Annotated in this window: 54 protein-coding genes, 2 tRNA genes and 2 pseudogenes (1 of these 58 running past the window's edge); 25 read left to right on the top strand and 33 right to left on the bottom strand. The window is 44.5% G+C overall.

Annotation, left to right across the window (positions count from 1 at the left end; genetic code table 11):
- The 8 genes from J7529_RS10140 to modB all read left to right on the top strand — a co-directional run.
- Window positions 1-1,315: the 3' portion of a nitrogenase component 1 gene (locus J7529_RS10140; RefSeq protein ID WP_318728871.1), read on the top strand. It extends 80 nt beyond the left edge of the window; the window shows 1,315 of its 1,395 coding nt (coding positions 81-1,395); its start codon lies off the left edge, out of view; its stop codon occupies window positions 1,313-1,315.
- A 129-nt stretch (window positions 1,316-1,444) separates the two neighbouring features.
- Window positions 1,445-2,740, top strand: coding sequence for a nitrogenase cofactor biosynthesis protein NifB (gene nifB, locus J7529_RS10135; protein WP_318728870.1), 1,296 nt, complete (start codon window positions 1,445-1,447; stop codon window positions 2,738-2,740).
- A 139-nt stretch (window positions 2,741-2,879) separates the two neighbouring features.
- The gene (cysE, locus tag J7529_RS10130; protein ID WP_413038862.1) at window positions 2,880-3,509 is read left to right on the top strand and encodes a serine O-acetyltransferase; all 630 of its coding nucleotides are present in this window, start codon (window positions 2,880-2,882) and stop codon (window positions 3,507-3,509) included.
- Window positions 3,499-4,662 (top strand): homocitrate synthase, encoded by a 1,164-nt coding sequence (gene nifV / locus J7529_RS10125; RefSeq protein WP_318728868.1) that lies wholly within the window; start codon window positions 3,499-3,501, stop codon window positions 4,660-4,662. Before cysE ends, nifV begins: the two co-directional genes overlap by 11 nt.
- A gap of 285 nt (window positions 4,663-4,947) precedes the next feature.
- Window positions 4,948-5,250: a hypothetical protein gene (locus J7529_RS10120; RefSeq protein ID WP_271937343.1), complete on the top strand. Its 303-nt coding sequence runs from the start codon at window positions 4,948-4,950 to the stop codon at window positions 5,248-5,250.
- A 130-nt stretch (window positions 5,251-5,380) separates the two neighbouring features.
- On the top strand, window positions 5,381-6,121 hold the full coding sequence (modA, locus tag J7529_RS10115; protein WP_318728867.1) for a molybdate ABC transporter substrate-binding protein: 741 nt from the start codon (window positions 5,381-5,383) through the stop codon (window positions 6,119-6,121).
- 94 nt (window positions 6,122-6,215) lie between these two features.
- On the top strand, window positions 6,216-6,425 hold the full coding sequence (locus J7529_RS10110) for a TOBE domain-containing protein (RefSeq protein WP_271937347.1): 210 nt from the start codon (window positions 6,216-6,218) through the stop codon (window positions 6,423-6,425).
- Between the two features lie 10 nt (window positions 6,426-6,435).
- Window positions 6,436-8,298 carry a molybdate ABC transporter permease subunit gene (modB, locus tag J7529_RS10105; protein WP_318728866.1) on the top strand — a complete coding sequence of 621 codons (1,863 nt, stop codon included), beginning with the start codon at window positions 6,436-6,438 and terminating at the stop codon, window positions 8,296-8,298.
- A gap of 5 nt (window positions 8,299-8,303) precedes the next feature.
- Here the strand turns inward: modB and J7529_RS10100 are convergent, their stop codons facing one another.
- Both J7529_RS10100 and J7529_RS10095 read right to left on the bottom strand, forming a co-directional pair.
- Window positions 8,304-10,964: a DUF4157 domain-containing protein gene (locus J7529_RS10100; protein ID WP_318728865.1), complete on the bottom strand. Its 2,661-nt coding sequence runs from the start codon at window positions 10,962-10,964 to the stop codon at window positions 8,304-8,306.
- 479 nt (window positions 10,965-11,443) lie between these two features.
- The gene (locus tag J7529_RS10095) at window positions 11,444-11,848 is read right to left on the bottom strand and encodes an NIL domain-containing protein (protein WP_271937351.1); all 405 of its coding nucleotides are present in this window, start codon (window positions 11,846-11,848) and stop codon (window positions 11,444-11,446) included.
- Between the two features lie 82 nt (window positions 11,849-11,930).
- On the opposite strand from J7529_RS10095, the gene J7529_RS10090 reads away from it, so the two are divergent.
- Window positions 11,931-13,529: an Hsp70 family protein gene (locus J7529_RS10090; protein ID WP_318728864.1), complete on the top strand. Its 1,599-nt coding sequence runs from the start codon at window positions 11,931-11,933 to the stop codon at window positions 13,527-13,529.
- Between the two features lie 42 nt (window positions 13,530-13,571).
- Window positions 13,572-14,429 carry a Cof-type HAD-IIB family hydrolase gene (locus J7529_RS10085; RefSeq protein ID WP_318728863.1) on the top strand — a complete coding sequence of 286 codons (858 nt, stop codon included), beginning with the start codon at window positions 13,572-13,574 and terminating at the stop codon, window positions 14,427-14,429.
- A gap of 110 nt (window positions 14,430-14,539) precedes the next feature.
- Here the strand turns inward: J7529_RS10085 and J7529_RS10080 are convergent, their stop codons facing one another.
- Window positions 14,540-15,376, bottom strand: a complete 837-nt coding sequence (locus tag J7529_RS10080; RefSeq protein WP_318728862.1) for a DUF928 domain-containing protein — start codon at window positions 15,374-15,376, stop codon at window positions 14,540-14,542.
- A gap of 78 nt (window positions 15,377-15,454) precedes the next feature.
- A pseudogene (locus tag J7529_RS10070) lies at window positions 15,455-16,155 on the bottom strand (metallophosphoesterase).
- A 135-nt stretch (window positions 16,156-16,290) separates the two neighbouring features.
- Between J7529_RS10070 and J7529_RS10065 the strand changes: the two are divergent.
- Window positions 16,291-18,498 carry an argonaute PAZ domain-containing protein gene (locus J7529_RS10065; protein WP_318728859.1) on the top strand — a complete coding sequence of 736 codons (2,208 nt, stop codon included), beginning with the start codon at window positions 16,291-16,293 and terminating at the stop codon, window positions 18,496-18,498.
- 39 nt (window positions 18,499-18,537) lie between these two features.
- Here the strand turns inward: J7529_RS10065 and J7529_RS10060 are convergent, their stop codons facing one another.
- The 5 genes from J7529_RS10060 to psbH form a co-directional block, all read right to left on the bottom strand.
- The gene (locus J7529_RS10060) at window positions 18,538-19,407 is read right to left on the bottom strand and encodes an SDH family Clp fold serine proteinase (protein ID WP_318728858.1); all 870 of its coding nucleotides are present in this window, start codon (window positions 19,405-19,407) and stop codon (window positions 18,538-18,540) included.
- 41 nt (window positions 19,408-19,448) lie between these two features.
- Window positions 19,449-19,712 (bottom strand): DUF3146 family protein, encoded by a 264-nt coding sequence (locus tag J7529_RS10055; protein ID WP_318728857.1) that lies wholly within the window; start codon window positions 19,710-19,712, stop codon window positions 19,449-19,451.
- 42 nt (window positions 19,713-19,754) lie between these two features.
- Window positions 19,755-20,399, bottom strand: a complete 645-nt coding sequence (gene pth, locus J7529_RS10050) for an aminoacyl-tRNA hydrolase (protein ID WP_271937360.1) — start codon at window positions 20,397-20,399, stop codon at window positions 19,755-19,757.
- Between the two features lie 9 nt (window positions 20,400-20,408).
- Complete coding sequence (locus J7529_RS10045; RefSeq protein ID WP_318728856.1) at window positions 20,409-20,702, bottom strand: TatA/E family twin arginine-targeting protein translocase; 294 nt, start codon at window positions 20,700-20,702, stop codon at window positions 20,409-20,411.
- A gap of 165 nt (window positions 20,703-20,867) precedes the next feature.
- A complete protein-coding gene (psbH, locus tag J7529_RS10040; protein WP_271937362.1) occupies window positions 20,868-21,071 on the bottom strand; it encodes a photosystem II reaction center phosphoprotein PsbH in 204 nt (67 codons plus the stop codon).
- Window positions 21,072-21,227: 156 nt separating this feature from the next.
- Here psbH and psbN point away from each other — a divergent pair, with 156 nt between their 5' ends.
- Window positions 21,228-21,359, top strand: coding sequence for a photosystem II reaction center protein PsbN (gene psbN, locus J7529_RS10035; RefSeq protein WP_271937363.1), 132 nt, complete (start codon window positions 21,228-21,230; stop codon window positions 21,357-21,359).
- 380 nt (window positions 21,360-21,739) lie between these two features.
- Here the strand turns inward: psbN and J7529_RS10030 are convergent.
- Window positions 21,740-21,812: transfer RNA gene (locus tag J7529_RS10030), tRNA-Val, on the bottom strand.
- A gap of 71 nt (window positions 21,813-21,883) precedes the next feature.
- On the opposite strand from J7529_RS10030, the gene J7529_RS10025 reads away from it, so the two are divergent.
- The 5 genes from J7529_RS10025 (at window position 21,884) to J7529_RS10005 (ending at window position 25,813) form a co-directional block, all read left to right on the top strand.
- Window positions 21,884-22,489 carry a metal-binding protein gene (locus J7529_RS10025; protein WP_271937365.1) on the top strand — a complete coding sequence of 202 codons (606 nt, stop codon included), beginning with the start codon at window positions 21,884-21,886 and terminating at the stop codon, window positions 22,487-22,489.
- Window positions 22,490-22,620: 131 nt separating this feature from the next.
- Window positions 22,621-23,442, top strand: a complete 822-nt coding sequence (gene mazG, locus J7529_RS10020; protein ID WP_318728855.1) for a nucleoside triphosphate pyrophosphohydrolase — start codon at window positions 22,621-22,623, stop codon at window positions 23,440-23,442.
- An 84-nt stretch (window positions 23,443-23,526) separates the two neighbouring features.
- Window positions 23,527-23,730: a DUF751 family protein gene (locus J7529_RS10015; protein ID WP_271937367.1), complete on the top strand. Its 204-nt coding sequence runs from the start codon at window positions 23,527-23,529 to the stop codon at window positions 23,728-23,730.
- 77 nt (window positions 23,731-23,807) lie between these two features.
- Window positions 23,808-24,218, top strand: a complete 411-nt coding sequence (rbfA, locus tag J7529_RS10010; RefSeq protein ID WP_271937369.1) for a 30S ribosome-binding factor RbfA — start codon at window positions 23,808-23,810, stop codon at window positions 24,216-24,218.
- A 23-nt stretch (window positions 24,219-24,241) separates the two neighbouring features.
- Entirely contained in the window at window positions 24,242-25,813 is a 1,572-nt protein-coding gene (locus J7529_RS10005; protein ID WP_318728854.1) for a glycoside hydrolase family 3 N-terminal domain-containing protein, read from the top strand.
- Window positions 25,814-25,847: 34 nt separating this feature from the next.
- Here J7529_RS10005 and J7529_RS10000 read toward each other — a convergent pair whose 3' ends face one another.
- From J7529_RS10000 to J7529_RS09990, 3 genes are all read right to left on the bottom strand, one after another.
- Window positions 25,848-25,973 carry a hypothetical protein gene (locus tag J7529_RS10000; RefSeq protein ID WP_271937371.1) on the bottom strand — a complete coding sequence of 42 codons (126 nt, stop codon included), beginning with the start codon at window positions 25,971-25,973 and terminating at the stop codon, window positions 25,848-25,850.
- A complete protein-coding gene (locus J7529_RS09995) occupies window positions 25,960-26,277 on the bottom strand; it encodes a nucleotidyltransferase family protein (protein ID WP_318701988.1) in 318 nt (105 codons plus the stop codon). Before J7529_RS09995 ends, J7529_RS10000 begins: the two co-directional genes overlap by 14 nt.
- A 117-nt stretch (window positions 26,278-26,394) precedes the next feature.
- The gene (locus J7529_RS09990) at window positions 26,395-27,339 is read right to left on the bottom strand and encodes an XDD3 family exosortase-dependent surface protein (protein WP_318728853.1); all 945 of its coding nucleotides are present in this window, start codon (window positions 27,337-27,339) and stop codon (window positions 26,395-26,397) included.
- 627 nt (window positions 27,340-27,966) lie between these two features.
- On the opposite strand from J7529_RS09990, the pseudogene J7529_RS09985 reads away from it, so the two are divergent.
- From J7529_RS09985 to J7529_RS09975, 3 genes and pseudogenes are all read left to right on the top strand, one after another.
- Window positions 27,967-28,146: pseudogene (locus J7529_RS09985) on the top strand (IS701 family transposase); the annotation flags it as partial.
- A 13-nt stretch (window positions 28,147-28,159) separates the two neighbouring features.
- Window positions 28,160-29,263 (top strand): glycosyltransferase, encoded by a 1,104-nt coding sequence (locus tag J7529_RS09980; protein ID WP_318728852.1) that lies wholly within the window; start codon window positions 28,160-28,162, stop codon window positions 29,261-29,263.
- A gap of 52 nt (window positions 29,264-29,315) precedes the next feature.
- Window positions 29,316-30,485: a glycosyltransferase gene (locus J7529_RS09975; RefSeq protein ID WP_318728851.1), complete on the top strand. Its 1,170-nt coding sequence runs from the start codon at window positions 29,316-29,318 to the stop codon at window positions 30,483-30,485.
- A gap of 90 nt (window positions 30,486-30,575) precedes the next feature.
- On the opposite strand, the gene J7529_RS09970 is transcribed toward J7529_RS09975, so the two are convergent.
- Window positions 30,576-31,529 carry a GUN4 domain-containing protein gene (locus J7529_RS09970; protein ID WP_318728850.1) on the bottom strand — a complete coding sequence of 318 codons (954 nt, stop codon included), beginning with the start codon at window positions 31,527-31,529 and terminating at the stop codon, window positions 30,576-30,578.
- 211 nt (window positions 31,530-31,740) lie between these two features.
- Window positions 31,741-33,999, bottom strand: coding sequence for a heavy metal translocating P-type ATPase (locus tag J7529_RS09965; protein WP_318728849.1), 2,259 nt, complete (start codon window positions 33,997-33,999; stop codon window positions 31,741-31,743).
- Window positions 34,000-34,150: 151 nt separating this feature from the next.
- Between J7529_RS09965 and J7529_RS09960 the strand changes: the two genes are divergently transcribed.
- The 3 genes from J7529_RS09960 (at window position 34,151) to J7529_RS09950 (ending at window position 37,614) form a co-directional block, all read left to right on the top strand.
- Window positions 34,151-36,652: a vWA domain-containing protein gene (locus J7529_RS09960; protein ID WP_318728848.1), complete on the top strand. Its 2,502-nt coding sequence runs from the start codon at window positions 34,151-34,153 to the stop codon at window positions 36,650-36,652.
- A 121-nt stretch (window positions 36,653-36,773) separates the two neighbouring features.
- Entirely contained in the window at window positions 36,774-37,256 is a 483-nt protein-coding gene (locus J7529_RS09955) for a TM2 domain-containing protein (RefSeq protein WP_271937415.1), read from the top strand.
- Window positions 37,257-37,428: 172 nt separating this feature from the next.
- Window positions 37,429-37,614, top strand: coding sequence for a hypothetical protein (locus tag J7529_RS09950; RefSeq protein WP_318728847.1), 186 nt, complete (start codon window positions 37,429-37,431; stop codon window positions 37,612-37,614).
- 262 nt (window positions 37,615-37,876) lie between these two features.
- On the opposite strand, the gene J7529_RS09945 is transcribed toward J7529_RS09950, so the two are convergent.
- From J7529_RS09945 to J7529_RS09890, 12 genes are all read right to left on the bottom strand, one after another.
- Window positions 37,877-38,839, bottom strand: a complete 963-nt coding sequence (locus J7529_RS09945) for a Fic family protein (protein WP_318700695.1) — start codon at window positions 38,837-38,839, stop codon at window positions 37,877-37,879.
- Window positions 38,840-38,856: 17 nt separating this feature from the next.
- The gene (locus J7529_RS09940; protein ID WP_318728846.1) at window positions 38,857-40,020 is read right to left on the bottom strand and encodes a DNA double-strand break repair nuclease NurA; all 1,164 of its coding nucleotides are present in this window, start codon (window positions 40,018-40,020) and stop codon (window positions 38,857-38,859) included.
- A gap of 60 nt (window positions 40,021-40,080) precedes the next feature.
- Window positions 40,081-40,617, bottom strand: a complete 537-nt coding sequence (locus J7529_RS09935) for an RHO alpha subunit C-terminal catalytic domain-containing protein (RefSeq protein WP_318728845.1) — start codon at window positions 40,615-40,617, stop codon at window positions 40,081-40,083.
- Between the two features lie 76 nt (window positions 40,618-40,693).
- On the bottom strand, window positions 40,694-41,332 hold the full coding sequence (locus tag J7529_RS09930) for an aromatic ring-hydroxylating dioxygenase subunit alpha (protein ID WP_318728844.1): 639 nt from the start codon (window positions 41,330-41,332) through the stop codon (window positions 40,694-40,696).
- A 27-nt stretch (window positions 41,333-41,359) separates the two neighbouring features.
- Window positions 41,360-42,355, bottom strand: coding sequence for a GyrI-like domain-containing protein (locus J7529_RS09925; protein WP_318728843.1), 996 nt, complete (start codon window positions 42,353-42,355; stop codon window positions 41,360-41,362).
- Window positions 42,355-42,930, bottom strand: a complete 576-nt coding sequence (locus J7529_RS09920; RefSeq protein WP_318728842.1) for a TetR/AcrR family transcriptional regulator — start codon at window positions 42,928-42,930, stop codon at window positions 42,355-42,357. The genes J7529_RS09925 and J7529_RS09920 overlap by 1 nt, the downstream gene beginning before the upstream one ends.
- A 175-nt stretch (window positions 42,931-43,105) precedes the next feature.
- Window positions 43,106-44,338 carry an S-layer homology domain-containing protein gene (locus tag J7529_RS09915; protein ID WP_318728841.1) on the bottom strand — a complete coding sequence of 411 codons (1,233 nt, stop codon included), beginning with the start codon at window positions 44,336-44,338 and terminating at the stop codon, window positions 43,106-43,108.
- A 102-nt stretch (window positions 44,339-44,440) separates the two neighbouring features.
- Complete coding sequence (locus J7529_RS09910; RefSeq protein WP_318728840.1) at window positions 44,441-44,905, bottom strand: DUF29 domain-containing protein; 465 nt, start codon at window positions 44,903-44,905, stop codon at window positions 44,441-44,443.
- Window positions 44,906-44,971: 66 nt separating this feature from the next.
- Complete coding sequence (locus J7529_RS09905) at window positions 44,972-45,682, bottom strand: DevA family ABC transporter ATP-binding protein (RefSeq protein ID WP_318728839.1); 711 nt, start codon at window positions 45,680-45,682, stop codon at window positions 44,972-44,974.
- Between the two features lie 138 nt (window positions 45,683-45,820).
- Window positions 45,821-46,999, bottom strand: a complete 1,179-nt coding sequence (gene devC, locus J7529_RS09900; protein WP_318728838.1) for an ABC transporter permease DevC — start codon at window positions 46,997-46,999, stop codon at window positions 45,821-45,823.
- 52 nt (window positions 47,000-47,051) lie between these two features.
- Window positions 47,052-47,447, bottom strand: a complete 396-nt coding sequence (locus tag J7529_RS09895; RefSeq protein ID WP_318728837.1) for a four helix bundle protein — start codon at window positions 47,445-47,447, stop codon at window positions 47,052-47,054.
- A 43-nt stretch (window positions 47,448-47,490) separates the two neighbouring features.
- Window positions 47,491-48,783 (bottom strand): HlyD family efflux transporter periplasmic adaptor subunit, encoded by a 1,293-nt coding sequence (locus J7529_RS09890; RefSeq protein ID WP_318728836.1) that lies wholly within the window; start codon window positions 48,781-48,783, stop codon window positions 47,491-47,493.
- 107 nt (window positions 48,784-48,890) lie between these two features.
- Here J7529_RS09890 and J7529_RS09885 point away from each other — a divergent pair, with 107 nt between their 5' ends.
- On the top strand, window positions 48,891-49,511 hold the full coding sequence (locus J7529_RS09885) for a TetR/AcrR family transcriptional regulator (protein ID WP_318728835.1): 621 nt from the start codon (window positions 48,891-48,893) through the stop codon (window positions 49,509-49,511).
- Between the two features lie 12 nt (window positions 49,512-49,523).
- On the opposite strand, the gene J7529_RS09880 is transcribed toward J7529_RS09885, so the two are convergent.
- From J7529_RS09880 to J7529_RS09860, 5 genes are all read right to left on the bottom strand, one after another.
- A complete protein-coding gene (locus J7529_RS09880; protein WP_318728834.1) occupies window positions 49,524-51,548 on the bottom strand; it encodes a tetratricopeptide repeat protein in 2,025 nt (674 codons plus the stop codon).
- Complete coding sequence (locus tag J7529_RS09875; RefSeq protein ID WP_318728833.1) at window positions 51,545-52,843, bottom strand: AAA family ATPase; 1,299 nt, start codon at window positions 52,841-52,843, stop codon at window positions 51,545-51,547. The genes J7529_RS09880 and J7529_RS09875 overlap by 4 nt, the downstream gene beginning before the upstream one ends.
- 211 nt (window positions 52,844-53,054) lie before the next feature.
- A complete protein-coding gene (gene ctpC, locus J7529_RS09870; protein WP_318728832.1) occupies window positions 53,055-54,305 on the bottom strand; it encodes a carboxyl-terminal processing protease CtpC in 1,251 nt (416 codons plus the stop codon).
- Window positions 54,306-54,472: 167 nt separating this feature from the next.
- Window positions 54,473-55,696 (bottom strand): (E)-4-hydroxy-3-methylbut-2-enyl-diphosphate synthase, encoded by a 1,224-nt coding sequence (gene ispG / locus J7529_RS09865; protein ID WP_318728831.1) that lies wholly within the window; start codon window positions 55,694-55,696, stop codon window positions 54,473-54,475.
- A 72-nt stretch (window positions 55,697-55,768) separates the two neighbouring features.
- Window positions 55,769-55,984: a hypothetical protein gene (locus tag J7529_RS09860; protein WP_318728830.1), complete on the bottom strand. Its 216-nt coding sequence runs from the start codon at window positions 55,982-55,984 to the stop codon at window positions 55,769-55,771.
- Window positions 55,985-56,140: 156 nt separating this feature from the next.
- Between J7529_RS09860 and J7529_RS09855 the strand changes: the two genes are divergently transcribed.
- Window positions 56,141-56,214 (top strand) — tRNA-Val (locus J7529_RS09855).
- A gap of 870 nt (window positions 56,215-57,084) precedes the next feature.
- On the opposite strand, the gene J7529_RS09850 is transcribed toward J7529_RS09855, so the two are convergent.
- Complete coding sequence (locus J7529_RS09850; RefSeq protein ID WP_318728829.1) at window positions 57,085-57,498, bottom strand: helix-turn-helix domain-containing protein; 414 nt, start codon at window positions 57,496-57,498, stop codon at window positions 57,085-57,087.
- Between the last annotated feature and the right edge of the window lie 173 nt (window positions 57,499-57,671).

Raw genomic sequence — 57,671 nt, 5'->3', positions numbered from 1 at the left:
AGCTTGTATTGCTTTTCGAGGCATAGAAGGATGCGTTCCCTTCTTGCATGGATCTCAAGGCTGTGCGACGTATATGCGCCGTTATATTATTAGTCATTTCCGAGAACCGATTGATATTGCCTCGTCTTCTCTGAGTGAAAAACATGCCGTCTATGGGGGCGGGCCAAACTTGAAAAAAGGTATTCTCAATGTAATGGAGAAATACCATCCCGATGTCGTGGGAATTGCCACCACTTGTTTAACGGAAACTATCGGCGATGATGTGAGACGATTCTTATTGGAATTTCAAGAAGAATTTGGCCAAGAAGAGGAGCCATTACCGACTTTAGTACGGGTGGCAACTCCGAGCTATAGTGGCACTCACGCGGAAGGATTTCATGCCACGGTTAAAGCAGTCATTGAACAATTGGTGGGGGTAGAAAGTTCAGCTCCTTCCGTTTCCTGTTCCCTGAATGTATTGCCGGGTTTAGTTTCTCCGGCAGATCTGCGCTATCTGCGAGAAGTTGTGCAAGATTTTGGCATTAAAGCTACAATTTTACCTGATTTTTCCGATACATTGGATGGGCCAGCGCAACTGGATTATCTGACGATTCCAGAAGGTGGAACCCCGGTTGCTGAGATTCGCGCGATGGATCGGGCGATCGCCACTTTGGAATTCGGACGAGTCTTAGAAGGCACGGGCAGCACTGGAGGAGAAGTGTTGCGCGAGCGTTTTAACCTACCATTGCACCCCTTGGGACTCCCCATCGGTTTGCGAGAGAGCGATCGCTTCTTTAACCTCCTGCAAGAACTCACCGGACAACCCATCCCCCAAATTCATGCATCCGAGCGGGGACGGTTAGTCGATGCCTATGTCGATGCTCACAAATATCTCTTTGGCAAACGCGCCGTAGTCTACGGAGAGGAAGATTTAGTCGTGGGATTAACCGCGTTCCTCACAGAAATTGGCGTTAAACCCATTTTATGCGCCTCTGGAGGCAATAGCGGCCAACTCGCCGCTGCCATAGAAGCCGTCACCGCAGAGATCGTCAGAGAACCCGTCCCCGTCCGTGACAATGTGGATTTCTACGAAATAGGCGAACAAATCGATCGCATTCAACCTGATTTAATTATCGGTACGAGCAAAGGATATCCCATTGCTCGCAAACATCAAATTCCCATGATTCGCGTCGGTTTCCCCATTCACGATCGCTTTGGAGGACAGCGCCTGTTGCACCTCGGTTATCGCGGAACTCAGCGCCTGCTCGATCAAATTGTTAACGCCATTATCGATAAGAAACAAGCCGATTCCCCCGTCGGGTATGGCTATTTGTAGACAGCGATCGGGGATAGGGAGACGCGGTGACACGGTGACGCAGAGACGCGGAGAAATAGAGAACTTCCTATTCCCTATTCCCTATTCCCCATTCCCCATTCCCTAAAAAAACATCACGGAGAACCTAAAATGACTACCACCATTGATTACGCCAAACATCCTTGCTTCAATGTCGATGTAAAAGGACAATATGGACGAGTTCATTTACCCGTCGCACCCAAATGTAATATTCAGTGTAATTATTGCAATCGCAAATATGATTGCGTCAATGAAAGTAGACCTGGAGTAACCAGTACTGTTTTATCTCCAGAACAGGCACTCTATTACATGGGTCAAGTTTTGGAGAAAGAACCCCGAATTACGGTTGCTGGAATTGCCGGACCGGGCGATCCTTTTGCCAATCCAGAGCAAACCTTACGGACGATGGAATTGTTGCGGGAAGAATACCCAGAGTTAATTCTTTGTCTATCGAGCAATGGACTGAATTTAAAGCCAGAATATATTGCCAAAATTGCGGAAATTGGGGTCAGTCACGTCACCGTTACTATGAATGCGGTAGACCCAGAAATTACCCGCAAAGTTTATCGTTGGGTTCGGGATGGTAAAACGGTTTATCAAGGATTAAAAGGAGCAACCTTACTTCTAGAGCGACAATTGGAAGCCATTCAGAATTTAAAAGCGGCTGGAGTAACGGTGAAAATCAACTGTATTATCATGCCGGGAATTAACGACCATCATGCGGTAGAAGTGGCTAAAAAAGCGGCAGAATTAGGGGCAGATTTGTTCAATGCAATGGCTATGTTCCCAACTCCAGATACTCCCTTTGAGGAATTGATGGAACCGAATGGGAAGATGATGAATAAAATTCGCAAAGAGTGCGAACAATACTTACCCCAAATGCGCCATTGTACGCGCTGCAGAGCTGATGCTGTCGGACTGTTGGGCGAAGATCGATCGCAGGAATTTCATGGCTGTTTGGCGGCTTCTTCTAAACGCAAGCTTCCCCAACAATCCAACAATCGCCCCTATGTTGCCGTCGCTACTGTTGAAGGAGTGTTAGTCAATCAGCATCTAGGGCAAGCGCCGCAATTACAAATTTGGGAACAAACGGGAAGCGGATTTAGTTTGGTTGAAGAACGGTTGACTCCAGAAGTGGGAACTGGATTTGAACGGTGGCAAAAACTAGCCAATAATTTGCAAGATTGTCGGGCTATTTTAGCCAGTGGCATGGGAGAGAATCCCAAGCAAATCTTAAGTCAATGTGGAATTACTCCCATCGAAATTAGTGGGTTTATTAACCTGGGATTGCAAGCCGTTTATGATGGGGCAGACCTGTCAAAATTCAAACGGCGAAAACAAACGGAATGCACTCGCCTATCCGCCGCCGCGTCTGAATGTCAAGGAGATGGTTTAGGTTGTGGATAAATTGGGGAGTAATGAACCTTGAAGAATCATGAAGAAAACGGTGATGTCTATGATTTCTAACTCCTGCACTCCTGACTTCCCAGACTTAAGAGATGTGCGATCGCATAAGCGATGCGGAGCATTATCGCTCTGGCAAGAGATGGGTACGGATTTTCGCATCATATTTGAGCGAGATCCAGCCGCGAGAAATCCCTTGGAGGTGTTTCTGTTCTCCCCTGGATGGCACGCCTTAATTTTTTACCGTATTGCCCATTATTTGCACGCTCATCATATTGGGTTAATCCCTCGCCTGCTGTCAGCCATAGCGCGGTTTTTAACGGGCGTGGAAATTCATCCAGGGGCTTGTTTAGGACGGGGAATTTGTATCGATCATGGTATGGGGGTGGTGATTGGAGAAACTGCGATTGTGGGGGACTATGCTCTGATTTACCAAGGGGTGACTTTGGGAGGAACGGGAAAAGAGCAAGGGAAACGCCATCCCACGGTAGGCGATCGCGTTATTATTGGTGCCGGAGCCAAAGTCTTAGGCAATATTAAAATCGGGGATAATGTTCGTATTGGTGCGGGTTCGGTAGTATTAAACCCCGTACCCGATCATTGCACGGTGGTGGGAATACCAGGGCGCGTGGTGCGAAACTGCGGACAATCGCTAGATCCCTTGGAACATGGTAGTTTGCCGGATATTCAAGGAAGAGCGATCGCCGCTTTAAGGGATCGCCTGGAGTCCCTGGAAGCCCAATTACAGGAGAGGATTACCCATGAGTATTAATATTAATGACACCACTTTGAGGGATGGAGAACAAGCGGCTGGAGTGGCGTTTACCCTGGCGGAAAAAGTGGCGATCGCCCAATTCCTCGATCGCATGGGGGTTCCAGAACTGGAGATCGGAATTCCAGTAATGGGAGGTGAAGAGGCAGATGCCATCCGGGCGATCGTTGATTTAGGACTGAAAGCGGAGTTAATCGGTTGGAATCGGGCTAAAATTGAAGATATTCAAGCCTCCCTTGCCTGTGGACTGCACAGAGTCCATATCTCGATTCCCGTTTCCGAGATTCAGATCCAAGTCAAATTTGGCGGCAAGGTGTCTCAACTGTGGCGACAGTTAGAGGAAAGTATTCATTTTGCGATCGATCATGGACTCTATGTTTCTGTCGGAGGAGAAGACTCTTCCCGCGCGAACCCCAAATTTTTGGGTGAAGTGATTCAAAAGGCTCAAGATTGGGGAGCTAGTCGATTTCGATTTTGCGATACGATCGGCATTCTCGATCCCTTTGCCACCTATGACACCGTTAGCCAATTGGTGCAACAGTTTACCCTCCCGATCGAAATGCATACCCACGATGACTTAGGGATGGCAGTCGCCAATAGTTTAGCTGGAGTCAAAGCGGGAGCCACCTCCGTCAATACCACTGTTAACGGGTTGGGAGAACGAGCCGGAAATGCCGCCTTAGAAGAAGTGGCGATCGCCCTCAAACATTTTTACGGGATAAAATCAGGAATTGATACCCATCAGTTACGGGATATTTCTCAGTTTGTACAGCAAGCTTCGGGGGATACTCTCCCTCGCTGGAAATCAGTCGTTGGTGACAATGCCTTTACCCATGAAGCGGGGATTCATGTCAATGGCGTGCTGAAAAATCCTCACACCTATCAAGCTTACGATCCGGCGGAACTTGGATTAGAACACCAATTAGTTTTAGGCAAACATTCGGGGCGCTCTCTCTTGTACCGTTTACTCCAAGAGCAGCAGATTACCCTCCAACAACAAGAAGTGCAACACTTGCTCGAGCAGGTTCGCGCTCTCGCCATTCAACTGAAACGCGGATTAACTCAACAGGAAGTATTAGATCTGTTAAAGCACACGAATCTCCCCCATACAAAGGAACTCCACTCCTCTGAGCATCATATCAAGTCCGATTAAACCTATAGCAGAGAAAGAGTGGGTTAGGACTCCGGTTCAATACTAAAATCTATTCCCTATTCCCCATTCCCTACCGCCAGCGCGCAGCGCTATATCGCTTCCTCCATGCTTTTTTATCAGGATATCCTTACTTTGAACAACTCATCTCTTCCCCAGGATTGATAAAGAAGTTGTTAAAATGGTAGTGTCCAATACTAGAATTCTAGTTGAGCGACATCCAGTCAACCCACAAGTCCATCAAAGTTAGATCAAAACACGATAAGAAAGCGGCTGAGGAAACTATTGATGAAAATCCAGTTAGAAAGTAACTATTTTGATGAAAAATGTCAATGCCATCTCTGTGGTACCCTTTTCTTTGCTGAAGAAATCATTGCCCGAGCCTATCGCAGTTCTGATGAGTACATCACCGATGTCTGTCCGCAATGTCTAGCATCAGGAGATACAGGAATCAGTCAGAGAATCCGAAAACAAGCTGACTATTTACGTCGTTTAGCCAGCGAACTAGAAAAATTAGCTGATGGAGACATTGAAACTCCCAGTTTTGAGCATTTTCAAACCGTCAAGCAGTTAACCAAATCCATGCTTTAAGCTATTGATGCTCAACTCTTCTAAGCTTTAAAAAATTCTCGTTTATCCTGGTTATCTAAACATTCTCACAACCTTGGGGGTGACGATCGTGAAAAAACGAGGATTTTTTTATTTCATTATAGCTCTAACCGTGACGATCTGTATAAGCTGTAGTTCTGGAACTCCTGAAACTTCAACCCAAACCCAGCTAACTGTATCTGTCGCTGCCAGTCTTCAGAATGTGATGCGTCCCATTGCCCAAGCCTATCAACAACAGGCATCAGATACTCTCATTGCTTATAACTTTGCTTCATCCGGAACCCTGCAACAACAAATTGAACAAGGCGCTCCAGTGGATGTCTTTATTTCTGCTTCCCCTCAACAAATGGATGCCCTAGAGCGCAAGAATTTATTACAACCCAAAACCCGGAAAAATTTACTCAAAAATCAAGTTGTTTTAGTGACTCCCAAAAGAGAAAAAACGATTAAAGCATTTGCCGACTTAACTCAAGAGCATATCGCTAAAATTGCTCTAGGAAATCCAGAAACAGTCCCCGCAGGACAATATGGAAAAGAAGTCCTCACTCAACTTAAGCTATATGAGTTACTTCGGCCCAAATTTGTCTTAGCTAAAGATGCACGGCAAGTCCTCTTTTATGTCGAATCGGGAAATGTGGATGCGGGAATCGTTTATCAAACGGATGCGATGCTCTCTGATAAAATAACTATCGTTGCCACAGCTCCCGAAACCGATCATTCTCCCATTCTTTATCCCGTTGCTATTTTGCAGCAAACAGAATCTCCCGAACTAGCCCAACATTTTATTGATTTTCTCTGGACAGAACCTGCACGATCTATTTTCCAAGACTATGGATTTCAACTGGCTCAATAGACTGCAATAAATATATAAATTTGTTCCCCATGATACTCTTTTTTTCTAGTGATATCGATAGAATATTGATTATATTATAAAATCAATAAATTCAATGAAAATTAGCGCTCGTAATGCCTTAAAAGGAACCGTGAAAAAAGTAGTCACTGGAGCCGTGAATAGTGAAATAACTTTAGAAATTGCACCCGGTGTAGAAGTCACTGGAGTGATTACTAAAGCGTCCGCCGAAAACTTAGGATTAGCAGAAGGAAAAGAAGCGTTCGCTGTGATAAAAGCTTCTGATGTAATATTTGCTGTGGATTAGCTCCCGAATCATGATCGATAACTTTTCCCCCTTGTTTATCTCCCTTAAAACGGCAACGCTTGCCACGATGATCGCTTTTTTCCTAGGGATTACTGCTGCTCACTGGATATTCCGGTATCGGGGAAAAGCCAAATCGATTTTGGATGGATTATTTTTATCCCCCCTGGTTTTGCCCCCTACTGTTTTAGGCTTTTTCCTCTTGGTGATATTCGGGAAAAATACGCCAATCGGGTCTTTTCTTGCCCAGTTTAACATTCATATTGTCTTTACCTGGTATGCCACTGTGATTACAGCAACGGTGGTGGCATTTCCACTGATGTACAAAACTGCGTTAGCTGCCTTTGAACAAATCGATCGCACGATTCCCCAAGCGGCTCAAACCCTGGGCGCAAGAGAACAGACGATCTTTTGGCGCATTAGTTTACCTCTGGCGTTCCCTGGTTTGATGGCGGGAGCGACTTTAGCATTTACCCGTGCTTTAGGGGAATTTGGGGCGACGTTAATGTTAGCGGGAAATATTCCCAACCAAACCCAAACGATTCCGATGGCGATTTATTTAGCCGTGGAATCGGGTTCGATGGAAACGGCTTGGTTTTGGTGCATGGTAATGCTTGGTTTGTCTCTGTTGATGGTAACTTTAGTCAATTTATGGCGTAAGTTTCAGAGTAAAAGTTGGAAGACGGTTTCTCCAGCGTCACTCTCCTCTTGGCACGTCAATCGTCCAGTTTATCGAGCGTCGGAACCGTATTTGAGCGTGCAGATTCGCAAAACACTCTGCGAGTTTACTTTGGATGTATCATTGACCAGCAGCGATCGCCAAGTTTTGGGGATTTTAGGCAGCTCTGGCGCAGGCAAAAGCCTGATTTTGCGCTGTATTGCAGGCATCGATACCCCAGATTCCGGTCGTATTGTCCTCAATGGTCGAGTGTTATACGATTCAGAACAAGACATTAATCTGCCCGCCTCCGAGCGCCGCGTGGGGCTTGTCTTCCAAAATTATGCCCTATTTCCCCATCTCACCGTCGCGGAAAATATCGCCTTTGGGATTCCCAAATCAGTGAACATGACTCGCGCGGATATCGAAGCGCAGTTAGCTGCGGTATACTTATCGGGATTTGGCGATCGCTACCCCGATCAACTCTCTGGAGGACAACAGCAACGAGTCGCCTTAGCCAGAGCCTTAGCCAGTCAACCGGATATTCTCCTCTTAGATGAACCCTGCTCCGCTTTAGATACCTATCTACATTTACAGATGGTGAAATTATTAGTCGATCGCCTAGAGAGTTATCCTGGAGTGAGCTTATTTGTCACCCATAATTTAGAAGAAGCCTATCGAATTTGCCAAGATCTCTTGGTTTTAGATCGAGGAGAAGCGATCGCTTTTGGCAGCAAAGAAGACATCTTTACCGAACCTCGCTATGAACCCGTTGCTCGCATCACCGCTTGCAAGAACTTTTCCCGCGCGACTGTTGTCGAAAATGGGCAAATTTTAGCCATTGACTGGAATTGTGCCTTAACCACCCATAAACCCATCCCCGATACATTGACCCAAATTGCCATTCGAGCGCATCATATTACCTTTGTTGCCGATCTTAACCAAGAGAATACCTTTGAGTGCTGGTTAGCCGATACTAGCGAAAGTCCCCACCGGATGACCCTCTATCTCACCTTAAATCGTCCCCCGAATCATCACCGGGACTACCATCTCCAGGCAGAAATCTTTAAGGAGAAATGGGAAACCCTGCAAACCCAGCCAACTCCCTGGTCTGTTTGTCTGCGATCGGAGAAACTGATTTTACTGCAAGAGCCAAGGGTTGGTGAAGTGAAGGGGCGATCGCTCAATCCCAACTCTCCCCCTTCAATGAAAAATTAAAAATCTTATATTACAATCTGCTCTTTAGTAATCCAACGACTTGCCCCGATATGGTCGGGAGTTATAGCGTTTAAGTCAAATTCAAACTTACTAACCCACTCTTGAGCATCATACCCATGACCCAGAGCATTTAAAGTTTTCGAGTTAACAAATGCAATTCCAGTCACCTGTAATACTGGCTGATTGCTCTGATTATTATAGTCATGGCCAGTCACCTTAGCCAAACAATCAATATCCACTGGACCGCCGCGATGGCTAACTCGATTAACATTGTTGGCAATTCGGTATCGAACCAAGGAATTAACCGGGTGATTTTTTTGCAACTGTTTTAACTGATAGTCTCTTATCACCTGCGGTGTCTGCCGCTGTTTGTATCGACGACCACGAAATCCTTGCTCGGGGGGTTGGAGTTGATTATTTACACGGTCTGTTTCTGAGTTGACATTATTTACACGGTCTGGTTCTGAGTTGACAGGGACTTGTTCCGAGCGTATATCCTTTAATGTCTCTAAGAAACTATTGACATTGCGGCGTGACTCTAAGACATGGGCGCGATTTCCACTGCCCGGTAATTTAACTGTTCCACCTTTCAAGAAAGTATCTTGCCTTGGGCTAATATACTTGTCTTTATGGGATAAGAAGCTACGCTGTTCATCCACTCCAAAATCAAGGTCTTCGTTTGGGGCAGTTGTATCCAGTTTATTACTTTGAATTTGGGAGATAATTTTGTTAGCCCCAGCAACCATTTTTGGCCCAATTCCACGATTTTTACTAAAGGCCCAAGGATATTGTGTACGCAGCGCACTCATCGCCTCATTTTGTTCTATACCACTTAACATCCCTTGTATATCTTTATCTAGAAGGATAGTTTTGACTGTATCCCAATCTTCAGGTTTTAAGGATAGCCCCAAGCCAAAATTCATCAGAGTATCTTTTACCCACAGGTCTTGAACGTCTTTAACATGGCTGGTGAGTAGTTCCATTTCCTTATATTTTTTCAACCATGTATATTTTATTTTGTACTTATTTTCCTCTTCCGACCAGGTCTTCTCGCGTATACCCTCCGGATTTTTGTCCGATTTTTTGTCATTGTTATACCCTTTCCAATACTGTTTCCAATGGCCAAACATTTTTGTCGCTTTACCTTGTGCTGCAAGTTCTCTGCTTTGGAAAGGGACAGAGACAATCCCACTTAAGGTTCGTGCCAGTTGATTAAGAAACGTTTTCAACTCAGAAGAGACTTGATTATTAGTTAATTCATTTCCTTTCTCTACCAATTTAGCTTTAATCCCCATTTGTAGTGTGCCAAATGCAGATATCTTTTCACTAATAGCCACATTAGGAGCGCTGCTTTTATCGATTACTTTTGCCAGATCCTTACCGCTTAGAGCAACATTAGCTTGGGGCAAAATACCACCATTTTTATGGGATGGTTTTAAGTGTATTCCAGGGATTTTATGGACTCTAGTGATTGGTTTATTCCCTTTGAAGGGATTGCCGAATTTTAAACTCGACCAAGAATGGAAAAATCGCTTAAATACATTACTCCTCCTCGTATTGTCTGGAGTTCGCTGTTCACTTCCAAGGTCGGGTCTTCTTTTCAGCTTGAATGTAAGATTGGAGGAGCCTTTCATTGTGCTGACAAACTCACCAATCGTTCTGTCTTCTGGATTGACCGCCCCTTGCAAATCCATGGAAATTAAACGATTGATTTTGGCTAGATCTTCAGGAACAGGGATGGAACTTCCCTGGCCAATGGTTTCTACAAGAAAAGGAGGACTGACAAGTTCAAGAGCATTATTGGCATCGGTCTCTAACTTAAAATTGATCCCAGTAAAGGGCATATGCTCGCTCGATTCACCAATTTCCACATGATCTAATCCCCGCAGCGGCCCATCCTTCATTTGGGCAAATTCATGTTCAAACCCTACTGTTGTGTAGGTCTTGCCATCTTGAATTCCATTCGCTTTAACATTGGCTTGTAACCCAATTTGCTGCTCGACTAATTGTCCGAGATTATTGGCTTCTATCTTACGTTGGATCATGGGGGAACCCGAACTCTGGGTATTCTGGCCTTTGAGTTGTACTGAAACGGGTTGATTTTGACTAATTCGTTTTTCGTTATCTTGGGCATCTTGTTCCAAGGTATCGTTGATGGGAGTGTTGGGAATGGTAGGTTGCACATCCATATTATGTTGTTGCACCACATGGGTTGCTTCGTGGGTCAACACTTTAGGATCGTTAGCTACGCTTGATTGGACGACAATATTTTTTTTCTGGGTGGTATAAGCTTGAGCGCCGATGCTTTGGGTGGCAACATCATCAACATGAACTTCAGCGTTTGCCACTTCTGGATGGCCTTGCTGGCTAAAGTTGTCTACGATTTCATCCGGTAGAGGCGATCCTTTTCCTGTAGGATAGAGATTGACCGATTGTTGTTCTTCACCTTCATTATCTCGCTGCACAACAGGTTGCCGGGCATCTCGCTCCATAATCCGTTGTAGGATATTGCCATGACGCACTAGAGGGCAATCTTTACCCATGGCATATTGATTGCCTTCTCGTTGAATCGGGTTAGACTGGGCTTGCACGGTGTGGCCTGTTTTGCCTTTACCTTGAGATGGAACAATTGAACGCTTGCTGATCCGCCTCTGTCCACGTGCCATAGTTTTTCTCCGATCGCCCAATAACTGAGTCAATTCTTCCATTTTACAATGTAGGTTGGTCAATGACACACGCCCTGATTATTCCCGAACAGCTATAGCAGAGAAGGAGTCAGTTAGGACAGTTAGGTTATGGTTTGAGGCAATAGGCAATAGGCACGAATCGCAATAGAAAATGTCCTAAATCTCCTTTTTTCTGCCATAGAAAAATGCCTTTAACCCATACTTTATACAGTGAAACGATATTACCAGGGTTTACCTTAGGGGTGGGCAATATGTGGGCTAAGTCTGATTAAACTCCATGGGTAATGATTCACTATTGATCTGCATTTCCTCTCCCGTCAACCCCTGATATTGACGAGAGAGAAATCATCACTTTAAGTTTAGATCTCTTGCATAATTGTGCAGAAAATAAATTGCAATGGAGTAATCCTGCATTCTTACCCCTATTCCCTATTCCCTCACCTTCTGCAAGAAGTCTTTTAAAGAGTGGTAGAAATGGCTTGGACGGGACAAGCGACGATACATTGTTCACAAACGACACAGCGCGATCGCATAAAGGATAGCTTAAATGTCTCTGGATTGAGAGTGAGTGCTTGAGTCGGACAAACTCCAGTACACAGTCCACAATCAACACAGATTTCTTCATTAACGATAATCTCGCTGGTCGCTTGAGAGACTTGAATATTTTGCGATCGCATCCATTCAATCGCATCCTCGAGTTGATCGATGTCTCCAGAGAGTTCTACCACCAGCTTTCCCACTTGATTGGGAGCCACGTGAGCGCGAATAATATTGGCAGCGACATTAAAATCCTTGGCCAAACGGTAGGTAACTGGCATTCGTACCCAACGCTGGGCAAACGTAAGGGTGACTCGTTTTTTCACTGCTTTACCCCCTGATTTGGTAGAATTTGAGTGTTTATATCCGATAACAAATTTTTTTTAACTGTATCATTTCTAATCCCTTATGGCGATCGCAATTGATTTTGGCACTTCTAACACAGTCATTAGCCGCTGGAATCCAGTGACTCAAACCCCGGAAATACTTAAAGTTCCTGGATATTCCCTACAACAGGCTCCCAATCCTCCCCTAATTCCCAGTCTCGTCTATGTGGAAAATGCCGAGTCGGAACAAGTGATTATTGGCCAGCCGGTGCGCGATCGCGGTTTAGATCTGGCTCAAGATACCCGATTCTTTAGTCACTTTAAGCGCGGGATTGGAACCCCCATTCAGGGATTTTTACCCCAACTTGATGGAGTGACGATTCAGTTTGAACAAGTGGGCACTTGGTTCCTCACTCATTTGTTCAATCAAATCAATCTGGAAGAGTCTTTGATTGTGACGGCACCAGTCGATAGTTTTGAAACCTATCGTCACTGGTTAGGGCAAGTTTGTCAAACTTGGTCGGTGGATAAAGTGAGAATGATTGATGAACCGACAGCAGCAGCCTTAGGCTATGGCGTGGGCGATCGCAATTTAATTTTAGTTGTAGACTTTGGCGGCGGTACATTAGATTTATCGTTGGTGCAACTAAATAGCAATGGAATTAAAAGTGAAGGAAAAGCGGCGAATCCTCTAGGATTTGTTCTCAAATGGGGGGCAAAATCGTTTGAGGAAAAATCAGGTCAACAGGTGAAAACTGCGCGAGTGATTGCTAAAGCAGGTTTGAATTTAGGGGGTTCAGATTTAGACCATTGGATTACCGATGAATTGATAGCCCAGTATGATTTAGTTCAATCTTTGTCTTTAACTCGATTGGCAGAAAAACTAAAAATTCAATTGTCTTCCCGTACCACAGCAACAGAAGTTTATTTTGACCGAAATTCTCTAGAGAGCTATGAGTTAAAACTCACTCGTAAACAGTTGCAATCGATTTTAGAAGACCGTAAATTCTTTGATCAACTTGATACGATTATGGCTCAAGTGCTGCAACAAGCAACCCGTGAGGGGGTGAATAAATCTCAAATTGATTCGGTGTTATTGGTGGGTGGAACTTGTCAAATTCCGGCTGTACAAGGTTGGATTAAGGGCTATTTTGAGGAAAAACAGGTACGCTGTGATAAACCGTTTGAAGCGATCGCTGAAGGTGCGCTGCAATTGGTTCAGGGGGTTGAATTACAGGATTTTCTCTATCATAGTTATGGCATTCGCTATTGGAATCGACGCACGAAAGGTCATAGCTGGCATCCGATTATACCAGAAGGACAGCCCTATCCCATGTCTAAACCGATTGAGTTAATGTTAGGGGCTTCCGCAGAAAATCAACCTAAACTGGAGTTGGTTTTGGGAGAATTAGGGGCACAAACGGGAGGAACAGAGATCTATTTTGATGGCGATCGCCTGATTACCCGTATTTTGAGCGGCGATAAGCGCTCAGTAACGCCCTTAAATGATACAGGAAATGCCCGTACTATTGCCAATCTGAATCCTCCCGGTATTCCTGGAAGTGACCGAATCAGAGTATTGTTTCAAGTCGATCGAGAGCGCTTTTTAAGAATTACGGTGGAAGATTTGCTCACCAATCAAACTTTGCTCAATAATCAAGTTGTGGTTCAATTAAGCTAGATTGGGTAATCGGTCATAGGTAATAGAGGGAACTTCGATCTCATGTCTTTGAATGCTTTTCCGGTTGGCGATCGCCAAAACATCAAACTGTTAGTCTTAGATATTGATGGAACGATCGCCGGGATCTCGAACCAAGTCCGTCAACCGGTGATTGAAGCTATCGCAAACGTAAAAAAACAGGGAATTCCAGTAGCGGTGGCGACAGGACGCATGTTTTGCTCGGCTTTACGCTTTTACGAGGCGATCGGTGCGGGGTTTCCTCTGATTTGCTACAATGGTGCCTTAATTCAAGACCCAGAAACGAATAAAGTTCACCGACATTTTCCTGTTTCTATTCCCTTAGCTGGGCAAATTCTCGACTTTTTAGAACAACCCCAATATCGGCATAAAATTACGATCCATTTCTATATTGATGATTGTTTATATGTCGAATATATGGGAGAAGATACCCACAAATATCTAGAGCGCACCTCAGTACCAGTTCAAGTGGTAGAAGACTTCAGAGAACTGCTGACGGTGGAACCGACCAAAATTTTAGCCCTGAGTGAGAATGTGGAGTTAATTGAGAAACTCTCGGCAGATTTATATGCCACATTTACTCAAGACCAACTACATTTTAGCAAATCTACACCCACATTTTTCGAGATCACCCATCCCTTAGCTAATAAGGGTTTTGCGGTACAATATTTAGCAGAAACTCTACTGGGATTGAAGGCTGAGAATGTGATGACGATCGGTGATAATTTCAATGACTTAGAAATGATAAAATATGCTGGAATTGGTGTTGCCATGGGCAATGCTCCTGCTCCAATTCAGAGGATTGCAGATTGGATTGCTCCCTCAATAGAAGAAGATGGTGTGGTTACAGCTTTAGCTCAAATCATGAATGGAGGATCCTGATTGGATAAATTCCGTTTTCTGAATCAAGAGGGGCTAAAGCTCAACAGGTCATACTGTCATGGTTATGGGTGATGATGGCGATAGTGAGCTTTAGGATGATTGATGGTAGACTAGGGCGCTAAAACGGTTGAAGTTCGACTCTTCGATAAAAGGGGGGCATCAACAATCTGGTCGAGTCCCACTTGAGGATGAGTCAGGAGACTTTTCCAATCGGTTGTTGCTTGAGCTTGTTCTTCGCTAGATGTGGTTTGGCGCAACTGAGCTAAAGCTACGAGCAAATCGTACCATACACCTGCTTGGGCATAGATTTTAGCGCGATCGCGATCGGATTTTGCTTCCTCCAATTTGGCTCTCAAGGTGGCTTGTTCTTCGGTATTTGTGGCTACCTGAATCCAGCCCTGGGCATAGTCGCTAAAGGTATTATTACAAACGAGCTGAACGGCCCACAAATAAATTTTTCCCGCCTCCAGTTTAGGGATCTCAGGATGTTCGCTCAGGGCAACCCCTAAGATTCCTGATTCTTGATTGAGGGATATAGGACTCTTGAATTCAGCTTTCAAAAATTGATCTTGATTGTGATCAGTGAGATTGGCTAAAGTTAAGCCAGATTGAGCTAATTTTTCCTGATCTAATTCTTGCAAAATTAGTATCCCTTGATCTGTGGTATGTTGAGGCAAATACACAAATAGAGTAGGGGAATCTTTGAGGGTACGGCCGATATTAAATTTAGGAATAATGGGTAAGAGTTGACCGCTTTTATCGGTAATACAGGGGCCACGGGTTCCACCGGCTTGACGGCGACTCGGTAATCCAATATCTTCTGGCAGTTGCAAATCTTCTAGGGCTAGACTGGGTAAAGGGAATACCGTCACGCCTAAAGCTAAAAGGGTAGCTAAAGTCCCTTGAAGACGAGGCCAGGAAATGGAAGGCAACCAGGAAAATAGCATAAACAATTGATCCTCATCAGAAAAAAACAATACGAAAAACCACTATCCCATCTCCTTTTAGTTTAACGTCAGTTTTGGTTAAGCGATCGCCATTGCTCGCTGTTGGAAGTCGTGAATATGGCTCCTTTGCCTGGCCCCTTGTTGGTTGGCCTGCCAAAGCTCTCCCGTATTCACCTCTAGAGCCGTTAACCATCCTTGACCGCAGGCCCAAGTATCAATACAAATAGCGTGACCTAAATTAACCGGTTGACCATTTTTTTGGCTCGTATGACCGCAGATCATCACCTTACCGGACTGATGGGGACGAGGTGATTTAAATGCCAAAATAGATTTTCATAAGGTTGTTGATCGAGGGGAAGATCCGGATCGGCAGTTGCGTGGAGGAAAAAATGATCTTTGGTTTCCCAATAGTTTAAGCAAGTTTGGGCTAAAAAGCGGTAGTGGCGATCGGGAATATTTGTGATGTTGATGGGTTTCCCATTCTCTTGAGTGCCATAGGAGGCAAGGGTTTCTGGAGTAATGCGATCTTGAGCAACCTTCTCTTCAGGAAGTGATCGCGCCAATAGGAACATTAAATCATGATTTCCTCGAATCGGTATTAACTGACCCCGTTCGTGAAGCGCAATCAATCGATCTAACACCCCCTTCGTATCCGGGCCTTTATTCACGTAATCGCCAAGAGTAACAATTACATCACTTTTCCGGAGATTCACCCCATTCAATAAGCTATCCAAAGCAGTAGAGCAGCCATGAATATCACCTATAGCTAAAATTCTCATATCACAATTCCATGAGACAACAGGTTCAACTCAAGCACAACTTACATTCTAGAATACATTGTTTGTGGGCTTACACTCCAGACTAAGCTATGATATTAATCGTTACCTATATAGTCACCTAAGAAAGATTCTCCTATGACTTCTATTCCAGAATTTGCAAAAACATCGGTTGTTTTGAATCGTTTTCCTGTGAAGGAATTAGTCAGAGATGACCTCACGGTTTATGAATATCGATGTGACTTCCAGCAAATGCCAGAGCAAGGAGATGAGCAAAGAGCAATTTCAAGTATTGGTTATAAAGTTGGGGTGATCGCAGCTAAATTGGGAAGTTGTATCCTTACTAAGGAACGTATCAGACCTGATAAAATGCAGAGTAATGATTGGAAGTTGACAGAAATAGGGACAAAAATATTGAATTTTGAAAATCCTGTAGAAAGAAAAGTATTAGAAACCCTTGAGCGAAAAGTTCTAGATAAAAAGCTAAAAATCCTCAAAACGACCAAAGTTGAAAGAGCCTCTGAAGGTGGACTAATTTGGTGGATTACTGATGAAGCGGGTAGAGAAAAATGTGGGAATGGATGGGAAGTTCATAGAGGCAGAAGAATAGACATTACAATAGATGCAGATGGACATCTTTACTTAGATATAGATATACATCATCGTTTTTATACTCCATGGACACTTCATCAGTGGTTAGAAAATTATTCTAATATTCCAATCACTTATGTCCGCAATACTTACAAAGATAAAAATAACAACTATCTGAGGTGGCGATACGAAGATATGTCCGATGCGTTACCCCAAAATGTGCTGATCGAAGATTTAGATATGAGTTTGGCAGACTACCATCGCAAATCTGGTGCTACTGAAGAGGAAATTAATAACTCTCGTGTTGTATACGTTAGAATAGCAAACCAGTGGAATGCTACGTCGGTACCCCATTTATCCCAAAGACTATCCCCCAGCTTAACTATGGAAATGCTCGCAAATCTTGCTGATACTCAAGATTTGGAGGAACAGGAAAAAAAGGATATTCAAAATGTTTTAAACTCCATCAGAAAAAACCTGAATGATCGTATTTATCAATCTCAAGAAACAGCACAGCGTATCGTGAATAAAGTTTATCAGATTCCTGGGACTGTTGAAGCGTTAACAGTAGATGGATATATTTTGCCACCAGCAGAACTACTGGCGAACAATAATCAAACAGTAAAGAAAGCGGCTGAAGTTCGCTATAAAGGATGTGCTAAGGTTGGCGAAACTCAATTAGGATGTCTGAATCTTTTCAATGACGAACATAAGTATCCTTTTGAAGTCCAGGAATGCCTCAAAGAGATAGCAGCTAAGAGTAATACAAAGATAAATGGTAAGTCCTATCGTACCGAGAAGGATTTACCTAAAGGAGACTTAGAGCAGCAAATATTTTGGCAAAAGTGGGCTGATGAGGGGATAAAAACGGTTTTGGTGGTGATGCCTTGGTCTCCGAATAAACGCAAATATAATATCCGAGTTCAGGCACTACAAGCCGGCATTGCCACTCAATTTATAGTGCCCAAACCAAAAGCCGATAAGTACAAAGCCCTCAATGTTTCGCTGGGACTCTTGTGTAAAGCGGGCTGGCAACCTATACGACTGAACCCATTCAACGATCCTGAAATTGCAGATTTAATTATTGGCTTCGATACAGGAACGAATCGAGAGCTTTACTACGGAACCTCTGCATTTGCAGTCCTTGCCGATGGGCAAAGTCTGGGTTGGGAATTACCTGATGTGCAGAGAGGAGAGACTTTTTCTGGACAAGCGATTTGGCAAACGGTTTCTAAGCTCACCCTTAAGTTTAATAAAATTTGTAACCGCTTGCCAACGAAACTACTCCTGATGAGAGATGGATTGGTTCAAGAAGGTGAATTTGAGAAAACAATAAAAGCACTTAAAGAACAAAATATTGCCGTTGATGTTGTTGGCGTGCGCAAGAGCGGTGCAGGAAGAATGGGGCGTGACGTTGAAGAAAATGGAAGCCCAGTCTACTATGATGCTCGGATGGGTAGTGTTGTATTTACTCCGAAAGAAAAATCCTTTACTTTAGTCAGTAGCGAGGCAATCAATCAAACAATCGGAAGCGTAAGACCTCTTCGAGTGGTTCATGAGTACGGAAATACATCTCTTGAGCTTCTCGCTTTACAGACCTATCACCTTACCCAGTTACATCCTGCCAGCGGTTTCCGTTCCTGTCGATTGCCTTGGGTACTACACTTAGCCGATAGAAGTAGTAAAGAGTTTCAGCGTATTAGACAAATCAGTATTCTTCAAAACCTCAGTCGAGAGAAACTCATTGCTGTTTAGAACTTTAGATGCACTACTAAGAACTATTAAATTCTAATCCTACTTGTCTATATTTTTAGGGATAGGTAAGGTGGGCGAGCGATCGTAGGGCATCGGAATATACTGAACACTGGGTCGCCGATTGGTTGGTTGAGGATACAAATCCATTAACCCATAAATCTCTTTCGGTAACCCGGTCACCACAGGTAACCCCAAGGCTTTCGCTTCCTCTGGGGGAATGGGATAATCATGGGTGACTTTACCTGTGGTTAATTCTTCAATAATCCGATCTATGTTTTCAGGAGCGATCTTTTGCTGGGGAATATCATCTTCTAATAATTCGCGCACAAACCGTTTGACTTGTTGAATTGCTTTACGGGATAAATCTGCCATAATCAACGTTTGATCGTCAATTTCTCCTAAAGGTTTATCTTCTACAACTTTGAGAATACTAGCAGCCGGGAAATTCCCCAGTTGCGGATCGACGGGGCCTAAAACTGCATTTTCATCCATAACAATTTCATCAGAAGCTAAGGCTAACATCGTTCCTCCACTCATGGCATAGTGGGGAATAAAAACCGTAACTTTGGCTTGATGGCGAATCAGGGCGCGGGCAATTTGTTCAGTGGCTAAAACTAAACCTCCTGGGGTGTGTAAAATCAAGTCAATGGGAACATCAGGAGGTGTTAACCGAATGGCTCGCAGAATTTGTTCTGAGTCTTCAATACTGATATAACGAGACAGGGGAACGCCGAGTAAATTAATCGATTCTTGACGGTGAATCAGCAAAATAACTCGACTTCCCCGTTGTTGTTCAAAGGCGGTTAGGGTTTGGATTCGCCTCCGGATAATTCGTCGTTGTTGCCAAGCCGGTTGTATGGAAATCAGTAGAAGGACAATGAGGATGATATCGAAGAAGGTGAAGGACATAAATTAGTTAAAAATTAAAAATTAATGATGGTAAGATTCAGTTAAAATTGGGCACGGACGGTGAAAGTGTAATCACCACCCGGTTCTAATTGATAATCTCGTTGTTCTAAAAATCGCCCCAGGGGTTCTTGAATGAGAGCGCGTCCTAGGGAGGGTTTAACGAGGAGTTGTCCATGGCGAAAGAGCCATTGAAATTCCCATTGATATTGATCGGCTAAGACTTCTCCTTCGAGGAAGCCTTGTTGCCAAGAGTGGCGCAATACGCGGACGTAAACGGTGGTTTCGGGTAGGCGCTGAGAACTCATATCAATTCAACATTAAAAATTTGATATTGCGATCGCTCTTCACTATGCAGCAAACAGTCGGTTGTTGTACAAGTTCATTGCTTTTTCTATCCCTTGTTTGAGGCTGATTTCCACGGCATCGGTTGCTCCTGGAAGTACATCATTGATGATTTTGGCTTCTGATGGGGAAAATTTGCCTAAAACATGGGATACGGTGTCTTTGCTCCCGGTGTCTGGAGATTTGGAGGAGCCGATCCCCACTCGCAGACGCGGGAAGTCTTGGGTTCCTAAGTGGGCGATCGCACTTTTCATGCCATTATGACCTCCAGCGGAACCGGATAGGCGCAGCCGTATCCGTCCCACGGGTAGATCCATATCATCATAGACAATGAGGACTGAATTGGGCGGCAGTTTATACCAATCTATAACTGCGCGAATCGATTGCCCAGAGCGGTTCATATAGGTGGAAGGTTTGAGCAGGCGCAATTTCTGCCCGTTGGCAAAGGGCGCTTCAGCAAACCATCCGTGAAATTTTTTGTTGGCACTCCCGGAGGCATTCCAGCGCCGGGCTAATTCATCGATGATGTCAAAGCCGATGTTATGGCGAGTACCATCGTATTGAGTGCCTGGGTTGCCTAAACCGACAATCAGTTGGGGGATCGCGAGAGCGGGTTGCGGTTTGGGATTTGGCGATCGCTCGCTATTCATGGTTCTTCGTTAGCTAGTTGAGGTAGAATTATTACTTGCTGTTGACGTTTCTTGAGGTTCGCTTTCAGGGGTTTTGCTCACTTCAACACTGGGTTGAATGCTCGGTTGCTCTTTTACCGAGGCTTCAATTTGGGCAGCTTCGCGCTTAAATTCCTGTTCAAATTCTTTCGAGGCTTGCTGGAAACTACGGATGGTTTTGGCGATCGCCTTGCCCATTTCCGGTAATTTCTTTGGCCCAAAGATCAACAGAGCCACAATCATGATCACAGCCATTTCCGGTAAACCAATGCCAAAAATATTCATGCTCTTCTGTTCTCCTAAATTAACTCGCGTGAAAAACGGTTTTCCCGTTACCCTTCTGCTGCGCAAAGCGCTGTAAAAAAACCCGGTTTATCGACTAAACCGAGTTTTCAGGAATCACTAAACGTTCTGAGTAAACGTTGGTTACTGTATTATGATTGCCGTATTCTACCGACCGAGAGTTGTCCAGTCTACGTCTAATCCTTCCAGAAGAAGAGATGAGTTGTAGATTTGGAGAATAATCAGCAGAAAGACTAAAAAGAGTAGCATAAACACTCCCATGAGGGGGGTGGTTCCCCAGCCGGGGGCTACCTTACCATATTCCGAGTTCAAGGGTCTGAGGATCTCTCCTAAACGGGTACGTTGTGCCATAGGTCTCCTATCTTCCGTTTCAATTTTCTGATTTTACACTGGTCTGGGTCTGGCAGAACTGCGAATCCTGAAGGAATCTTGGTCGCCGCGATCGCCCCCAAATGTAAATTTTTGTAATACTATATTTAAGGATAGTATATCTTAGTTCAAAAACCTATGGAAACTGCAACGGTTCTTAATATCGGCATTGTAGCAATTGTCTTGGCGTTAACCGGTGTTTCGTTATATACCTCGTTTGGGCCGCCCTCGGAAGCCCTAGACGATCCCTTTGAAGATCATGAAGATTAGGAATATATAGTTATGTAGCAGAAAAGGAGTTGGTTAGGACACTTAGGTGATGGTTTAAGGCACTCTAGCAACAGGCACGAATCGCAATAGAAAATGTCCTAACTATCCCTTTCTCTGCTATAGAACCCATCTGAGATCTTGTTAACCAGATGCTTTGGTACAGTGGGAAGTGTTATCCCTGAGAGAAATCTTGGGGGTGTTCAGCGCCAACCAGGAGGTCATGTGACCACAACAGAATCATCTGTCTTATGGTGACCTCTTTCTGTCCCATTTCGTTTTCTGGTGCTAAACTATGCTTGTGTGAAATATGTATAAGCCCCTTGACTTAAAAGCACGATGGAGCTAGCTAGGGTTCAGGATTAGTAGAAGCTGAAGACGAATGGGCGGTACCGGGCTCGAACCAGTGACATCCTGCTTGTAAGGCAGGCGCTCTACCAACTGAGCTAACCGCCCCCATTTGACTCACAAGAACCTATTGTAGCAAACTGGATTAGATAACGCAAGCTTTTTTTGAATTAATTTTTATGCCTTCTGGTGCTACCCACGATCGCATTACCCTGTGGAGTCTCCCCCTTGTGACTGGAGCGACTTTAGCGATCACCCGCAGTAGTGAGTTAACTCTATGGGTAGCGGGGGGATTTCTGTTTGGGGGATTGATGCTCAGTCCGGATCTGGATTTGCGATCGCGCCCCTTTCGGCGTTGGGGATGGTTTCGCTGGCTGTGGATACCGTATCAAAAGAGCTTACATCATCGCTCGTTTATCTCCCATGGTGTGCTGATTGGAACGGTGGTGCGGGTAATTTATTTGCTCTTTTGGATAGCTGTATTCGGATTCGCGATCGGGGCGATCGCCGTTCAATTCTCTGCTATAGCTTGGGGTTGGACGGATTTAGGTGAATGGATCGGGAGGACTTTAAAAGAACATCGCTGGTCTGGATTAGCCCTATTTGTGGGATTAGAGCTAGGATCGATTAGCCATATTTTAGGCGATCATATCGGTTCTACTTACAAACGCTATCAAAAATATGGCTGGTCTGGCCTATGGAAAAAACGCCCCAGCCGTAAAAGTGCCCCCCGTCGTCGCTCCACCGCTCGTAAACCGACTAAGAGAAAACGGAGTAATAAATAATGAGTCACCTCTGCGTCCAGAGTGTCCACATCTGTTCCATTACAATACCTACCAAGTTTATCGTTTATGGTAGTTAGGAGTGGGTTTGCCCTATTCCCTATTCCCTATTCCCTATTCCCTATTCCCTAAACATGAGTCATTCCGAATCATCGATCGCCTCCAGCTTAGAAGCCATGCAACGGCTGATTGAAGTCATTGCCCAGTTGCGATCGCCCTCTGGAGGGTGTCCTTGGGACTTAGCGCAAACGCCCCAATCCCTGATTCCCCATGTGATTGAAGAAGCTTATGAAACGGTGGATGCCATTCGGGGAGGGGATCAAAGGGCGATCGCCGAAGAATTGGGGGATTTACTCATGCAAGTGGTTTTGCAAGCCCAAATTGCCCAAGAAAATGGAGACTTTACCCTGAAAGAAGTCGCTGATGGCATTAGTGACAAACTGATCCGTCGCCATCCCCATGTCTTTGCTGATGTTGAAGTGGAAAGTGTCGAAGACGTTAGACAAAATTGGGAAGACATTAAAGCAGCGGAAAAAGGAGCAGCGCCTAACTTTATCAGCAAATTAGAGCGATATGCATCGACTTTGCCGCCCCTAACCGCAGGCATGAAAATCTCTAAAAAAGCAGCTTCGGCCGGCTTTGAATGGGATGATATTGAGGGAGTTTGGGGTAAATTTGAGGAAGAACTAGCTGAATTGAAACAGGCTGTCGCCCATGAGGATAAAGCCGCTCAACAAGGAGAACTTGGAGATGTGCTATTTACCCTGATTACTCTCGCTCGTTGGCTAGAGTTAGATCCCTCGGAAGCCTTACACGGAACCTATGGCAAGTTTTTGAAACGCTTAAGCATCGTTGATGCGATCAGCGATCGCCCTCTATCCGAATATACCCTAGACGAACTAGAGGAACTCTGGCAGCAAGCGAAAAAGAGTGAGGCACTAGGGAATGGGCAATAGGCAATCGGCAATCGGGTTGTATCTACTCAAAGGCGGTAGAATAATTAGAGACCTGTTCACTTTTGGCACTCTAAACTCGATCCCATGGGAGACTTCTTTCAGAACGTATCGCGCTATCCTCGGTACTTAATTACCTTCACGCTAGGCATTTTCTTCTTTTTATTCAAATCTGTCCAGCCGCTCTTTCGCACTCCCGTAACGGCGATCGCCACTTTGGGACTTCTAGTTTCCAGCTTAGTCTTCCTAACCCTGACATTACGGGCTATGCTAGGATTAGCTCCGGTGTGAAGATCGCATCAAACCAGATTCGGACTTTAGACCCGAGAAAATAACCGCTAATCACCCCAAAATGTGGAGGAAGTCTTATGGCTAACAGTCGTCGTGTCTCTCGCGTGTCCTCCCAAATTAAACGCGAAGTCGGCCAAATGTTGCTTCATGGCATTAAAGATGACCGAGTAGGGGCGGGTATGGTCAGCGTTACTGATGTGGATGTCTCTGGAGATCTGCAACATGCTAAAATTTTCGTCAGTATTTACGGTACGGAAGAAGCAAAAGCCGAAACCATGGAAGGATTGGAGTCTGCAACTCCCTATGTTCGCTATGAACTCGGCCATCGGATGCAGTTACGGCGCACTCCAGAGGTGGTATTTTTAGAAGATACCTCTTTGGAAAGGGGCGATCGCCTTTTGCATCTGATTAACCAGATTTCCCACGAGCATCATCCCCTCGAAGATGAGGACTCAGAAAAGATTGTCTCCGCTGAAGACAATGAGTAAAGCTGTCAGGCAGGTGTAGAGCAATGGTACATTCAACTTATTCTTTTCATCTGCCCGATCCAGCTTCTCTTTCTTTAGAGCAACAGGTTGCCCAAATGGTCGTCATTCGGGCAAGTGGCTATTTATTCGATCATCAAATCCGCTACCCTGATTGGGAACCACCGAAGGATACCCTAAAAGCCTGGATTGCCCAGTGGGGCGTGGGTGGCGTGATTTTAGTGGGTGGAAGTGCGGCGGAACTGCACGATCGCATTAACCGTTTGCAGAGTTGGGCAATGTTTCCCCTTTTGGTGGGTGCAGATGTGGAGGAAGGAGTGGGACAACGCTTTAGTGGCGCTACCCATTTTCCGCCTCCCATGGCACTAGGGGCGATCGCCAAAAAATCACTCCAAGCAGCTCGCCACTATGCCCAACAGATGGGGGAAATGACGGCAAAAGAGGCGATCGCGATCGGCTTAAATTGGCTCTATGCGCCTGTGGTAGATGTGAATAATAATCCCCAAAATCCGGTGATTAATGTGCGAGCATTTGCCCAAACACCGCAACGGGTGAGTCAATTAGCTGCCGCCTATATTGAAGGAGTTCAACCCTATCCGATTTTAACTACAGCTAAACATTTTCCTGGCCATGGAGATACGGCGGTAGACTCCCATTTAGAACTACCGGTGCTTCCCCATTCGGAAGGGCGGTTAGCCGAGATTGAGCTACCCCCGTTTCAGGGAGCGATCGCCGCTGGAGTCGATAGCATTATGAGCGCCCATTTGCAGATTCCGGCTTGGGATGAGCAATATCCAGCCACGTTATCTCCCAAAATTCTTACCCAGAAACTACGTCAAGAGTTGGGCTTTAGCGGTTTAATTGTCACCGATGCTCTGGTGATGGGAGCCATTACCCAGCATTATGGCAATAACGAGGCAGCCGTTTTAGCCGTGCAAGCAGGCGCTGATATTCTGCTCATGCCCCAAGATCCTCCAGGGGCGATCGCCGCCGTCTGTGCCGCCGTCAGAGCCGGAAAAATTGCTCCAGAACGCATCGAAGCCTCCGTAGAGCGCATTTTTCAAGCCAAACAAAAGGTTAAACCGAGACCAGATTCTCCGCAATTTCCCCAAAGTCTGGGCAACCCAGAACCCCGCCAAGCCGTGCAGTCTATCCTCCAAGATGCCCAGGAAACGGGTGGACATCTGCCCCTCAATCCCCAAGGAGGATGTAATTTAATAGTTGTCGATGATGCCTTGGATTGTTCCGTATTGGCAAAACCCGCGCCCGCCATTCTGATGCCAGCAGCCCAGGGATATCGGTTGCAGCTCGTAGACCGTCATACCCCCAGTTTACTCCCCCAAGGTCAAGAACCAACCTTGTTACAATTGTTTGTTCGCGGTCATCCCTTTCGCGGGAGTTCCACGTTGAATGAAACAGCGATCGCCTGGTTTGAAGCCTTGCTTAAAACCCATCATCTGCAAGCCTTGGTCATTTATGGCAGTCCCTATATCTTGGAAATTCTGCGTCCCCAACTGCCCGATACTGTGCCTTATGTGTTCAGTTACGGACAAATGCCAGACGCACAAGCGATCGCCCTGAAAACCCTAGGCTTTTGAAAGATCCTTCTTGAGTCATTCTAAGCATTAGGAGTCATACGGCTGCTTGGCGCATGAGATCCGCTTCAAAATCTTCCCACGCAATACCTGAAGCAAAGTCCTGAGCTAACTTAGCTGCATTGAGCATATCTAGTAAGTAGTGAATCTCACGAGGTTGCATAAATCGTGTGAGTAGAACTTAAAATTGCTTTGCGCCGCAGATAATTTCGACTTTGCTCAATTCCTTGACGTTCCACTAAATCAACATCTCTGGCAAATATTTTCCGTAACTCATCTTCCATATCCACCAAATGCAGCAACGTCCAACGGGCATCCTCGGCAAAGGAAACTAAGACATCAACATCACTATGATCGCGATCGAAATTTTCTTGCAAGACCGAACCAAATAATGCCAGTTCCGTAATCTTCCAGCGATCGCAGAACTGAGCAATTTGGCGATCGTCAATCGGAATTTGAATTGGCATATGCAAACAACTAGAGACAAGGTACACCTTGTCTCTAGTCTACAACAACTCACTTTACTATTCCTTGGGGCGGCGATCGCACCAGCGATGGGTCACCTGATAACCCAAAACGCTTATTTAGCTTTGTTTACGCAGCTTTGCACCAGCAAACATTAAGCCGACGAGAGCTAAACCAGTGAGTGCAGTGGGTTCGGGAACGGGAACAGTAGCGACTTCTTCAAAAATACCTTCTATAGCCATCCCATCATTGGTGCATTCAGCGAACAGATGAGCCACAAACTCACCGAGCATTTCCGGGGTTCTGGTGAAGCTAAAGCCAAAGGTTGTAGCTCCCAGCTTATTGTTGCCGACTCCAAAAGCGCCCCCAAAGTCTAAGCCTAAGCTGCTCAGTTGGCTCTGACTCAGCAGTTGGAAATTATCGTTTTCGACTTTAGTTCCAGAGGCAATGGAGGTGGGAGCGCCACGCTTGGCTGTGTAGAAAGAAGTTTCAGAGGCATCAAAATCGCCGAAAGACTTGATACCAGCATTGCGATCTTGAACATTCAGGCTGCGGTTTTTGGTGTGATTGTAATGCTTTTGGATGGTAGACCAACCCGAGTTTCTGGCACTAACATTTTTGGTGGTAATGTCTTTATACAGACCTAGAGGATTGGTTCCCTGAGCAGTATCCTGAGCGGCATTCTTGAGTCCCCGTCCAAAGGAGTCGTTGGTTTCGGCGAAGTGAATACCATACTCTTGTCCACCGACGCTGAAGAGAAAGTCACCCCAACCGATGTTTTTGTCTTTCGCACCACTATGATATCTTCCATCTAACGCTAGGTTGGCGTTAATTCCAACGGTAATGGTGTCTCCCTCTTGGTGAACTGCCATGCCATACATTTCATAGCCTGATACTTTGCGCCCATCAACCCATGAATAGCCACCAGTACCATCATTGGAGTAGTCGCGAGCGTAGTTCCAACCGTTGTAGAAGCTTCCAGCTTGGGCAACTCCGGTCATACTCAGCAGACAAGCGGTAGTTGCAGCAGTACCGATAAGAGTTTGAATAGAATTAAGTTTCATGAGGTTTGCTCCTTCTGTTCTGTGTTATCTGGTGTTGCCCACTTAACCGCCGTCTTCAACATTAATAATGATTATTTTTGCTTCAACAGATGCACGCAAACTTCACGGCGTTTAGTAGGCTTTGTTTTTACCCTATATTCAGCATATGCCAGTTCCTCAGCCATGCCATCGGCAAAGCTGCTGAATTTAGATTGCATCTCAAATAAAGACTCTGTCAAAGATACAGAACCAGCACAAGGGGAGACCCCTAGAAATCCCTATTTTTAAAGCCAGGTTTATTTATCTGACCAATAAATTATGAAATCTACACAAATACTCAGCAATTTTGGCAGGCTGTAGGGAAAGGCTGCCAAAATTGTCGTAAGAGTAGCAACACCCTCACCCATTTCCATTCCGGATCGGTTGAGAATTTATGTTGGAAATGAAAATTATTGTCCCTGGATGCTGCGCTACAGTGCTTTGTGCTGTGATGGGAGGATATGTAGATAGGGAGATACAGCGCTGTTATAGAGTATAGTGTCAGCCTCTGGTGCATCAATAAAGGACTTAACGGGACTTAAACAAGGAAAATGATCAAATCAAGTTATAATCGTTTAATATAGGCTATTTCAAGTTGTTATTTGGGTGATGAAAGAAACTCCTCCATCAGCGATGCCTCCTTTTTTTGACAGATGAAGTCAAAAATTTGACGATTTGTTGAGAACTAAGGCACAAAAAACTGGATTTCGACATTATCTGGGAGGTCTGCTTGGAGAAAGCGAGTGCAAGAATCTGACTCAAATGGCCGATAACGCCGTTGGTGTAGTAGATAAGTGTAGTTGTGTCAGAACAAAGACCCCATATCGCAATTTATCTGCGTTGGCTTAATGGTGGTGGTGCTGAACGGGTAATGGTCAATTTGATGCAAAACTTTGTGCAGCAAGGGCTAAATATAGATTTAGTCATGAATACTGTCGCTGGCCCTTACTTAAATCAAGTGCCCTCAAAAGTCAGGATTGTAGACTTGAAAGCACCTCGTATGCTCGCTAGTCTTCCTAAATTAGCCAGCTATTTACAACAAGACAAACCTAAAACTTTGCTTTCAAGTCTTCACTATAATAATGAAATTGCCTTATGGGCAAAAGCATTACCCTTAAGTGCAACTAAAGTGATTGTTTCAGAGCATAATACTCTTTCAGTTCATGCCCAGCGTTGTCAAACCGACCGCTGGTCACCCTTATTAGCCAGACTCTTTTATCCTTGGGCCGATGGTATTGTGGCAGTGTCTCAGGGTGTGGCTCAAGATTTAGCAGAAGTCACCGGTTTGCCAACAGAACGGATTGAAGTGATTTATAATCCAGTCATTACACCTCAAATGCTCGTCAAATCTGAAGAGCCTTTAGACCACCCTTGGTTTCAACCCGGAGAACCTCCAGTCATTTTAGGCGTAGGCAGATTAGATTCACAAAAAGATTTTCCCACCTTAATTTCTGCTTTTGCTCAAGTCAGAACAATCAAACCGGCAAAACTGCTCATTTTGGGGAGTGGCCGAGAAAAGAAAAAGCTTCTTGCTTTGGGGCAAGAATTAGGTTTAGCAGAAGATATAGCAATTACTGGTTTTGTTGATAATCCCTATCCTTATATTAAAAAAGCAGCCGTTTATGTATTATCTTCAATTTGGGAAGGTTTTGGTAATGTGATCGTTGAAGCGTTAGCATTGGAAACTCCAGTTGTGTGTACAGATTGCCCTAGTGGCCCCAAAGAAATTTTAGCGGGTGGTCAATATGGCGAGTTAGTCTCCGTAGGAAATAGTCAGTTTATAGCTGAGGCAATTTTAAGGGTATTATCAGGTCAGAGGTTAGCTGTTGACTCTGAGTGGTTGGAGCAATTTACTGATAAAATTTCTGCTCAAAAATATTTGAAATTGATCGATAATATTTCCTAAGATCTCAAGAGTTGTGATAAAAAAAAGAATACTCTTTTACTATAACCGACCTATGCCTGGAGGTGTAGATTATGTCTTAGTCAAATTAGCCCAAAATATGGCCCTAGAAAATATTAAAGTCGGTATTATTGTCCCTCGATATGTACAAAATAAATATATTGAAGAGTTTAAGCACACATCTTTGATTCAGGTTGAAAGTTTACCCAATAAGCAATTTAAATTTTGTAGGCGGTTGCTCAATGGGTTAATCAATAGGGTGTATCGCCATCTATTCTTGGTACAGGTAATACGTAATGGAAATTATACTCACCTAATTTTTCCCCATGCCGGGTGTTTCGATCAGAAAATGAATGCTTTAATCCATTTAAATATTCCTAAAGCTGTGATAATTCATGACTTGTATGGATTACACATGCAACAAGAACCTTTGACAAAAGTCCCTGAAATCAGAGATATTTTCATTGAAAAAGCAATCAAGAATGTTGAATCGGCGATCGCAGTTTCAAAGTTTAGCTTTAATGAGGTGAGAAAAAAATATCCTAGAAAAAAACGGCTTTATTATGCCCAAAATGCAATTGATGTTTGTAGTGATGATACTTGTGTTGATGAAGATGGAGCCAATGAAAAAACTTTAGAGGATGGTTATATTATCTATTATCCTTCGTCTAGTAAAGGCAACAAAAATCATCTTCTGTTATTTCAAGCGTTCAAGAAGCTTTTAGAAGACGGATGTAAATGTCAATTGATATTAACCGGTAAGAATACGGAAAAATTCATAAAAAATCAAGAGATGGAAAACTCTTATAGCGAGTTAGCTAGACAATTTTATTTCTCTCATTTGGATGTTTTCAAGGATACCATTATTGCGCGAGGCTATTTGTCTAGAAAGGACATTGAACAACAATATGTCAATTGTAATCTTGTTGTTTATCCTTCCCTCTATGAAGGTTTTGGTCTTCCAGTGATTGAATCTATTCAGAAGGGAAAAAGAGTGATATGTTCAGATCTTACACCTTTCAGAGAAATTGCAGAGCTGTATCAAATTCATGAATACATCACTTTTTTTACCAATAATGATGTCGAGTCATTTTATGCAGCCCTAAAGAACCACTATAATGAAAAGAGAGAGCCAATAGATATGAAGTTGGTCAAATCTAAACTAGAAAAGTGGACTTGGCGCTCTACAACGCTGAAATATTTGCAGATATTGGATAGCTTGTAATAAAAATGGTTTGGGCAAGTAACCCTCTTTTGTCACTTTAGGCAATTCGTCAGAATTGCCTAGCTCTGTTAACTCGCAACTCTAAACTGCTTATGAGATTTGTAAATATTCTAGAAGTTGTTCGCGAGACCATTTGCGGAGTTTCAGTAATGTCTTGACAAACTTGCTTGTGGGAAGGGAAATCATTTTTGGCTTGATGGCTAAGAGTTCTTCATCAATTTCGGTAAATTTGTCCTGTAAAAAGGCATCAATGAGAGTTGCTCGCTCTTTTTCCCGTTCCCTGGCAAGTTCTTCTTGGTACACGTCAGACGATCTGATTCTTTCTTTTTCGGCAAGCAGTTTTATCTGTACTTCCATTTCGGAAATAGGTTGAAATTCAGACCATTCTTCACGACACAGTAAGATTTTATAGAGATCTAAATCCAGTTCTTCTATGTAAGGAAAGTGACCTATTGGTGCTTGTTCGAGATCAAGGATTAAATCACCCTCACTCATCCAACCGTCATTATCTGTGTACCAACCTAGAATCTTTCCAAAGTCCTCTAAGACAATCTCTCTAGAGTCTTCAGTTCCTCCGATTTCTCGGTAGATTTGACTTTGAATACTAAAGCTAAACTTACCATGACTGTATTGGAACCAAAGACGATCCATAATCTCTAAATCCTCAGCAGGAATTTCTGCTAAGTCTTTTTCAGAAATATCGCTGCAACATCCAGAGTCAGTTAATTTCTGTAATTGAAAGACTGTTTCTTCATTTGCTTCTTGCCAATGTCCACATTTGAGAAGATATTTTAACCGTGCATAACTTTGTCCAGAAGAAGATTGTAAGGGGATGTCGTTTGAGGGTGCATCGAGTTGAGTTCCTGACTGTAAGGGTTGAGTGTCAGCAGGGGAAGTAGATTGTGTAGGTTTCGTATCGGATAAACCAGACGCTTTTATTTTTGCAAGCTGTTCTTTTATATTCTCCTGTTCTTTCGTTAACCGATCCACTTGTTCCGAAAGTTGGATCAAACGCACCTCAAAACGAGTCTCTACCTCTTCCATAGTGTCCTCCAAGGCGATGTAGGATTAGTCGGGGGGGGGATCGGATGTTACCGTGACGATCGCGAGAACTCCCATCCCTGAGTATATCAGTATTGGAGCAATATAAAGCACTATAGAATTGTTTCTCGTCTTGGCTGAGGGGCAAAGAAACCGGGTTTCTCTGAGAATCTGGGATAGGAACGACAAAGTTGGGCACAAACCCGGTTTCTAGTCAGCCTCTTGGCTCAAACTTCTGTAATCGTAAGGCGTTGGTTACTACCGAAACGGAACTTAACGCCATCGCTCCCCCGGCAATAATGGGATTGAGTAACCAACCGAAAAGGGGATATAAAATACCGGCTGCAATGGGGATGGAGGCGGTGTTATAAATAAAGGCAAAAAATAGGTTTTGGCGGATATTGTTTAGGGTGGCATGGCTGAGTTGAATGGCGATGATGATGCCTTGTAAGTCACCAGAAATTAAGGTGATGTCGCTAGCAGCGATCGCCACATCGGTTCCTGTACCAATGGCTATGCCGACATCGGCTTGGGCTAAGGCAGGGGCATCATTGATACCATCGCCAACCATGGCGACTAATTTACCGTTTTGTTGCAATTGGCGCACTGTATCGGCTTTGGAATCGGGGCGCACTTGGGCAAAAATCTGGGTAATACCGACTTGTGAGGCGATCGCCTCTGCTGTCTTCTGATTATCTCCTGTGAGCATCACTACGTCTAACCCCATGCGCTGTAGGCGTTTAACTACAGCTTCTGAAGAGGGCTTGAGCGCATCGGCGATCGCCAATATCGCTTCCACCTGTCCATCCACTGCCATCCAAATTACCGTTTTTCCGGCATTCTCCCACTGCTCCTGATACTCGCTCAATGGCACACCCTGAGACGTTTTCACCGCCAGATTAACCCCACACTCCTCCATCCATCGCCGAGTTCCCAGTTGGATGAGGCGATCCGAAATATAACCTTGCACGCCACAGCCAGGAACCGCCTGAAACTGCTCCGGATCGCTCAAGCTCTTTTTCACCCCTTGACGCTCTCCATAGTCCACTACAGCATTTCCTAGGGGATGCTCAGAGGATTTTTCCAAGCTGGCTGCTAGGGACAAAAGTTTCAATTCATTGCCGTGGGCGGTTCCCAAAACGGTGATATAGTCGGTAACTGTGGGTTTCCCTTCTGTCAGCGTTCCCGTTTTATCTAAAACAATGGTTTGCACCTGATGGGCAAGTTGTAAACTTTCCGCCCCTTTGATCAGAATTCCCTGTTGTGCCCCTTTCCCGGTTCCCACCATTACCGAGGTGGGCGTGGCTAACCCCAAAGCGCAAGGACAGGCAATGACTAAAACGCTGACGGTGGTTACCATGGCTAGGGTGAGGTTGCCAGTCAACAGAATCCAGGTGAGAAAGGTGATGGCAGCTATGGCTAAAACCGCAGGCACAAACCAGGAAGTCACGCGATCGGCTAATTTCTGAATGGGTGCTTTAGAACTTTGGGCATCTTTCACCAACTGGATAATCTGCGCTAAAACCGTATCTTTGCCCACACGGGTGGCTCCCATCTGAAAACTACCCGTTTGATTGATCGTTGCGCCAATAACTTCATCACCGGGCTGTTTCTCCACGGCGATACTTTCCCCGGTAACCATGGATTCATCAACCGTTGAGGAACCCTGAATGACTCTACCATCGACGGGGATTTTTTCGCCAGGACGGATCAAGAGGCGATCGCCCACTTGCACCTCGGTTAACAGAATTTCCTGCTCTTCCCCATTCCGCATTACCCGTGCTGTTTTCGGTTGTAAGCCCATCAGAGCGTGAATGGCTGATGAAGTTTTCGATCGGGCTTGATGCTCCAGCATTCTCCCCCACAAAATCAGGGTAATGATCACCACGGCTGCTTCATAATACACATCTGCGCTCAGTCCTTGAGCCTCAAAAAATCCAGGAAATAGGGTCGGAAACAAGGAATAGCAATAGGCTGAACCGGTTCCCAAAGCCACCAAACTATTCATATCCGCACTCTTGTGCTGAAAGGCTTTCCAGGCTCCGACAAAAAACGAATGACCACACCAAACCATAACCGGAGTTGACACTATCCATTGCAACCAAGGGTTATGGAGCCAATGGGGCCAACCTGGTATCGAAAGTCCAGTCATCATCGGGAAAGAACCCACCACTAACAGAACGGAAACCGCTCCCCCCAGCCAGAGTTTTTGTTGTAACTGTTGTCGCTCTAGATCGGAGTGTGCTTCCCCCTCTTCCTCTGAAGGAAGATGGGCTTGATATCCCGCATCTGCGACTATTTGTTGAATCCGATCTAAACTAACCGCACGGGGACTATATTCAATGCTTGCTTCCCTAAGAGCAAAGTTAACGGAACAGTTCGTAACCCCTGATATGCCTTGAATCAGATTTTCAACCCGTTGGGCACAACCGGCACATGACATGCCTTTTACCTGTAGCGTTTGCTGTTGCATAACCTTCGCCCTCCAATTCATTGCCTAGAGTGTAAACACTCCACCCAACTGGAGAGTCAAGGGGTGGATTATAACCCCAATTGTTAGGTTGACAAAATAATCAACATTGGTTAGAATAGGGAGGTAATGATGCAAGAGGCTTGGATAACCTATGGTTAAGAACGCTGCTGAATTGACCCCTGCACCGACAACTAAGTTTGTCCTCTACAACCAAGCAGGTGAGCCAAAGGCTTATTATCGGGTCGATCGCCAACCGTTAAGTCAGAAGGAAGAGAACTCGAATACGGAAGCAGTGGAGGCGATCGCCCATAGTATTATTGTCATCGATCGTTCCGGCTCAATGTACCATGACATCAACCCCCTCAAGGAAACCCTGATCAAGCTCCTGACTCTAGAAGAATACACCCATTCCCAACTGGTGGTCACCCTAATTTCCTATTCTTCCCAAGGAAATTTGATCTCGCACTTCCAGCGCGTCCCCATTCAAGAGGTGATGAAGCTCAATTCTTCCTATATTCAGGACATTCAAAACATTCGCGTTTCTGGTGCAACCTGCATTTCCCAAGCGCTGCAACTGGCAACTGAGTTAATTCAACCGGATGAGCTAACGGGCATTACCCTGCATAGTGATGGTTATGCGAATCATCCGAATGTGCGATCGGAAGTGCAAACTCTAGAACAAATTTGTCAGAATCTAAACCAGAATAACGTTTTTCTGAACGCGATCGCCTATTCTGCCAGTTCTGACTTTAAGTTACTCTCTCGTTTAGCCAACCTGGTGTCTGGAACTTGCGTCCAAGCTGGCACAGTGAAAGAGGTCTATGATTCACTCTACAACACGTCCAAGGTTTTAGGGGAGGCGATCGGCCAAGCGATCGAAGAACCCCTCTTCAAAGAATATGACTATCAACTCTTCCTCTCCCACAGCGCTCGTAAGCTCAATGGCAATGCTGGCAAACTGAAAATTTTGGGGCTTAAATCCGATGATGATGGTATTTTCTATAAATATCAAAAACTCACCGAAGCCGAATTTGAGCAATTAACCGATATCCCCCTAGCGCAAACCGATGAATCCGTATTTACCTTCGCAAAAGCGCAACTCATTGATGGGAACTTAAACCTGGCTAAATATGCCCTCGTCAGCACCTTTGATGCCACCTTATCTCAGCGTCACGGTAAAGCCATTACCAATAGCCAACTGGTTGAATTTTCCCAAGACTTAGATAAAGCTATTTACGATCCTCAGAGTTTAGGCGATCGCGAGATTCTTTCTGAAGTCCCCATCAACAAAAACTTGCCGATTTTAGCGCTCATTCAGTTATTCGAGACCCACAAAGACCAAATCATTCTCAATCTCAAACATCTCCAAGATCATTATCAACGCCGGGGAGTCAAGCGTATTCCTGGGCAGCGAGATGCAGAAGGCAACCTAGTCAAACCTTGGCTGAAAACCGAATATGTGGACAGTGGCGACTATGTGCAAATGGGGTCATTTGACATTAATCGCAATACCGCAACCATCAATTTACTGATTACCCGTCCAGTAAAATTAGTTAAATCTGAGGATAAAACCCCAATTACAGAAGTTGCTGGGATTCTGCTCAATGACTTGAAATCTTATAACAACTATACTCTGGTTGGAGATGGGGAGTTAAATGTTGAGACTTTCAAGGTAAAATTTAGTAATGCCAAAGTCTTTAAGGTCTTCAAAGAACAGAATCTGTTGACTGATGCCGACCAATTTGATTTTAACACAGAATACAAAATCGACTTAACCCAGTTACCGATTGTGCCCATGGCTGCCGATTATACTCAAGTGCAGGGAATTTTTTCTCGATTAGCCATTTTGCGGGTATTATCGAGTCTCTTTTCTGCCCATCTGAAAGAAGTATCTGAGACCTATACTGCCGATCAACTGGCTGCCTTGAAAGAGCATTATTTATCCAAGAGTTTGTATCTGAATTTTCCCACAACTACCGAATATTCCGATCTAGAAGAAGCATTGAATACCGGTAAAGTGGATTCGCGGGTGAGCTATAAAATTGAGTTAGGAAATTGTGAAATTCTCAATTTGGGTCAATTGCATTCAGCCAACAAGTTTTTAGATCGGTTTTATGAAGTCTGCGATCGCCAAACGGGAGAAAAGTTAGATAAGCCAACCTTTGCCCAAAGTCTAGATACACCGGTCGTGTTTGGTTACAAGACGTTATCGAAGCGCACAAAAGTGACGAAGGTAGACGACTTGATGAAGCCCATTTTTGACGAATTTCTGGGCTTGGAAAAAAATGGCAGTGTAACTGAACTTTTGCAGGAGTTAGGTGCGGCTGATTTGGTTAGCTCACTGGAGAAAAAATGGCAAGGAGAAACGGTGGAAACCGAGCAATTTGTGGAAGCCTTGACTGGAGGATTGAGGAAGGTTAATCAAGCCTTAGAAACCCTTTATCGAGACAAGATTTCGCCGTTGGTGTTTCATATTGGTGCAACGGGACTCATTCCGGATGAGTTAGAAGCTGTTGCCTATACTGCCGATGAACTCTCAGCTAAATCAGGGGATCTGAAGTTTTCTAAGTCGGAAAAAGAAGGTCTGTTCTTTGAAGTAGGCGATCTGATTATCAGTGTTTATCCCAAGACCGAGTATTATAGCGTATCTTAAAGGACGAGCTGAAAGGAGTGAGGAGCGATCTCCGCGATCGCTCCTCACCTCTCACTCTTTCTCGTGCTAGCATAGGATAAACCACAAGTTTTGCTTCCAAAATACTCGCCATACTCAACCCATGAATAAGGTTAGCACAACCTATCTACTCTGGCTCCTCGGCATGTTTGGAGCCAATGGTATTCATCGCCTGTATAATGGCAAAATCGCTACAGGTATTCTCTGGTGCTGTACATTCGGCCTGTTTGGGATTGGTCAATTTATTGACTTGATTTTTATTCCCGGTATGGTTGATGAATATAACCTCAAATATCGGCTCAAACATGGGTTATCTCCAACCGGTGTACCGTTGAGTCCTCAGACGATTCCCTGTGAAGTGGTAGAGGTGACTGAAAAACAAGCGCCAGAACCCACTAAGGTGAAATTAGTTAAAGCGGCTGCTGCACGAGGAGGAGAGATTTCTGTAACTCAAGCAGTGGTGGATACGGGTTTAGATTTTGATGAGGTGGAAAACCTGTTACTGGAGATGTTGAAAAAGGGTTATGTGACGGTGGATAATCATCCTCAAACGGGGGTCGTTTTGTATCGCTTTGAGGAACTTTAAGCCCCATATTCCCCTAGCAGTATCTAAGGTGTAATGAGTTAAAAATGAAGAGGGAAGAGTTATATCTGTGGTAACCGGGAATCGGGAATGGGTACGCCAACGAATTGTGGATGTTGTTGAGGATTTGATTGCGCTCGAAAAGTTTTATCGATAGGATGTAGTCGCTCAGGAAATGGTAGAGACGATTTTTCAAACGGTTGAAGAGAACCATTTACTCGAGATATTTGCGGCGATCGCGGATCGGGATTTGCGCGATCGCTGTAATGGTATTATGGCCATGCATCTTTGGGCAACAGCAGCTAAAGACATGAGTCCCAAGGAATTAGATGAGCTGATTGATGCGATTGAGGGACGATAATCAAGGGCAATGGGCTATCTGTTAGATACTAATATTGTTTCTCTCATTATGCGCCAAGATGCCATCATTATTGATAATTTTGGTTTGTATCGAGCACAAAAACAACAATCGTTAAGGGGTTAACGGTAGTATCGCGAGATGAAGATTTGAGACGGATTAAAGAGTTGAACTTGGAGAATTGGCTAAGTTGAGCTATCCTTTTACTATTTTCCCGTAGTAGCCAATCTAGACTAAGAGATGAGCAACCATCATGTCTGTTCTGTTAGTCTAGAGATTCACTCATCCGATCCATAAAATCAGTAATTTGCTGATAAAAAATTTGCCCCTTATTTTGACTCGCACCTGCCGTAACCAACACCTGCAAAAATTCCACCAGTGAGCGAATCGTCGCATCACAAATCAAATCAAAAAGCTGACTCAAATCATCTTGATTGTGTTGTCCATACACCAGAGCATTAATATAATCATTGCGGATTTGATTATGAATGACAACAATGGGGTATCCTGCACGAAGTAATAGTAAATTCATCAATAATCTAGCTGTTCGTCCATTGCCATCCCGAAAAGGATGGATAGAAACAAAGCGATAATGTACCTGGGTTGCATATTCCACAGGATGAAGGTTTAAAGCTGAGTCTGAATTGAGCCAAATCACAAAATCTCTCATCAGTTGAGACAGTAAATAATGGGGAGGATAACGATAATTCGTTCCTGCTGCCATCACATCTAGAGTGCGATAACTCCCCGCTTCATTGGGGTTTATTTTTCGCAGAATTAGATTGTGGATTTGTTTGATTTCCCATTCATTAATTTCCGTATCCACCTGGGCTAACATTTCAATATAGTCGATCGCTTCTTTATGCCCAATCACTTCCAAATGCTCATCAAGTGTCTTACCCCCAATCGTAATTCCCTTCGTTAAGACTAACTCAGTTTCACTTTGGGTTAGCGTATTCCCTTCAATGGCATTTGAGTTATAGGTAAACTGAACATCATAGAGTTTTTTCAGTTCCGTCACGATCGCCCAGTCAAAGGGTCTAAATTCATCTAACCAAGATTTGAGTTGGTTGATTTGCTCTAATTTAACCGGATAATTCATGATTACATAGTTCTCAATTAAAGCAGTTAATGAAAACTCAGGTTCTTGATTGAAAACGATGAGTTTTTGTATAAATTTATCGTGTAGTCTAGAAGAAGCAACCCGTAAATTTTCTTCGATTTTCATCCTGACTCATAACTCCTCTAACGCCGGTGGGCTTTGCTGACCATTTTCCGGGAGAGTCGAAACGGGATCTCTTCCTGTTCCGCCCAATCTTGGAGAAGGCGGTAAAAGAGTTTACGATCTTCGCTGCGGAGAACGGTGACTTGATCGGCGGTTTCGATCGCATAAGGATATCCGCGCCCAATAATAGCTTCTGCGCGTACCCAGTCGATCACTTGCTCCAGTAACCCCGCTTCAAAGATCCAGAAGGGCAATTCCAGGCGCACTGGGTATCCTGCATGGGTTTTCAGATAGGTAAACGTGACTTGATTCGCTTGCTCTTGATAGTCGCGGAGGATACCAGGACGACAACAGCGACAGAGAACCGTGCGATCGCCCCATTCCATCAGTGGATTAAGGAGTTGCGGATCGCTAACTCCAGAAATAGGAGGTAATCCTAACACCCGTTGCAGCATTTGCGTGGTATCTTCAGCAACACTAGTATCGATATAGGCTACCAGGGGAATTTGATGCTGTTGAGTGGCGGTCAATAATTGACGCAAGGCTTTGAGGTAACACTGATAGGTGGCGCGATCGAAGGTTTGGGCAAAACTGGCGATCAGGGAACCATCATAAAATACTAGGCGCGAGGATTGATGGCTGTGGACGTGCATATAATCGATGATGCGGCGCACTTCCAATTCTAAACGGCGACGGTTCACCAGGCGATCCAAGGATTCCCCTTTCTCCAGAGCGGCAAATTGATTGGGGGTAATTAAATCTACCGCGACATCTTTTTCATAGTCCCCATCCCCACGATGAAAGTTTTCAAACCAGCCAATTTGAATCACCGCGATGGGTAGGGAAAAGTCCTTGCTCGGATAGATTTGGGAACCATCAACAGCAAATGTGGGAATTCCCGTGAGGAGATCGCGCACCCACTGTAAGCTTTGTTCTCGATTTTGCCAAACCAGATTCGATTTCACGATCCAACCGCAATCGCCCCTTTCCAACGGTTCAGCATAAATCGAATCCTGCTCATCCACTAACTCAATGCTTTTACATCGCTCAACCACTTCCCTAGAACGATGCAAAAGGGCTTGGCGATAGGGTCGTAGTTTCTCAAAAACTTGGGACTCTAAGCCTTTAAATTCCGAGCGTTTCACTTGCAACAAAGATAAAATTAAGGAGGGGTCAAGAGGCATAGAGATCAAGCGAATAAGCAATAGAGGAAAGATCTAGCAGCAACTCAAGGATTAGTGTCTTTAATTCTCCCGACCTTCTAAAAAGGCTTGAATATTGCGTTGATACTGATAAACAGATTGCTCGAGATCTTTGGCGATCGCCCCTACCGCAAAATAGGGTGAGCTAAACGATCGCTGCTGTTGCTCGCAGACATAGATATCTTCTACCATAAAATCACCCGAAGCCAATGGATCTTCTGGATCTTCTGTTCTATACTTATCCCCCTTAAAATTCTTGAAAAAATTCCAGGATTTCCATTCCTGCTGCATAAATTTCCAGTCTGAAACTGGCATCACTTTAGTCCGCACTTCGACAATAGACTTGTTGGGAGCTACTGGAATCACCTGAAACGTACTCCAGCTTGATTCCGCCTCGCCTAACCCCAAATTAGGAAAGAGCATGGGTACATAAGCGCCAATTTTATCTTTAGGAATATGGTCAATGAGGGGCAGCGGGGCATTATTTTCAATCCCATCTAGATAATCGGATGAGAGCGGCTCAAAAAAGTGAAAGTGATCGCCAACAAATCCCGTTTTTTGGTGTTGATGGGCATACATATATAGCGTTTCTTATGAGGTACAGCTTGAAACCTTAGAACCTAAGCCATACAAGCTATTCCCTATTCCCTATTCCCTAGCGCGAAGCGCTATATAGCGTTTCAGAATGGAGATGAGCCAGATGGTAACCGTCGATGTAATTTTCAACAATAATCTTCCAGTTGGCATTAATTTCATGGCGGGCACGACCTTCCACATATTCCACCAAATTTTCCGGTTGATGGGGGCCAAGATAAGGTTCCACCGGGCCAAACCAATCTAATAGGTCATCCGCATTCGGGTCGGGATGGACAAAAATCATCCCCCGCCAGGTGCCCACTGCTGCCCTATGCAAACACAGAGTTTTGAGGTCAAGATCGGGAAACTGCTCTTTACGCTCAGGCACAGCCTTGAGTTCACCGCTGAGGTTATACGTCCAATCATGATAAGGGTAGGTGAGGAATTTCTTGCGTTTGCCTGAAGCCCGCAGTAATTGAGTACCACGATGGCGACAGACGTTGTGAAAAGCGCGGAGCTGTTTGTCATCATCCAACAGGACTAAAATATTGTGTAATCCAGCTTGAACAGTAAGGTAATCACCAGACTCAGTTAGATCTTCAATAAAGCCTGCCATCTGCCAAGTACGGCTAAAGATAGTAGCCATTTCTCTATCGAACCACATTTGGGATGTGTATGCTTTGACTGGCAGGACGGGCATTGCGTTTGCGATCGTCATTATTTTTTTCCTCTCTTTGAAGTAGATTTAATTGACTGAAGCCCAAATTTCGGCAACGTTTTCTTGCTGATAATCGTAGACCTCTAAGTCTGTGCTATACGCTCGCTTGAGGTTCGAGGTTTCAATCGCTTCCCAGGTTTTGGGGATCGCCTCATCCAGATTACCCGTTATATTAAACTGGGCATAAGTTGTGGTCGGAATGGTGATTTGGCTCAGACCCGCAGGAACCGTATCAAAAGTAGCGACCCGATGACCGATGATGATGGTGAAGCGATCGCGATTTTCTGAATAGTTGAGGTAAGCCACGTAGGTTTTATTATCCACCGTATTTTCGAGACTAAAGAGGGTCTCAGACTCAGCATATTGAAGCCAAAGCTGCTCTAAATCTTGAGCATATTGACTATTTTGAATGCGGGTTTCTTTGACAATGCCGACCAGTTGAATGGTCCCTTCTTGCCTCAACTGATGAGTGGGTGCAGCAGGTTTATTCGCAACTTGTACCGCATCAGGCAAGTTTGACCCTCCAGATTCGATGGAAGATATTGTAGGTGGAGTCAGAGGCTGCTCAGGTGGTTGTTGCTCGATGGTGAGGGTTACTTCGGTTTCTATCCTGGCTCTTTGAGCTGACTCTGTAGATTTTGCTGTTGATCGATCTGGAGTAGAGGATGCTGAAACAGATGAGGATGGAGCAGGTGAAGCTTTAACCAGCGATGTTGATGAGGATGGAGCAGGTGAGGTTTGAACCAGCGATGCTCGCGAGGACGGAGCAGGTGAGGTTTGAACTAGCGATGTTGATGAGGATGGAGCAGGTGAGGCTTTCACTAGCGATGCTCGCGAGGATTGAGTCGGTGAGGTTTTAACTGACGATACTGGCCTTGTCGATGCCCCTTGGGAATCAATGGTTGAGTCGTATGCCTGGGTGCGAGTGAGATAATAAACTGAGGTGAGAATTCCTGTTGTGATTGCAACGACGATCGCCACAGTTCCAAAAGCACGACCATATATGGTGAAGTTTTTTTTCATCACCGATCTCCAGAATCTAAACTTTCGATATGAACGCTGTAGCTCAGTCCTTTCAGCAATGTGCGATAAGTCAGAATGGCAGCATCATTAGGGGCAATATCCCCACTGTTGACCGCAGACCAAGCCGTCCAAATTAAAGAATCCATCACCATCGTCACCCAGGTATTGGGGACTTCTGGGGCAATCACACTATCGTGTTTGAGTTGGAGGACAAATACATCTAACTCTTTTAACTGGCGATCATAGGCTGCGTTCACTTCTGGATCTTGGTAAGCGGATATTTCTGTAGCTAAGAAATGAAAGCGATCTCCCAAAGGCACAACTCCTTTAAGAAATTCCAGTAGTGCTTTATCGCTGGACAGGTTTTGGGCTTGAACCTCAGCCGTGACTTGATCGATAGCGATGATCGCCGCCATTGCCAATTCTCGTATCAGCACCTCCCGTAATGGAAAGTAACGATATAGTGTTGCACGCCCAATACCTGCCTGGGCAGCAATTTCGCTCAGGGAAGCCCCTGGATTTCGTGCCAGTACAGCCGCCGCTGTATTCAGCAGGGCTTGCTTAGATTTGGACATAGTTTTGGACTGGCTCAATTGACTCATGGGACTGGATTGACTTATCCATGAGACTATAATAACTTAAACAAGACAAAATAGTCTCGTTTTTTTGAGCAGTTTCCACCCAGATTGCAGCTAGAACAACCGGTAAAATAGTCAGGGTAAGGAAATCAGGTCGTTTACTCTTTCCCTCTTATTCCTGAGCGGTGCGAAGCGCTGTAATCGATCGCCCCTCTCCCTGTGTTCCAAAATACGTTAGCGCTGTTGCTGCTTCCAACTGGGTTACTGTTTTTTGGGGCTGAAATAGCCTTGTGTAGCCAAAAACGCGCCTGATATTGGCATTATTTCCATTTTGGAAATCCACTAAAATACTCGGCAAAAACTGGCTATTAATTTTACTCGCATCTTGGAATCCCCACGTGTCCTTGACTGCTTCTATCGTCGCTTTCGGCAGAGCTGAACGAGTATCTAAGGGGACTTTCCAACCAATGAGATTTTCCCTCGTCAGGGGTGCATCCGGACGAAACCGGGTTTCCGTTGCTTCTCCCATCAGGGCGCTGGGAATTAATCCGGCTTCTGCTAATCCCTGAATATAAGCAAAATCTGGATCGCTTTTTGGGACATCTTGAAAAACGGGATCTCTAGTCGTAGAGGCTAAACGAATTTGTTTACCTGGATCGTCGGCATAGATTTGATTATTGGCATTCATTAACCAGCGAGCATAGTCTCCACGGGTAATGATTTCATGGGGTTGAAATGCTTCTGTAGAAGAATTATTAGTAATGCCGAGAGTAATCAATTCTGTGACTCCTGGCGAGAGTGGAGTAGAAACGTCTAGGATTTCATCGATTTCTGCATCATTATTCTCAGAAGTCGGTGAAGGATTCACAGAAATAGTGGGTGAAGGACTCGGCGAAACGGTTGGAGAACTAATCGCCGTCGGTGCATCGTCTATCCGATAAGTCAACGTATACGTGGTTTGTCCAGAAGTGGGAGGAGCAAAGTTGAGGGTAAGTTCCAAGCGCTCAAGACGTGCAGACAGCTCTGGTGCATCTGGAGCGCTAATAATTTCCCAGGTGCGCTCATTTAGTTGTTGTTGGTAATAGCGTCTGACTAATGTTGTAGAGTCCGCACTAAACCAACGGGTAATCGTGCCTTCTTCAGCAGCAGTGAGGGGAGAAACCAATTCTAGGGTAGCGTTAGGATATTGGGGAATGGCTGAAGGAAAATTATCGGGAAGCTCAATGGCAGAAGCCGGTGCAGGAGAAGCTTGGGGAGACGATTGGGATGCGGGATTGGCTTGCAGTTGGGGATCGGGAGCAAGCAGTTGTTCTAGGCTTATACCTCCAGAGCTATTGGCACAGGAAGTTAAGGGAGCGATCGCCACTAGAATCGCAAATAAGGAAAGAGCGGGATAACGGTTCAACACTGATTAGGGAATGGTTACAAGTCAATTGATCGAGTCTTCTGATCCCTATCTTAACTAAACTCGGTTCCCGGTGTGGATGAGTGTAGACTCTTGGACAAATTAATCAAAAAAACAATCGTCTTCTAAAACCTCTTCTAACGATGCAGGAGGGACTTCTGGGAAAGAAGAGATAGATGTATCCATTAAACGGGATATGACACTTTTAGCATCTTGGTAGGTTTCTGGAAAAATTTCAGGCAAGTAGGATTTCAGACTGGGACTATCGAGTAATTCATCTCGAATCTGTTGCCGAAATGTCGTGATTTCAGCTTTCCATTTATTGGCGCTATACTCTCGTTCTGATTCCCAGTAACGGAGCTTGAGTAAGTTTTCCCAAAGTCGGGTTAACAGACTCTTAACAGCTCTCCTATTCCTTTTAGCCATGCTCTCGAGTTCATCCAATACATTTTGCCAATCAACCTGAGCAAAATTTCCGGAGCGCAGTTGTTGTAGTGTGGTTTCTAGCCAAAGTTGATAATCTTCATCGTATAGTGTTGCTAGATTCGGGAGCGTTGGTGTTTTCATAATCTGATTGAATTAGCTTTATGTAACTAGACTAATGCTAACTGCTATAAAAGCTTTCATTGCCCATTAACCCGTTTTTAATCTACTCGTTCGATCGCTATCTGACAACCGTCCATCTTCCATATGGATGATGCGATCGGCGACATCTAAAATCCGATTATCGTGGGTTACCATGAGGATTGTACAGTTTTGTTCCTGGGCTAAAGTCTGCATTAATTCCACGACAGCACGTCCAGACTGGCGATCGAGAGCAGCCGTCGGTTCATCGGCAAGCACCAGGGGAGGATGGCTAACCAGAGCGCGGGCGATCGCCACCCGTTGTTTTTGTCCTCCTGATAAATTATCGGGGTAATACTGCAAGCGCTCCTCTAATCCTACCCGTTCTAACATAGCTGCGGCTCTCTCTTGCATTTCTTGAGGCGACCATTTTCCATGCACTTCTAACCCCATTTGCACATTTTGCAGGGCGGTTAAACTGTTATGTAGGTTATGGGCTTGGAAAATATAGCCATGTTTGCGTCTGGCTCTTGTCAATTTACGAGCAGATGCGCCACAAAATTCTTTGCCCAAAACGTCTACGCTTCCCGACTGCACCGATCGCAATCCTCCGACTAAGGTTAATAAGGTTGTTTTTCCCGATCCAGAAGGCCCAGTCATAATGATAATTTCACCGGCCTTAATTTCCAAATCAATGCCAAATAAGATTTGTTTTCGCAGATCACCTTTCCCAAAAAAATGGTCAAGATTTTTAATCGTAATCACAGAAGGTTTAGACATGGTAGTTATTGAATGATAATTGATAATTGTGTAAGGGTGGGTTCACTCATCGTCTAGTTTAGAGTCGAAGATCTTGTTGAACCCGCCCCTACGTTAAAAATTCCCCCATTCCCCTACTCCCGCATCTCTTCATCAAAACTAAAACAAATCCGCTGGATCGGCTGCTTGCAGTTTCCTCGTCGCGATCGCGCCGGAAAAACAACACATCAAAATAGTAAGAATCAGGACAAACACTGCTCTAGAAAGCGTCATATACATGGGTAAATTGGTCGCCTGACGGGTGAGACGGTACAAGCCCATGGAAACAGCTAAACCGGGAAAAAAGCCCGCTACTGCTAAAATCAGCACTTCTTCAAAAACAATCCCTAATAAGTAGTTTTGTTGATAACCCATCGCTTTAAAGGTGGCATATTCTCCCAAGTGATCGGCTACATCCGTAGACAAGACTTGATAGACAATAATTAAGCCAACTAAAAAGCCCATGACTGCTCCTAGGCGAAAGACAAACCCAATGGCAGTATTTTCTGACCAATACTCTCTTTCAAAGGCGATAAATTCTTCACGGGTTAAGACTTGCACATCTGCGGGTAATCGGGTTTTGATGAGATTAGCCACAGCTTGCGGATCGGCTCCTGGTTCCAAATAGAGCAAGCCCGCACTAATGCCTCCCGCATCCCGACGACGGGAAAAGAGGCGGAGAAAATTGCGATCGCTGGTCATAATTGTCCCATCAGCGGCAAAAGATGCCCCAATTTCATACAATCCAGCGATTTCAATCTGACGATTTTCTACCTCGGTTACCGTCGTTTCACCAGCTAAAACCCGCTCAATGGTATACCCATAGTCGCCTCGCGCCGCTTGGTCAAAAACGACGGTATCCGGTAATTTCATGAGAGAACTGTATTCATCTAAACCTGAAACATCAAAGGGGGGGCGATCGGGATTAAATCCTAACACTAAAATGTTAGTTTCACGACCAATTCCTGGAATTTTCCAATCAGCAATATTCACATAAAGTGGTTGACCATCAGCCACTCCAGGGACATCCATTGCTTGATATAATCGACGACGGGTGATGGTACTTAAATCGACTAAATTTCGAGCTTGGGGACTAATAAGAACAATATCGGCATTTAAGATATTGTGTAGGCGAGTATTGCTACTATATAGTGATCCCTGAAATCCCAGTTGCATGAAGATTAAGAGATCGGCAAAGGCAATACCAGAAATGGCAATCAACAGGCGAGTTTTGTCGTGACTCAGTTGCAACAATCCAAGGGGGGTTCTGCGGGTTAGGTTTTTGAGGAAACGTAGCATGGTTTTTGGAGAGGTAGGAGAATGGGGGATGGGGAGATAGGGGGAATTTAATTTAGTTGGGTTTTAGTAGCCATTTGTTGTAATCATTAGCGATGATGACAATGGAACCGATAATTTTGTTGTATTGACGGTAGAGTTCTCTGACTGTATCTACATTGAGATATTGGCATTTGATGGCAAATTTTAGCCAGACTTGGGTTTCAGCATCATTTAACCGTAGGAGAAAAGATCCTTGATAACGTTGTCTACGCCAATCTTCTGCTAAATTTGCACAAACCGATCGAGAAGAGCGTCTGATTTGGTCTGTTAATGAGTATCTTTCTTCCTTTGGAAATTGTTTCGATAATTCAAAAATATTAATTGCTGCATCAAATGCCATCTGATAAACCTCCAAATCTTCATGGGTTTTAATAAATAGTTGTCGGTTCTGTTGCTGATTTGTATCCATAAATTTCCCCCTATCTCCCCATCCCTCCATCTCCCCATCTCCACTACAGTTCAATCTCCACCAAAACTTGCAAGTTACTCAAACCGGCGGCTAATTCGCTAGAAGCTGGATCTAAGCTGATTTGCACTTCGACAACTCTGGCATCGACATTTTTAGTTGGGTCAATTTCTAGGGCGCTTTGTTGTTTCACTTTTAAGCCGATTTGTTCAACCATTCCTATTAGGTTTTCGGGCAATGCATCGCTGGTGACGTTAACGGTTTGTCCTGGGCGAATTTTCACGACATCGCTATCGTAAACTTCGGCAATAACTTTCATTTCTTGGGTTTGTCCGAGTTCAACAATGCCTTCGGGAGCGATCGCCTCGCCGGGACGGGTGTGAATTTCCATTACTCGCCCTTCTTGGGGGGTTTTAATATAGGCAAGTTCTAAGTCGGCTTCGGCTTGGCGAACGGCGGCTTGGGCACTACTGAGTTCAGCTTGAGCGAGTTGGATGTCTACAGGACGAACTTCGGAAATGGCTTGGAGACTGGCTTGGGATTCTTCAATTTGCCGTTCTACGGTGTTGATGGTGCGGTTGAGGTTGGCTTGCGCTTCGTTAATTTGTTCGGTGCGACTGGTGACGATGCGGTTGAGGTTAGCGGTTGCTTCTTCAAGCCGTTGTTGGGTAGTATCGGCTTGCAGGCAGATGGTATCGCGATCTTGGGCGGATATGGCTCCTTCGGCTTGCAGGGTTTGGTAGCGCTGGCAGTTGGTTTGAGCGTCTTTGAGTTCGGCAGCGATGCGGTTGAGGGTGGCTTCTTGGGCTTGTGTTTCGCCTTGAAGTTGGGCTTCTAAAGTGGCGATCGCCGCCCGTTGGGTAATAATTTGTCCTTCAAGTTCTGCTTGAGTGCGACTAAACCGAGCAGATGCGGCACTGATATCGCCAGTTTTGGCTCCGGCTTTGACTTGAGCGAGTCCAGCTTCGGCAACTTGGACTTGCGCTCTGGCTTGTTCTACGGCAGCTTCCAGGCGATCGCGGCTCTCTAAAATGGCGATCGCATCACCGGCATTTACCCAGTCTCCTTCTTGTACCAGCAGTTCGGTGACTCGGCTGCTTTGGTTCGCCTCAGAAGCTGAAAGCTGGATCGCTTCTCCCTTGGGTTCGAGCCAACCAATGGCAGTTACCGTTTCAATTTTTGGCACTTCCACCACTGGAGGCGGTTCCGGTTGTGAAAAGAGAGTTTTTGGCGCAACCAAAGAATAGGCGGTGACTCCTCCAACGGCGAGGAGTGTAGTAGCCAGTAGAGCAACTGTTTTGGATGATTTCCATTCGGTTCCCATTGCAGTGCGTACCACGATCCTAGCTCCTAAATTAAACGGTTTAGTTTAGCTTGCTTTTAGTATAGACTAAACGGAGTAGTATAATCAAGGATGAGATCCCCAATTTGGAGAAAAATTCCATCATGTCCACCGACTCCCTCCAAGCCAAACCCTTATCAGACAAAGCCCAGCAGATTCTCAACGGAGCCATGCAAGAATTTTTAACCCATGGCTATGCAGGCACAAGCATGGATCGGGTGGCGGCAACTGCGGGAGTCTCCAAAGCCACGGTATACAGTCATTTCGGGGACAAACAGGGATTATTTACCGCCCTCGTGCAACGGTTAGCGCAAAGCAAATTCCCGAAAATCTTTATCCCCCCCCAACAGCTCCCTACCCATGACTTACGGGAAGTCTTGCAAGATATCGCCCATAACATGCTCGATAATCTGATCCAAGACACCGACTATCAAAACTTTATCCGCCTGATAATTGCTGAGTCTGGGCGCTTTCCGGAGTTAGCCCAAACCTTTGCTCGTCACTTAGCCAAACCGGGAATAGAAACCCTCACTCGCCATTTATCCAATTTTAAGGAGCTTGATTTACCCGATCCAGAAGCCATCGCCCGCATCTGGATCGGGGCATTGGTTCACTATATGATTGTGCAGGAGATGCTCCAAGGTAAGGAAATTATGCCTATGGAGCGCGATCGGCTAGTCGATGCCATGTTACACCTCCTGCAACCTTCACTGAAACACCAGTAAACCATTCCTAGATTACTGGATGAGTTCCTGAAATAGAGGATGATCTCGAAGAGAATCAAATTCTGGATCATTCTTTGCTTGTTCTTTATATGCAGCGTCTAAGTCGATAGAGTATTCTAAAAACTCTAGAGAATAATAATCTTGTCTAAAAACTGCCATTAGACAAGCAATACGGTAGATGTATTCTACACCATCTATCCCTATCTCTAAGGTATCTATAAGATACTCAAATACATCTTCATGATAATTTTCCAAACAATATTGAATTAGTTTTATGTATCTTTTGAATTTATTATTTTTTATCGCCATTCTTTGAATTCCAAAACCTTCTTTATAATCAGATCTAATTTTTATAATATGATTGTAAACTTCCATCGCTTCTTCATATCGATTAAGTTCAACTAGTAACTCTCCTTTACGATATAAGAAATGGATCCAACCAGGTTCAATTGTTAATGCATGATCGCAAGTATGAATTGCTTCTTGGTAACGACATAAAACATCTAGAATATAATCTTTTGCAATCAATGCATAGTAATATTTTGGTCTAACTTCTAGAACATAATTTATGCTATCAAGTGCTAGTTCATCTCGTTCTACGACTATCAGTAAATACATTTTGAGGATCAAGGCATCAAGATAATCAGGTTCGATTTCTAAGACATTTTCACAGATTTTGATTGCCTCTTCATATTCTTCTAGATTTGCCAGTGCTAGACTTCGAGTTATCCAAGTATCATAATCGTCTCTTTCAATCTCTAGAGATCGATCGCAGCTTTCAATTGCTTCCTTATTGCGGTTTAGTTGCAAAAGTTGCTTACCTCGAAGACTCCAAGTCCGACTACAATCTGGTTTGATTTCCAGCACACGGTCATAAGCTTCAAGTGCCTCTTCATATTTTTGTATTTTTTCGAGAGATGTAGCTCGAAGAAGCCAAGCATATTCCAACTTATCGTTAATACTTAAAGTGCGATCGCAACTTTTGATGGTCTCTTCATATTGCTCTAATTGGTAGAGGATGAATCCTCTAGCCATCCAAGCATCTTCAGAATCAGGTTCAATCTTTAGAAGCTCATCATTGCTTGTAAGTGCCTCTTTATATCTTTGTAACTCATAGAGTGCATCTACTCTAAGCATCCAAGAATCATAACAATCGCGTTTAATATCTAAAGATCGATCGCAAACTTCAATGACTTCTTCATATTGATTTAACTCATACAGGAAATCACCCTTCCCCTTCCAAGCCTTGTGATTTTTAGGGTTTTCTGCTATTGCCTGATTATAACAGTTAAGAGATTCAGTATAGCTTTCATTGCTATAAAGAATCATTCCTTGCTCTATCAATAACAATGATTTTTGATAACGTTCAGATGGATCAATCTTACTCATCATATCTTTTATCCTTAAACTTTCTTCTATACATCTTTCTGGTGTCATACTGAAATATTTATCTACATCATTATCCACCAATTTTTTGCAATAATTTCGTATATTTTCTGGGCTTTCAAATAAGCCAAATAAACCCGATCGCCAGTCAAAGAAATCCGGCGCTCTTTGAATAAAATAATCAATGACAAAGTAGGGAACTAGAAACACCAGGCGAATGGGTAAATGCGCCTCAAACATCTCCCGTTGCCGATTCAAATGACTCAGAAGCGGTGGAACTCCCTTCCAACTGTAGTTATAGATTTCCTTAGCAGTCCAACCTGCCAGACGCTTCGTATCTTCATAGCTGTATAGGGATTTCTCCACTCCACTAATACAGGCAATTTCAAACCCCTCTGTCTGATGTCGTTCCCGCAACTCTGGATAAAGGGTTTCACTGTCCCGATTTAACTCAATGTCTACTATCCGTTTCTGGGGAAAACGCTCTCGAATTGCACAGATAACTTGTGTTCCTTGAGCCGGACTACATTGGACAAAAAACAAACCAAACCCCTTTTTCCGTCGCAAAGCACGCAGGATATCGGCAATAACCTCCGCATTTTCTGCGCTCCAACGATCTAACTCTTGAAAGCCTGTCCAAGGTTTAGTCATTCCAACTCCTTCCACAGTACCGGATGGACATCATACCAAGTCTGTTTATTTCCCTTCTCATCAAAATAGCGATATTCCAACAGACAGCGACTAAACAACAAACTGCGCTGAACTGGGTCATTTTCAATATCTTTTGACTGATGTACTTCTCGCAGTATGTCCCATTGATTTTCCTCCACTGCTCGCCGATAAACATCTCGTAAATTATCCACCGCCCGTTGCACTGCCTGTGCTTGAATCGGTAGAGTATCGGTTTTCGTAATCGATTCCTGGATTAATTGTATGAAATCCCGCACATAACCGCCACTCATTAAACACAATTCTTGCAAAACTTGCTCAGATTTAAATACCTCTGGAACTAACTTATCGCGCAAATGCTCAGGCACCCGAAGTTGAATAATATTTCGCAAAATATCCAAGCCTTTATTGTCAGGGTTATTATTTTTATGGCGCACCATAATCGAGGGTAACACCTGGGGAATACCATAATTAACATGCAATTCCGTTGACCAGCGAGAATAGATAAAGGAAATGGGCACAGTATAAACAATATGGCAATTCAGCGCCTTCAATTGTTCGTTACGGTCGAGAAAAATTTCCTCATGATTACTACGCCCATTGTCTCGGAAAATCGGCACAATCCGATCCAAATTATCGGTAATTACCAGCAGTTTGGTTTTCTCTGGTAAATTCTTCGTTCCCTCTTTAATAAGAGCATTCAAAGCTTCAATCAGCTTCTCCGTGTGCGGTTCAACCAAATCGCGAATTTTCTGCCGTTGTCCGGGTTCCATCCGCACTGCTGCCGTTAACTTGGAAAATTCTTGTAATCCCACTTCTAAGGTAAGCTCATCGGTGGTAATCTCAGTCAACATCACCTCTTTCAACTTCTGTGACCGATCTTGCAACCAACTCAGTATCGGTTTAGAGTCTGCGTTTTTTAAATCTTGCAACAGATGACGGGTGCAAGCGAGTAGAATATCGGTATACTGGGCATCCTGAACACTAAGATCTTCCTCATCCGCCGCAAAATAGACGACCTTATGACCTCGGTCTTCCAAGTCTTTTTTCAGCCGCAGAAGTTCCGTAGTTTTCCCGGAGCCACGATGACCTGAGTAGAGCTGATACGTGAAAGCTTGCGATCGCCGCATGGTCCTCCCCAAGTCCTGCACGACATCCTCATCCCCGCGCACCGCTCGACAGTCCACATACCTGGGATCTCCCGGTTGCAGAGGCGTAGGCGCAAAATTGTTATACATCTCATCAAGGAGATCTTCCATTTCTTCGGGACTCATCATGGTTCAAGATTTGGATGCCAATGGGATACGCCTATTTTAACCAAAAGTCCTCAACAAAAAGCACTGACCCAAAACCCGGATCAGTGCCTCAAGATTAGGCCCCTTTTTATTCAGTTCAGAAGCATCTGTAAAACAGGTTGCTGGACATCAGTGCAACCTTTTCCACCACACTCAAATCATCGTCAAGCCACAAAATCTACTGTTGAGCGATTTATTGAGTCAGAACTTTCAGTGCTTCAGCGTACTGTGGATCGGACTTCGTACCAATTTGGTCGCGATGTTTCACCAAGTGATTTTGCTGGTCTTCCGTCAATTCCACGATCACATCGGGTTCAATACCTAACTTGTTAATATCACGACCATTAGGCGTTAAATATTTAGCAATTGTCACCGCTAACCCCGATCCATGGGCCAAGGGTTGCACAGACTGCACCAACCCTTTACCAAAGGTTTTAGTTCCCACAATCACCGCTCGTTCGTTATCCTGTAAGGCTCCAGAAAGAATCTCACTGGCACTCGCTGAACCCCCATCAACCAAAACCACCAGAGGCTTATCCGTGAGAGATCGATTATTGGCGCGTTGCCGTTCCGTTTCCCCTTGTCGGTTAACCGTAGAAACGATCGCCTCTCGACCCGGTAACCACATCCGGGCGATCGCGACACTAGAATAAAGTAATCCCCCAGGATTCGATCGCAAATCCAAAATATAACCCGATACCCCTTGGGACTCTAAATCATCAATCGCTTCGCGCATCTCTTCAGCCGCTGGAGCGCTAAACTGGGTCAATCGAATATAGCCGATATCATTACCCAACCCTTCCTGACGATAGCTATAACGAACAGGATGGATTTCAATTCGCTGACGCTGAATCGGAAAATCAATTTCCTCTTGGCCGCGTAAAATGGTTAGCACCACCTGAGAATCAATTGGCCCTCGAATCAATTTTACCGCATCATTGCTATCCATCCCTGCGGTATCCTGACCATCAATTTTTATGATAAAATCTCTGGCCTGAATTCCAGCCTCAAACGCGGGAGAATCTTCAATGGGAGCAACCACAACTAATCGATTGGTTTCTTCATCTATGGTAATCTGAATCCCTACCCCTGTCAGTTCCCCAGAAGTCTCAATTTGCATATTTTTGAACTCTTCCGGGTCCATAAACCGGGTATAGGGGTCGTTGAGTTGCTTCAACATTTCCCGGATGGCCCCATAGGCTTCTTGATCCGAGGTATATTTGCGACCCAGGTAGTCCTGACGCACCTCTTGCCAATCAACCTGATTAAACGTGCCATCAACATATCGATTGTTGATAATTTGCCAGACTTCATCCACTAATTCTTTAGGGCCATCTTGGAAAAATGCTTGGCCTCTTAAATGGATGCCTGCACCAGCAACGGTTACAGCGGTCAGCATAACTGCCGTTGCACCTAAAACAAGTCCGCGTGTGGTTTTGGTCATAAGCTTACTGAACCGGGGATATTACTTTAGGGGGAGTTAAGCCCAATCTAACACATGCCACTCTACACCGATCTATAGAGAAGTGATTCTTCACGTTATGGTTCCCTTATGCGATCGCTTGTGAGCCACTTCCGGAGATTAAAGTGTTCTCTCCCTTCTTAATTGTGTTACGGATCGACCCAGCGTCCATCCGCTTTAATTAAATTAATTAATTCTTCCACCCCTTGGTCTTCTGGAACCTTCTTAATCTCTTCCCGACCTCGATAAAGAGAAATATATCCAGGTTGTCTACCCACATAACCATAATCTGCATCAGCCATTTCTCCTGGCCCATTAACGATACACCCCATCACCGCAATATCTAAACCCGTTAAATGGTTCGTCGCTTCCCGGACTTTATGCAGCACCTCTTCCAGATTAAACAGAGTCCGCCCACAGGAGGGACAGGCCACATATTCAACCATCGTTTTACGCAGTCCCAGAGCTTGAAGGATGCTATAACACACCGGAATTTCTTTTTCTGGCGCTTCCGTCAAAGAAACTCGAATCGTATCCCCAATACCATCAGCAAGAAGAGTCGCAATACCTGCGGTGGACTTAATCCGGCCATACTCCCCATCTCCTGCTTCTGTCACTCCCAAGTGCAAAGGATAACTCATTCCCAGTTCATCCATCCGCTTGGCCATTAAGCGATAGGCCGCCAACATCACCGGGACTCGTGAAGCTTTCAGAGAAATGACAATATTATAAAAGTCTAGAGATTCACAAATATGGATAAATTCTAGAGCAGATTCCACCATCCCTTCTGGCGTATCCCCATAGGTAAACAGCATCCGCTCGGCCAATGACCCATGATTAACCCCAATACGCATCGCTTTTCCTTGGTCTCGCAGCGAAATCACTAGGGGTTCTAAGGTTTGGCGAATTTGATCCCCAATATCTGCAAATTCAGCTTCTGTATACTCAGTGCGGTCAGCTTTGGGTTTTTCAAACACATATAACCCTGGGTTAATCCGCACCTTATCTACATGCTTGGCTACTTCCAGGGCAATTTTCATGCCATTGTGGTGAACATCAGCAACCAAAGGAACCGCTTGATAGGTATTGTTGAGTTTTTGTTTAATATCATTGAGCGCTTTCGCATGAGCCAGACTGGGAACCGTGACCCGCACTATTTCACAGCCAATTTCATGCAATCTACGGATAGCAGCAACTGACCCTTCAATATCTAGGGTATCTTCATTGATCATCGATTGCACAACAACAGGATGCCCCCCCCCAATCGTAATATTGCCCACTTTGACTGGCCGAGTTTTCCGGCGCTCAATGGTAGTGGAGACTGTTGGTGAAGATGGGGATTGAGTTTGGGTAGGATTCGGTAGAGTTTGCATAAACACTCCAACGGATGGAAAGGCTATCAATAGCGTCTCATATTCAGGGCATCCTGGGAATAGCAGATCAGTCTAGGCATCTGCCGAATCTATAGATTCAGGAATAATCCATTGGGGAGGAACCATTCTTTTTTTTCGTAGAGCCTCATCTGCTATGGCCAGCATTTGATCAAGGGAAGTTTCTTGGATGAAGTTTGAGGCTTGTTGAGCATATTCTTGGTTTGGGCATTGGTCACCTAGGACACATCCGTTGATACAGGCTTTGGCGCAATCAATTTTAGATTCCATGGTGGAGTTTCTTGGGGTCTACTCTTGACTTACCTTATCTTAAGTTTTGTCGATTTTGCTAGGGCGATACTTTGAATTCGGGTTCTGTGGCTGGTTGTGTATAACAGTTTAGATGCTTGATCGATATTTCAAATTGTGCTATCCTAATTATTCTAAGGACGTATAGCTCAGTTGGTTAGAGCGCCACGTTGACATCGTGGAAGTCACAGGTTCGAGTCCCGTTACGTCCATCCCAGTCACAGCAAGGGGCTACGGGACTTTCACCCCTAACCTCCACAATGTCAACGAGACGTTATGCACACATTCAACACAAAACCACTCTAACACCCCAAAAATTAGAACAGGGTAAATAGGTCATAGAGATAGAGAAAACTTATCCAGATTGCCATAGACTTTCACTAATAACCCAATCACATGACCATCACATAAGCATCCCCTATGGATAAGTAGAGAACCATAAGGTTTGATGGAAAGCATATACTATGGTCGCCACCTCTTTATTGAATTTTCAATCAAATAACCCACTCACCCAGCACTTTTTGAAAATTTTCGCTGAAACTCATTCACTACAAGGTTTTAACTGACCTAGGACTTTGTTCCCACTTTCAAGATTTATCGCCTGAAACTTACCGTGTGTATGGATTTGACTAAGTTTCCACCTCCAGTTTTCCCGGTCAACTTTCTTTGAAAATACGAAATGATAGTGTTAATATGTATAAATTTTACATACCCCGAATCTGGGGTATGTACTGGAATCGCCTACAGAGTAAGGGATTGGAATATTCCTGTTTCAAACAGGAATATTGTTCAGTGTAAAGCTGATAGAAAAAGAACAGGTTGCCAAAACAAAGGTCAAGGCAGCTTGAAGACTTGCCACAAGAGGGTTTTACAGATTGCCAGTTCTAGCGCTCCTCTTCTTTTCGGGCAAAAGCCACAATAATGGCAATTCAGTAAAGACAAGGCTTTCGGCTGTTACGGGAATTCCCGTAACAGAATTAGTTGATGCTAGATAAGGGAGCGATCGGGTTCACGTCTATTCATGCCTACTACCCCCCTATCAAATTTACTGTAAATTTGACTGGTAGGAACTAACGCCTCTACTATGCATCACCGTCAACTTCGTCGTTAGCCAGACTCCCAACAAATCGGTACACCGTCCTAGCGTTTGGAACCGGAATATCGATATCCTTCGACTCTCTCTCTAGAATGGCAATAATTTCTTTTACTTGAATGTATTTGCATACGGTGTATATTAGCTCTATCCTATCTTCCCAGTACGCTCCAACAGCACGAAAAGTTCCTTGAAGGGATTTTCTCTCTCTATCTTCTGGTAATCCTTCGTAGACCCATCTCTGAATAGTGCGCCTACTTTTACCAAGCATTTCAGCTGCTTCTTTAATCTTTTTCCTCTTTTCAACTGATGATTCTGAAATTGAAATGGAATTTATTAATTCCCTCTTTTTATCAACACTAACTTCTTCAATATTGTTGACATGATAATTTTTCGTCTTCATTATCTTGCTCCTATTTTTCTAGTTACAGTTTCAGGATGAATGCTAATAATTAAAAATCCGGATAGGACTCCACCATTTGACGCTATCGGTGAGTAGTGAAGAATTTACCTTAAAAATTTACCTTAAAATCCCCACCACTCACCTAAACTGACTAAACTAAGCAGTACGCACAA

It is taken from the genome of Roseofilum sp. Guam (assembly GCF_017746735.1).
Classification (GTDB): domain Bacteria; phylum Cyanobacteriota; class Cyanobacteriia; order Cyanobacteriales; family Desertifilaceae; genus Roseofilum; species Roseofilum reptotaenium.
The sequence above is the reverse complement of the archived record's forward strand: the minus strand, read 5'-3'. Positions and strand labels throughout refer to the sequence as shown.

Excerpts from the sequence above, each read along its gene's own strand:
- J7529_RS10000 (WP_271937371.1), bottom strand. The coding sequence starts at position 25,973 with ATGCAACCTCGTGAGATTCACTACTTACTAGATATGCTCAATGCAGCT.
- J7529_RS10015 (WP_271937367.1), top strand. The coding sequence starts at position 23,527 with ATGGGAGACTTCTTTCAGAACGTATCGCGCTATCCTCGGTACTTAATT.
- J7529_RS09945 (WP_318700695.1), bottom strand. The coding sequence starts at position 38,839 with ATGAAAATCGAAGAAAATTTACGGGTTGCTTCTTCTAGACTACACGAT.
- J7529_RS09990 (WP_318728853.1), bottom strand. The coding sequence starts at position 27,339 with ATGAAACTTAATTCTATTCAAACTCTTATCGGTACTGCTGCAACTACC.
- J7529_RS09965 (WP_318728849.1), bottom strand. The coding sequence starts at position 33,999 with ATGCAACAGCAAACGCTACAGGTAAAAGGCATGTCATGTGCCGGTTGT.
- psbH (WP_271937362.1), bottom strand. The coding sequence starts at position 21,071 with ATGGCACAACGTACCCGTTTAGGAGAGATCCTCAGACCCTTGAACTCG.
- cysE (WP_413038862.1), top strand. The coding sequence starts at position 2,880 with ATGGGTACGGATTTTCGCATCATATTTGAGCGAGATCCAGCCGCGAGA.
- J7529_RS09875 (WP_318728833.1), bottom strand. The coding sequence starts at position 52,843 with ATGATGAGTCCCGAAGAAATGGAAGATCTCCTTGATGAGATGTATAAC.
- J7529_RS09940 (WP_318728846.1), bottom strand. The coding sequence starts at position 40,020 with ATGCCTCTTGACCCCTCCTTAATTTTATCTTTGTTGCAAGTGAAACGC.
- devC (WP_318728838.1), bottom strand. The coding sequence starts at position 46,999 with ATGCTACGTTTCCTCAAAAACCTAACCCGCAGAACCCCCCTTGGATTG.
- J7529_RS10025 (WP_271937365.1), top strand. The coding sequence starts at position 21,884 with ATGCCTTCTGGTGCTACCCACGATCGCATTACCCTGTGGAGTCTCCCC.
- nifB (WP_318728870.1), top strand. The coding sequence starts at position 1,445 with ATGACTACCACCATTGATTACGCCAAACATCCTTGCTTCAATGTCGAT.
- J7529_RS10005 (WP_318728854.1), top strand. The coding sequence starts at position 24,242 with ATGGTACATTCAACTTATTCTTTTCATCTGCCCGATCCAGCTTCTCTT.
- psbN (WP_271937363.1), top strand. The coding sequence starts at position 21,228 with ATGGAAACTGCAACGGTTCTTAATATCGGCATTGTAGCAATTGTCTTG.
- nifV (WP_318728868.1), top strand. The coding sequence starts at position 3,499 with ATGAGTATTAATATTAATGACACCACTTTGAGGGATGGAGAACAAGCG.
- J7529_RS09935 (WP_318728845.1), bottom strand. The coding sequence starts at position 40,617 with ATGTATGCCCATCAACACCAAAAAACGGGATTTGTTGGCGATCACTTT.
- J7529_RS10090 (WP_318728864.1), top strand. The coding sequence starts at position 11,931 with ATGGCGATCGCAATTGATTTTGGCACTTCTAACACAGTCATTAGCCGC.
- J7529_RS09950 (WP_318728847.1), top strand. The coding sequence starts at position 37,429 with ATGGTAGAGACGATTTTTCAAACGGTTGAAGAGAACCATTTACTCGAG.
- J7529_RS10060 (WP_318728858.1), bottom strand. The coding sequence starts at position 19,407 with ATGTCCTTCACCTTCTTCGATATCATCCTCATTGTCCTTCTACTGATT.
- J7529_RS09925 (WP_318728843.1), bottom strand. The coding sequence starts at position 42,355 with ATGAAAAAAAACTTCACCATATATGGTCGTGCTTTTGGAACTGTGGCG.
- J7529_RS10045 (WP_318728856.1), bottom strand. The coding sequence starts at position 20,702 with ATGAATATTTTTGGCATTGGTTTACCGGAAATGGCTGTGATCATGATT.
- J7529_RS10100 (WP_318728865.1), bottom strand. The coding sequence starts at position 10,964 with ATGGCACGTGGACAGAGGCGGATCAGCAAGCGTTCAATTGTTCCATCT.
- J7529_RS09970 (WP_318728850.1), bottom strand. The coding sequence starts at position 31,529 with ATGGAAGAGGTAGAGACTCGTTTTGAGGTGCGTTTGATCCAACTTTCG.
- modB (WP_318728866.1), top strand. The coding sequence starts at position 6,436 with ATGATCGATAACTTTTCCCCCTTGTTTATCTCCCTTAAAACGGCAACG.
- J7529_RS09885 (WP_318728835.1), top strand. The coding sequence starts at position 48,891 with ATGTCCACCGACTCCCTCCAAGCCAAACCCTTATCAGACAAAGCCCAG.
- J7529_RS09905 (WP_318728839.1), bottom strand. The coding sequence starts at position 45,682 with ATGTCTAAACCTTCTGTGATTACGATTAAAAATCTTGACCATTTTTTT.
- J7529_RS09995 (WP_318701988.1), bottom strand. The coding sequence starts at position 26,277 with ATGCCAATTCAAATTCCGATTGACGATCGCCAAATTGCTCAGTTCTGC.
- J7529_RS10080 (WP_318728862.1), bottom strand. The coding sequence starts at position 15,376 with ATGCTATTTTCCTGGTTGCCTTCCATTTCCTGGCCTCGTCTTCAAGGG.
- J7529_RS09930 (WP_318728844.1), bottom strand. The coding sequence starts at position 41,332 with ATGACGATCGCAAACGCAATGCCCGTCCTGCCAGTCAAAGCATACACA.
- rbfA (WP_271937369.1), top strand. The coding sequence starts at position 23,808 with ATGGCTAACAGTCGTCGTGTCTCTCGCGTGTCCTCCCAAATTAAACGC.
- J7529_RS10110 (WP_271937347.1), top strand. The coding sequence starts at position 6,216 with ATGAAAATTAGCGCTCGTAATGCCTTAAAAGGAACCGTGAAAAAAGTA.
- J7529_RS09880 (WP_318728834.1), bottom strand. The coding sequence starts at position 51,548 with ATGACTAAACCTTGGACAGGCTTTCAAGAGTTAGATCGTTGGAGCGCA.
- ispG (WP_318728831.1), bottom strand. The coding sequence starts at position 55,696 with ATGCAAACTCTACCGAATCCTACCCAAACTCAATCCCCATCTTCACCA.
- pth (WP_271937360.1), bottom strand. The coding sequence starts at position 20,399 with ATGAATAGCGAGCGATCGCCAAATCCCAAACCGCAACCCGCTCTCGCG.
- J7529_RS10120 (WP_271937343.1), top strand. The coding sequence starts at position 4,948 with ATGAAAATCCAGTTAGAAAGTAACTATTTTGATGAAAAATGTCAATGC.
- J7529_RS09975 (WP_318728851.1), top strand. The coding sequence starts at position 29,316 with ATGCCTGGAGGTGTAGATTATGTCTTAGTCAAATTAGCCCAAAATATG.
- J7529_RS09910 (WP_318728840.1), bottom strand. The coding sequence starts at position 44,905 with ATGAAAACACCAACGCTCCCGAATCTAGCAACACTATACGATGAAGAT.
- J7529_RS10065 (WP_318728859.1), top strand. The coding sequence starts at position 16,291 with ATGACTTCTATTCCAGAATTTGCAAAAACATCGGTTGTTTTGAATCGT.
- J7529_RS09960 (WP_318728848.1), top strand. The coding sequence starts at position 34,151 with ATGGTTAAGAACGCTGCTGAATTGACCCCTGCACCGACAACTAAGTTT.
- J7529_RS09955 (WP_271937415.1), top strand. The coding sequence starts at position 36,774 with ATGAATAAGGTTAGCACAACCTATCTACTCTGGCTCCTCGGCATGTTT.
- ctpC (WP_318728832.1), bottom strand. The coding sequence starts at position 54,305 with ATGACCAAAACCACACGCGGACTTGTTTTAGGTGCAACGGCAGTTATG.
- J7529_RS10085 (WP_318728863.1), top strand. The coding sequence starts at position 13,572 with ATGTCTTTGAATGCTTTTCCGGTTGGCGATCGCCAAAACATCAAACTG.
- J7529_RS09895 (WP_318728837.1), bottom strand. The coding sequence starts at position 47,447 with ATGGATACAAATCAGCAACAGAACCGACAACTATTTATTAAAACCCAT.
- J7529_RS09920 (WP_318728842.1), bottom strand. The coding sequence starts at position 42,930 with ATGTCCAAATCTAAGCAAGCCCTGCTGAATACAGCGGCGGCTGTACTG.
- J7529_RS10055 (WP_318728857.1), bottom strand. The coding sequence starts at position 19,712 with ATGAGTTCTCAGCGCCTACCCGAAACCACCGTTTACGTCCGCGTATTG.
- J7529_RS09860 (WP_318728830.1), bottom strand. The coding sequence starts at position 55,984 with ATGGAATCTAAAATTGATTGCGCCAAAGCCTGTATCAACGGATGTGTC.
- J7529_RS09850 (WP_318728829.1), bottom strand. The coding sequence starts at position 57,498 with ATGAAGACGAAAAATTATCATGTCAACAATATTGAAGAAGTTAGTGTT.
- mazG (WP_318728855.1), top strand. The coding sequence starts at position 22,621 with ATGAGTCATTCCGAATCATCGATCGCCTCCAGCTTAGAAGCCATGCAA.